Genomic DNA, 57,671 nt, shown 5'->3' with positions numbered 1-57,671 from the left:
ACACCATCGCCGTTGAGGTCAAGGTATTTGACATCGCCGGCAGTTGGTGTTGCAAAGAAAGGATAGGTAACTTTCGATTTGTAGGCAGTGGCTTCGGCAGCGGATTGAAAATACCCGTCTGTTTTAAAGCCCCATACACTGTTCAACCCATATCCTTCCAGCAATGGAACAACGCCTCCTGTACCGATCGAGTTTTTGCCGTTGTATTTTTCAAGTACATTCTGGTTGTCTGAGATGTTGAAGCCAAGGGAGTAATCAAGTTTACCAACCCTGTCTTTCCATTTTAATCCCAGTTCTGCTCCCCAGCTTTTCAGTTGGCCAACGTTGAGGCTGCTCACGTTAACGCCAATCAGGTTGGGTACGTTTAAAGTGGCCAGCATGTTCTTGTTGCGTTTGATGTAGTAGTCAGCCGTTACCGAGAGCCTGTTGTTAAACATAGAAAAGTCGAGGCCAAAGTTTGTCTGCTCAACGGTTTCCCATGTTTTATCGGGCGAGGCCAGTGTGTTCTGGTAAAAGTATTGCGATCGCTGGTTATCAAAAACGAGGTTGCTTGTATTGCTGCTGCCGGTAGTTGTGTTGTTGAGCAGCCCGCTGTTCAGCAGCGTTATGTAATCGTAGTAGCCCAATGCGGAGCCATTACCCAGTTGCCCCCAGGAAGCGCGGAGCTTTACATTGTTTACAAAGGACACATCTTTCATAAACTTTTCCTGGCTCACCCGCCATGCGGCGGAGAAAGACGGGAAGAGTTGCCAGCGTTTGTCTGGAGCGAGGCGCGAGCTTCCATCGTAACGGTAAGAAGCTTCGAGCAGGTATTTATCCTGGAAGCTATAGTTGAACCTTCCGAATAAAGAAGCCTGTGCCCATGTCTGTACTTTGTCGGAGCTGGTTTTGTTGATCGCTTCCGCAAAATTAAGCGAGAAGGAATTGTTGGTGGGCATATTGGTTGCTGCCGCAGAAAATTCATCCTTCCTGTATTCTTCAAACTGTGCACCCTGTAAGAAAGTGAAAGAGTGGTCTTTCAGTTTCAGGTTGTAGGTAAGAAAACTCTGCACGTTGTTCTGGTATCCCCTGTTCTTTGTTAACGAAATTGAATTGGGAACATTTGCATTGAAACGTACAGTGGCAACACTTCTTCCGTACCAATACAAACTTCTCCTGTTGTTTTCCATGTTGTAGATGTTCTGGTTGCGCCAGCCGATCACATCCAGCGTAAGTCCTTTTACGATGTTCTTTACCTGGATGTTCAAACGCCCGGTAAATGTTTCATATCCCCGTGTTTCAAGGCCGCTGTTTTTTTCAATGTCAACTGCATTGATCTGGAGATCGCCATTGTAGATCTGCCCGGTCACATCTTCTGCAGGGGTATACAGGTTTTGCCTTGTACGGCTCCGGTACAAGCGGTTGATGATCTGCTCGGTGCCGAACGAGTTTTCGTTCACAAAAGACCCGATATAGCTCGCGTTGAATTTGATGCTGACGTATTTACTTGCCTCGAAATTGAGGTTGAATTTTAGGTTGTAGCGCGAGTTGTCGTCCGGCCCGTAGCGCAGCACGCCGTCGCGTTTGTAATAGCTGCCGGCCAGCAGGTAGTTTAACTTCTGTTCGCCGCCGCTTACCGAGATGGATTGGTTCTGCATATGGTTGATCTTGTCCATGCCCTCTTTGATCCAGTTGTTGTTCCCGAAATATTCCCAGCGGTCGGCGGTTGGGTTGGGGCGGTAAGAAAAGTTCGGGTTCATGAGCCACTCGTATTGTTCGGCATTGAACTCGCGCGCGCCGGTGGCGTTGAAACGTGCCTCATCGATCAGGGTCTGTTCATCCCATGAGTTCAGGCGCTCCGGTTGACGTGCAGTGATGTTGATGCCGTAATAACTGTTGAGGTTAACCCTTGTTGCTCCCGCGCGTCCCTGTTTGGTAGTAACGAGGATGACGCCTGCAGCGGCCCTTGCGCCATAGATGGCAGAAGCGGATGCATCTTTCAAAACGGAAATGGACTCAACATCATTCGGGTCGAGCAGGTTGAGATCCTGTTCAACACCATCCACCAGCACGAGCGCGAAGGCGTCGTTCGAAGAAGAGAAGCCGCGCACGCGTACGCCATACCCTTCGTTGCCTGGTTGCCCTGAACCCCTGTATACCGTAACGCCGGGCAATACACCCTGCAGGGCGCTGGTTACATTTGGAACGGGCCTGTTGATCAGTTCCTTGCCACTTACAACGGCAACGGCGCCACTCAGGTTTACCTTGCGTTGGGTGCCGTAACCCACAACAATCACATCACTCATGATCTGTGAGTACGAGGTGATGACAACATTGATGCCCGTTCTTGTGCCCACCTTTTCTTCAACGTTGTTGTAGCCGGTGTAAGAAAACACGAGGGTGGCGGAAGGTTCGGCCACGATGGAATAGCGGCCCTTGCTATCGGTAACGGTTCCGCGGTTGCTGCCTTTAACAACCACGCTCACGTTTTCTACAGCGGCGCCGGACGAATCGCTTACAACGCCTTCTATTTTTTTGGATTGGGCAAACAGTTGCGCGCCCATTAACTGGAACATGCAAACCAGCGCAATACAGATGAACCATCTGCGTTCGGGTTTGAGTCGTTTTTTGAAAGATCTGGTAATCATACACAGCAGGTTTTAGCAATGATTAGAAACAATTCTTTGTTCCGGAAACAACGGCTCCGCGGAAGGATGATGAAAAAAATCGGGTGGTTTAATGCGAATGCATGCGAAGGAGGCGACGGAAAAACCTGCTTGCTCAAACCCTTCTGGGCATACGGCTAGAGCAAGCGGTTTCCGCTTCGAAAGCAGTCGAAATAAAACCTGTTTAACTTTTTATTAAGACCGTCAAATTGATATTTTTTCGTCGTCGCGAACGGAAAAAACAAAGGTTTTTTTACGATAACGTTTTCGGGTTTACGAAAACGTTATCGCTGTAATTAATTTAAAATCAAATAGTTGCAAACGTGTTTTCGTAAACCGATCAAAAATTTCAATCGGTTGCAGCAATCAAAAAACACGATTGTTTTTCGCGTTTTTTTTGATGTGAAAATGTGATGAAATACAGCGCAGCATTGAATAAATCAGGATTCTTTTCCTGCGTTTTTTTCAAGAAAAAAATTGATTTTCCCTGCATCCTTGTTTTTTCCGGAATAACAGGGTGGGGATGCATGTGCATTTTGCGGTCGAAGATCAAAAAAGCGCCATGTTGGAGAGGATTTTGGGGCAATGCCCGGCTGAAACATTTTTAAAACAAGGGCGCCGGCTCAGTTTTGTGCATTGATGGTTTTTGTCTTGTCAACGATCACCCTCACTTCTTTATCGAGCTCCAGCGCCGATTTTTTCAGATCCGCGATGATCTGTTTATCGGTGCCGTTCTCGTGAACAAATTCAAGCAGGCCGAGAATATTGGCCAATGGTTTGCGAAAACCATGCGAGGCGGTGTAGGCAATATCGCGCAGCCTGTCGTTCTGGTCCTTGATGGCCGTAATATCCGTTTGCACCGTAACAAAATTGGTGATCTCGCCCCCCGTTATTACCGGCGATACGGTTAACCGCAACCAGAAAACCGAGCCGTCTTTCCTGTAATTAAGGATCTCGCCTGCGTAAGGTTTTTTCTGTTCGATGCACCTGAAGATCTCATCCTGCGTACGCTGATCGGTCAGCGGCCCGTGTAGGAAATCAGAGGGCCTTTTGCCTGTTACTTCGTCTATGGTATAGCCGGTAAGACTGGTAAACGCATCGTTCACCCACTCGATCTTTGCGTCGCGGGAGGTAATGATCACGGCATTGGTTGCATTCTTCGCCACCAGCGACAACCGGTTAAGGTCTACGTCTTTTTTTATCCTGTCTGTGATGTCTGTTGCGCTTACCAGCCTGCATGGTTTATTGAAAAACGTTACATCGTCTGCCAATATTTCCACCACAATGATCTCTCCCGATTTTTTCCTGTGGGTCCATAGCCCGCGATGGCTTTGAGAGGGCGTGTAGGTGGCAAGGTGTTTTCTGAGCGTGTCCAACGCTTCGGGGGGACGGATGTTTTCCAGTGTCATTGAAAGAAATTCTTCACGCGTGTAGCCATACTGGTTTACGGCCGCATTGTTCACGGCGACAAATTTGAGCGTGTTGAGCTCATAGATCCACATGGGGGTCAGGTTCTGTTCAAACAGGTTCTGGTATTGCTGCCTGGTATCCTGCAGTTTTTTGCGTGAGAGGCGGATGCTGATAAAGAACAGTACGGATACAGCCACTACAAAACTGGCATCCTTGATCATGTCTATCTGTAATACTTTTTCAGTTTCAAGATCACGCGGCTCCGAAAAGAGCCACCTGTCTGAAAAGAGTACCCAAACCATGCCCGGTACAAAATAAAGCAGCGAAAGCAAAAGCGCTGTCCTGTTTTTACGCAAAAAAGCTTTCATCACATCGGGTTTGGTGAACTGATCAAAAAACGGACATCCTGCCTGTTATGCCATCAATCCGGACTAAAAATACTATGCCAGTCGGTTGCCTTCGTTCATCGATAAACCAGCCTCAGACTCTCGAATGAATATAAGAAAATTACGTGCACGAAGCTTTCTTTTCCAATGCAAAAGGGCTACCCGGCCGGGGGGCAAATGACTTGAACCGGCAGCGATAAAACAGCGGAACAGGTTTTGGCATGGCGGGCACTTGTTATTATCGTATCACAGTAACCGAACCCGAAAATACTTTACCGAGGATCTTGGGGTCCACGATGTAATAATAGGTTGCCACGGGCACGGGTTTGCCATTGTACGTTCCATCCCAGGGTACGCTGTATCCAACGGAAGTAAAGATCTTCTGTCCGCTGCGTGTGAAGATCTCAACGGATGGGTTGGGATAATTGGCCAGTTCTTTTATTTCCCATGTATCATTGATCCCATCGCCATTGGGCGAAAAGATATTCGGGATACCGATCGGCTTCAGCACTTTTACAAATACATCGTCCTGTGCCGTGCAGGATCCTTCTCCTGTAACTTTCAATACATAGGTGGCGCTGTTTCTCCCCCTGAGCACCGGGTTTTTGATCGTACCGCTGTTCAGGTCGCTATCAGGGCTCCAGGAATAACTGAGATTGGTTCCCCGTACATCAGGCGCAAGCACAATGGTATCGTTTTCAAACATCAACCTGTCTGCCCCTGCATTTACATAGGGCTCCGGTATTATGGTTGCCTTAACGGTGTCTGCTACCGCAATACAATCTCCATTGCCGGTGGTTGTAAGGTAGAAGAAAACATTACCCGCAAGAATATCTTTTCTGCTCGGTGTATATACGAGGCCGAGGTTATTGCCGGCCTTGTTAAAAGTGCCGGTGCCGCTGGTGGTCCAGTTACCACCGCCCGCGATGGTGATGAGGCCATTCAGTGTAATAAGGGAATCGTTGGCGCATACAGCCTGGTCAGGACCTGCGTTTGCAACAGGCGCATCGGTTATGATTACAGACAAAGCAGAGGTTGAAACTGCACATGTCTTGTTTTGTGTTGTAGACAACTTAAGTACAACGCTCCCTTTTGCCGTATCGTTTTTTGAAGGGAGATAGGTGGCCCGCAGGCTCGTGTTCTTCGGAAGGAATGTACCGCTGCCTTCCGTGGTCCAGATACCGGTCTGTGTATCTTCTCCTGAAATCTTTCCATCGAGGCGAACGGATGCATTGTTGCCGCAAACTACCTGGTCGTTTCCCGCGGTTGCCACGGCCGGCTGGATTACCGTAACCCTGGTCTTTCCTGTATCGCTGGTGCAACCGTTAACCGACACGGTTATCCTGTATGTGCCGCTGTCTGATCTTGAAACCGCATTGATCACCGGGTTCTGCAACTGCGAAGTAAAACCGTTTGCATGGCTCCAATGGTAAACCGCGCCCGTTACAGACGGGGTGAGCAATGAAAGTTTATCGCCCTCGCACAACGGTGTGTTGCCAATAGCGGAGGGAACATCCGGTCTTTTATTTACTACAACAGCAACGGAGGATGACCGGGTAACGGAACATCCCTGTGTGCTTACGGTTACCTGGTAGGTGCCGTCGTTACCAGTGCCTGCTTTTGAAATAACAGGTGTTTGTGCCGAAGAGCTGAATCCGCCCGGGCCCACCCATTTGTATGCCGCACCTGCAATTGTAGTTGCTGCAAGTACGATGGAATCGCCCGCGCAAACCGGTGTGCTTGCCGAGATCGCAGGCGTGCCGGGTGGCGTGTTCACGACCACTGTGGTTGAATCAGTCATTCCCGAACAACCCGCTATGGATGCCGTAACATAATAAGTACCCGCGTCGGTTTTCTTACCGGGATTGATGGACGGGTTCTGCAGGGCAGAAGCAAAGCCACCCGGGCCCGTCCAGCTATACGTGGCGCCTGCCAGGTTGCCCGCGCCCAGCTGTATGGTATTGCCCTCGCAAACCGGCCCGTTGTTAACCGCAACCGGAACAGCAATAACAGGGAAAATGTTTTTGCTGCCTGCGGGGCTGGCGCATCCATCCACCGTAATGATCAATGAATAAATACCTGCCGATGCCGTGGTGATGTTTGTGATAACAGGGTTCTGATCCGCAGAGCTGAATCCATTAGGCCCCGTCCAGCTGAAAGTAGCGCCGGCAACGGTGGCGGTTGAGAGCGAAAGCGGCGTGCCCGCACATACCGGGAAACTGCTGCTAACCGCAGGGGCCGCCGGACTTGGATTTACCATAACCGTATAGTTGAATGGCGTGCCCTGGCAGTTATTTTTGCCCGGTAAAATAGTATACGTTACGGGTATGGAAGAACTTGTCTGGTTGTTCAATGTTTCTGCGATGATGGCATCGGAACCCGTAACTGCCGGGCCGGCAATGCCGGCGAGCTGCGGGCGGCTCCAGGTAAAATCGGCTCCCGTAAGATCGCTTGTGATCTCGTAGAACATTGCAGATCCTGAACAAATGCTTGCCGCCGCCGGGCTTGTTACAGTCGGCCTCGGTGTTACGGCTACGGTTACCGGAAGCCGCGCGCCGGTGCAATTGTTGATCGTGGTCTGAACATAATAAACGGCCTGCGCATTAAGTACAGGTGTTGTAAAGGTTTGTCCTGAAGCGATCGCACTGCCACCCGATGCCACATCAAACCATTGGTAATTGCCACCCGGAGCCGTGGCCACCAAAGTAGCAGCGCTGCCCACGCAGGAAGAACCGCCCTGAACCACCGGTGCTGCAGGGGTTGGGGTGATGAACAGGGTAAGACTGTCTTTTGCTGCGTTACAAGGGCCCGATGGGTCGTCTGTAAGCAGGTAAAGTTTTACAACCGTTTCCCCTGCAGCGGGTGTATACCGGGTAGTAAGCGAAGATGCATTTGAAAAACTGCCGTTGCCGCCAGACCAGCTTGCATTGGTTGCGGCGCCGCCTATGGTTCCGTTGAGGTTTACCGTAACGCCTGCGCAAACGGTTTGGTCCGGACCCGCATTTACAACAGGAGCGGTGTTGATGGTTACCGTAGAAACCGCAGTTGCTGCTGCGCAACCTCCCTGCGCGGGAATGTTGTTGGTGATGGTATAGGTGCCAGCGGCACTGGTGTTAAGGTTGATGACGCCTGTGCTGCTGCTGGTGAACTGCAAACCCGAAGGCGTTGCAGAGAACGTACCGCCACTGGCGCCCGGCACAAACAAGGGGGCGGGGGCATTCTGCAACTGACAATAGGGGCCGTTGTAAGAAAAGGAAGCGTTGGGTGAGGTAGTAATGGTAACATTGGCCGTGCTGCTGTATCCACAGCTGCCGTTTGCTAAAAACGTTATTGTGTATGTACCCAGCGCACTTGCCGAAACGTTGATCTCCCCGGTGGTGGTGCTCACAAACACGAGCCCCGCTGGTGAAGAAGTGAAGGTGCCGCCCGAAAGCGCATTGACCACGGGAACGGGATTGTTTCCCGTGATACAAAAGGTACCCGAGCCGTAATCAAAACCAGGATCCTGAACCGGCAAGAGCGTTACTGCCACTGTTTTTCTAGGCCCGGCGCATCCGGCCACAACGGCCCGCACATAATAATTTGTTGAAGCAGTTAATGCGGGAGTGGTGTATGCAGTATTGATGGCGAGGAGGTTCCCGCCCGTCGCGGCATCATACCATTCAAAAGTATTACCGGGCGCCGTGGCGTTCAGGATTACGCTGCTTCCGGAACAGATGAGCGCGTCTGCAGCCGTTGGCGCTGCGGGCGTGGCGTTCACGGTAACGGTTACCGCGGTTCGCGGTCCCGCACAGGCCGCAACGGTTGCCTGCACATAATACGTGGTGTTTTGCGAAAGCGAAGACGTAACAAGAGTTGCATTCGTAGCAAGCAGGTTGCCGCCGGCAGCGGCATCGTACCACTGGTAAATACCACCGGGCGCCGTTGCCGAAAGTAAAGCCGCATTGCCCTCGCAAACAGACGTTCCCGCTGCAGTGGGCGCTGCGGGAATGGGTTTAACCGTAACACTTACAGCATGCCGCGGACTGGTACATCCTGCAACAGTTGTCTGAACATAATACGTGGCGGAAGCGGTAAGTACGGGCGTTATGTAATTGCTGTTTGTAACAAGCAGGTTGCCGCCCGACAAAGCATCGTACCATTCATAAGTGCCTCCGGGCGCGGTAGCTGTTAAAGAGGTAGCATTACCCGAACAGATCGTGCTTCCTGCGGCCGTAGGTATGGCGGGTACCGGGTTAACCGAAACGTTTACCATCGTGCGGCCGCTTGTACAACCCGATACGGTAGCATCCACATAATAGGAAACAGTTGCGCTGAGCGCGGGTGTGGTATAGCTTGCGTTGGTGGCCAAAAGGCTGCCGCCGGTTGCCGCATCATACCACCGGTACGCTCCGCCGGGGGCGGTTGCAGTTAAGGTTGTGGTAGCACCGGAGCATATACTTGCCCCTGCAACGGTTGGCGCCGCAGGCACCGCATTCACTGTTACAGCCACAGCGGCCCTGTTGCTGTAACACCCGCCTGCCGCTGCTTCTACGTAATATGTTGCATTGGCTGTGAGCGATGGGGTTGTATAATTATCATTTGTTGCAAGCAGGTTGTTTCCGCCAGCAGCATCAAACCACCTGTATGCAATACCGGCAGTGGGTGTTGCCTGCAATGTTGCGGTATTACCCGAGCAGATGGCAACAGGAGAAACAACAGGTACAGCAGGTTTAGCATTAACCGTAACGGTAACAGCCGTTCTGCTACTGGTACAGCCGGCAACGGTTGTCTGCACATAATAAGTAGTGCTTGCGTTGAGGTTGGGTGTTGCATAACCGGAACTGGTGGCAAGAAGTGCTCCCCCCGTGGCCGCATCGTACCAGCGATACGTTCCCCCGGGTGATGTTGCCGTTAGTGTTGTCGAAAACCCGGTACATATGGCACCCGGCGCTGCAACAGGTGCAGACGGAATTGGATTAACAGTTGCCGTTACAGCCGTACGCGCACTGCTGCAACCCGCAATGGTTGTTTGCACATAATACGTGGTGGTTGATGTGAGTGCCGGTGTAGTATAAGCCGCATTGGACACAAGAAGATTTCCGCCCGAAGCGGCATCAAACCAATCATACGTACCCCCGGGGGCCGTGGCGGTAAGTGTGGTTGTGCTTCCTTCGCAGATCGTGGCGCCTGCGGCAGTTGGCGCAGCGGGTATGGCATTTACGGTTACCGTTACCGCCGTTCTGCTGCTCGTGCATGCCGATACGGTTGTTTCTACGTAATAGGTTTTGGTAGCGGTAAGCGATGGTGTGGTGTAACTGCTACCCGTGGCAAGCGGGCTTCCACCCGATGCAACATCGTACCACCGGTAGGTTCCACCCGGTGCGGTTGCCGTTAACGTGGCGGTACCGCCCGAGCAGATGCTCGCCCCCGACGCCGTTGGTGCAACCGGGGTTGGCGCAGCGGTAACCACCACTGCCTGCGACACCGGCGTACATCCGCTTGTATTGTCCGACACGGTTACCGTAAAGGTTCCCGTGGTTGCGGTAGTGATGGTTGATGTGGTTTGTCCCGAGCTCCACAGATAAGTATAAGGTGTATTACCACCCGTTGGCGATGCCGTTAACGTTGCGCTTGCGCCCGAACAGATCGCAGGGTTCGATGGTGTGATGGGAACGCTAAGTGCCGGCGCGGTGTACACCCTTATCGTATCGCTTCTTGTTCCTGCGCAGGTAGTGGTACCACTTACTGCATAGTCGATATAAGGCGGCGCGCCTGCGAGCGGGGTTACCGTGTTAGACACACAACCCGAGGTGCAGGAAAGATAATTGTTGTACTGCCCGGGTGTTCCCGGGAACACAGACTTCCATACCACCGAAGCTGCTGTTAACCCCGTAACACTCATGGTGCCCGAGCAGTTCTGCCGCAGGGTAAGATCGGCCGACCCTTTTACCGCCGAAGAGGCAGAGATCCGGTAATTGTTGGAATTATTGCCGGGTTTACAGAAAGTAATGGAAACATTGGTTAGTCCCGTGATGCAAACAGGCGTTGCCAGCGAATATTGTGTAGGCGCGCAGTTGATCTGGTAAAACTCAGACCCGTTGGGCGCAGCGCCGCTCACGATCTCCAGCTCCAGCAGGTCTGAACCCGGGTTGAGAACAATATCAAATTTGACGCAATTGGTGCCGCCGCAAAAAGCACCATTACGAGCAATGGAAGCCGTGGTAACGGAGGTGTCTTTGGAAGCGCTCAGGTCAAATGAATAGACAGATGTTTGCCCGGATGACTGGCTGTGGAGGAAAAGAAAAAACAAAATCCAGGAGACCCGCCCCAACTTTTTATGTACCGGCGCGGACAGGCCGCACGGGTCGGCACATAGAAACTGGAACGCTCGGGGCATTGCATTGGATTTTGGGGGGTAATGATAAAATTACGACTTTTTCCCGGTTGAGGTTTCCTGAGCGCGCCGGGCGCCCTAAAAACCAATGAAATACACGACCGGCAGAATCGTTCTCCAACATGACCAATATCATTCTATAGAACGAAATTCAGAATGACCTTTGGGCAAATCTCAAGTCATGATCATCGAACAGCTCTATACCAAATGTCTTTCGCAAGGCGCGTATTATATAGAATCCAATGGAGAAGCGGCAGTAATAGACCCGTTGAGGGATGTGGATGCTTACATCAAACTTGCCGCAGAGCACAACGCCCGGATCGTATACGTATTCGAGACCCATTTCCATGCCGATTTTGTTTCGGGCCATATTGATCTCGCCGCAAAAACAGGCGCAACGATCGTATACGGACCCACAGCCTCTCCTTCCTTCCCTGCAATGGTGGCAAAAGACAACGAGGTGTTTACGGTCGGACATCTTACCATAACCGTACTGCACACACCAGGCCATACACCCGAAAGCTGCTGTTACCTGTTAAAAGACAACAACGGCAAACAGATAGCGGTTTTTACGGGCGACACCCTTTTTATTGGAGATGTAGGGCGGCCCGACCTGGCGCAGGCATCAACGGGCCTGTCAAAAGAACAACTTGCCGGTATGCTCTACGATTCTATTCAGAACAAATTATTGCCACTGCCCGGCGATGTGATCATTTACCCGGGCCATGGCGCGGGCAGCGCATGTGGCAAGCAAATGTCTGCCAACACAACAGATACACTCGAACACCAACGCAGAACCAACTATGCGCTTCGCGATGGCATTTCAAAAGAAGAATTTGTAAAAGAAGTATTGTCCGGGTTGCCTTCACCGGCTAAGTATTTTTCGAATGATGTTATGTTGAACAAAGGCGGATATGAATCTTTTGATGAGATCGTTAAACGTGCAATGGTGGCAAAGGATGCCGAAGCGTTCCATTCGCAATTGCAAAACAAAAACATACTGGTTCTCGATTCACGTTGCCCCGAGGAATTCTGTAAAGGGTTTGTTCCGGGGTCTGTAAATATTGGCCTCGACGGACAGTTCGCACCCTGGGCCGGCACCTTGTTTCCGGATCTCAGGCAGCCGATCCTGATCGTTGCCGATCCCGGGCGCGAACTCGAAACCATTACCCGGCTTGCAAGGGTGGGCCACGATAACATCATCGGCTATCTCGCAAAAGGATTCGATACCTGGTATTTCAGTGGCCATCCTGTTGAATGGGTCCATTGTATCCATTCCAAAAGCCTTCATACAGAACTTGAAAACGATTGTAAAGTGATCGATGTGCGCGAGACTTCCAGCTTCAACACGCTACACATCAAAGACGCCATAAGCATGCCGCTTGCCGAGCTTCCGGACCGGATAAAGGAATTGAATCCCGACGAAAAATATTATGTTTATTGTACGTCAGGCTATCGTTCCGTGATTGCTATCTCGCTGTTGAAAACAAAAGGGTTTAACCGTCTGGTAAACGTAATTGGTGGCATGAATGCGATCAACCAGAATACAGGAATACAGCTTGAAGCGGTTCGCCAAACCAAATAACAAAGACCGTTCATGGAGTGATCGATCGGATCACTCCTTACGTTCAATATTGTATGCTGCATTCTGCAGAACAAATCCTATGGCGGAACCGAAAGCATAACAGGTGCGGCCCGCTTATCGCAGGTAAGATGGAGAAACACCATTGTCTTCGAACCTGCCGGTCTTCTCGTTTACACGGATGGCAAATACAATTCCCGGGATGTTATCGCTTAAGGGTTCAGGAATAAAGGGCCACGATTTGCCCAAATGTGTTGTCGCACTGGAAATGATCGGAAGCGTTCTTGACACCAACAATTTCAATACCCTTTCCCGGTCGGTTTTTTCAGTGATTTCTTCATAATTACCCCAGGCAATCACACTTTCCCAGTCGGCCATGCTGTGCATGTGATCCACCTGGAAACAAACATTTGGATTTTTACGCATCATTTCTATCTTCTTCCCTTCGTGGGTATGAAAAAACAGGTCCTTCCCGTCGTATACATAACTGATGGGAAGTATATAAGGCACTCCATCATTACAGCAGGCAATACGGCCCACTAACTGCCTTAAAAGAACCTGTTCGATCTGTTGGGGTCCGAGGTAACCGGTCATGTGTTTTGTTTTACTGAATGAAAAAAACCGTTGAGTTGATAAAACCAAAATTACCCTGTTGTATCATCGGCGGCGATGACCTTCATCAGCAAAGGCCGTGAGCTATATCATATCACGACCCTGCCCGGCCATGCTGTAATTCAGGAAGGAAGATGATCAACATCATATTTATTAACCGCGTTGTAGATCAATTTTGCTGATTGACCGAATGCACAACGAGAAGATATGATGCTGACAATCGACAGAAGTACAAGGCTGCACGACATCCAGTTGGCTTTTACAAATGCTTTTGCATACCTCAAACTTGAGTTTCTCAAGGGCGGTGCGGGATCACCATCGCTGAAAAAGATTTTCCGGCTCCCCGGCGAAGCCGCACTGGGTAAAGGAGTGCGCGATGGCATAGTTGAAATCTGCATTGAAAAGGAATCGAAGGTTTACGAGGTAGAGAAAGCGTTCCGGGCCGTGGGCCTACCGGTGCAGGTATTCAGGAAATCGGGGGATCATTGGATCGAAACTTCTCTTACATCCGATTGGACCCTGGACCAGCAAAACAAAGAAGCCGAAATTTTCAGCGCCGTGCTGAACATGGCCCCGCGTACACAAGTTGGACCGTTATAAAGAAAGCGCCACGATGTTGTCGAATTCGCGAAGCGTAAAACCATTTACGCTGCGAATTCCCGGCCAGGCTTTACCGGTCAAAGGCAGCACTTCTGCATGGAGGCAGTAAGAGGCGTCAAAATAGTTTCCGAATTCTTTAACGGTCATCGCGCTGCAGAGATCGAGCTTTCCTTCATCGAGTTTCTCCAGCCTGAACTCGCCAAGCAAATGGTTGCCGGTAAGTGTTGGCCTGGCGGTATTGGCCAGCCCCACACCATGCACATCCCTTTCCAGGAAGTTTACCCTGAGATGCGGATAGCATTTGGTAAAAATGGATTGCACCTCGGTAACCGTAAGGTCGTCTGTGATCTCGGTTTGCATATCAATTTGTTTGTTGTAGTTAGTTGTTCAGCCCGGCTGATGCGAGATCGCTTTTCAGCAACATCCTTTTTTCTGTAGCGCTCTGCCAATTGCGGAGCAAAAGCAATTGTATCAACACAAAGATCGTTACAACACCTGCGATGCGCCAGCGCAGAGCGGGCTCCCGGGTGTTTTGAAACGACATGTACCCAACGGTTGCGGCCATCAATACAAAAAACAAAAGCACCACGGGCGTTACCGATAATGCCAATGCTCTTTGTTTGCGAAGCAACATTCCCGTTATGAATACGCCCGGTAATAAAATAGCTAGATCAAGTACATAAACAGCATTTGTAAAAAGCCCCGCCCGCTCAACAGATGCCGGCATTCTTTTGCTGGTGATCGCAGGGATTATTTCAGACAGCCATACCATCGCTACCACTACAGCGAAAGACATAAAGTATACCGCCATCTTTTTTAACAGGCCCATCGGTATAGCCGGCCCGTTTTCCCGTTGGTGCATAACAAGGAAATAACCAAAGCTGAAAACCGACACGCTCCAGCAACCACAGTAAGCAATGAACATTTCATTGAAGTGAATACAGAAGCAATAGATCGTGAAAGTATATGCCAGGTAGCCCATACAGGCCGCCCACAAATATTTACCTGATACTTTGTTTTTCAATGCAAGCAGTGTTGAAACAAGCAGAAGCGGCAATACCATCCCCACATTCAATTGATCCTGCATAACACACTGTGCACGCCAGTCTGCCGTTTCAAGCGGATAGGAAATAATTCCCAGTAAACCCGGCACGCTGGCGCAGAACACAAGTAAAACCGCTATGGCCGAGCTGCCGGCGAGGAAATTGTTGCTGATGTGTTTCATACAGCAAAGAAAATTCAAAGGCCACCGTGTAAAACTGACGAGGATCACCCGGGCCGCTGTCATTCATCAGCTATCCATTGGCAACTGATTTCTTCCTTTACAAAACAAATCCGATACATGACCCGCCCACCTGTTTGTAAAAATATATGCATCGCTTTTTTAACTATGTTTTTGTTGGGACCAGGCGTGCATGCCCAAACCCCACTGGGCCCTTCGTATTTACAAAACGAGTTGCGGTCGCCTGCAATTGGTTCATTTTTCTCGAAGCAGCAACTGGCAAAGCTGGAAGTGTTTTATGCAGTCTTGAATTACAACCCGGTTTGGCTGAGAAAGGAAAACCGCCTGCTGCTTGAGTCTTTAATAAGGCTTATCGGTTGTGCGGAATACGATGCATTGAATGCCGATGATTATGCGGCAAAAGACATTACAGACTACCTGTGCTTTTCCAAAGTTTTGCCTGCGGCGAAGGACTCCGTTGTTCTTGAGTTGCGCATATCTATGGCAGCCATTGATTTTTTTCATGACCTCAAATTTGGCAATCATCCGCCGGAGTTTGGTTACGCAGGATTTGCACCTGCGGATGATGACCGGTTTTTGATCACTCTTGTTGCACAACACGTGAACGAAAGAGCGTTGCATATTCTACCGGCCAAGCTGTATTCACAAATGCCGGAGGTGGTGACGCTTACCGGTAAACTTGGAGAGATGCTCGACAAAACGCAGCGGATGGCAGGATGGGACCCTGTGATCAATTCCAACGAACCATCGAACAGCAATACACCCCTGGTCATTAAACTATACAGCCTCGGCATCATCGACGATCAAAATGCAAAACTGGCCGATACGGTATGGGTGCAGAAAATAAAAGCAGTGCAAAGAATGTTCAATGTGCAGGCAGATGGAAAGATGGGCAAACAAACCATTCAGCTGCTCAATGTTCCTGTGGCAATGCGTATACGGGAACTCTCCCGCTCGATAAATTATTACAAATGGCTTTCTGCGCGCGCGGCCATACAACGGTTGATCGTTGTAAACATACCCTCTGCACGACTTGCCGTTTATGACCACGATACAACGGTACTGGCCATGCGCGTGATCGTTGGTAAAACTTCAACACCCACGCCAACACTTACATCGGTAGTGGATAAACTCGTGTTGTATCCATTCTGGACCGTACCGCACAGCATTGCCACAAAAGAATTGCTTCCCGTATTTAAACGCGATCCCGACTATGTGCAAAATGGAAACTACCAGGTGCTGAGCAGGGCCGGGAAATTGGTAAATCCACGATCCATCAACTGGCATAATTACAATGCATCCAATTTTCCTTTTACGATCAGGCAGAGTACGGGTTGCGACAACGCCCTGGGTTTGTTGAAACTGGATTTTGAAAATCCCTACGGTGTATACCTGCACGATACCCCGGTGAAGATCCTGTTTGCTTCCAGCAACCGCTTTTTGAGTCATGGTTGCATGCGTATGGAAAAACCATTTGAAATGGGCAGGCTGCTTCTTGATGGCGACAACCGCGCCATCGACACATTAACAGAAAAGGGTTGCCTTAAAAACCAGGCACCTATCGTGGTGCAGGCAAAAATAAAAATGCCGGTGGTGGTATGGTACAATACGGTAACCGTTAACCCTGCAGGCTTTGCCGTTTTTCACAAGGATATCTATCAAAAATTACCATGGTTAAACAATAAACAATGAAAACAACAAAACTGGTTGCCACACTTGCTGTTTGCTTTTTGTGCGCGTGCCAATCCTTAAAGATCACACATGAATGGAAGGCCCAGCAAAACAATGACAAGGCGGCCTATCGTAAAATACTGGTATTGGGCCTGATCCCTGAAAAAGACAGGCGCATACAGCAAAACATGGAAGATCATGTAGCGGGAGACCTCACAGATCTCGGGTACAACGCCACCACTTCGCTGAAAGAGTTTGGACCAAAGGCCTTTGATGGCATGGATGAAACAACAGCGCTTGCCAAATTACAGAACAAGGGCATTGATGCGGTGATCACGATCGTTCTCCTGAACAAGGTCAAAGAACGTCGTTATGTGCCCGGCCAGGTAACGTACGCTTATGGCCCGATGACGAATTTCTGGGATTACCGTTCTGGACTGAACAACCGGATTCTCGAACCGGGATACTATGTAACCAACACCAATTATTTCTGGGAAAGCAATTTTTTCTCGCTGCAGGATAAGCAACTTCTTTACTCGGTTCAGACAAAATCATTTGATCCGAAGAATTCATGGTCCATGGGTCATGAATACGGTCATGCGATCGTATCTGCCATGCTGAAAAAGAAGGTCATTGCAAACAGGAGAAATGAAGCCGACCCTGAATAAAGTTTTTGGTGATAGAAAAGAGCCTTTACAAATTCAATAATATAAAAAAACGGAGGTGTACTATGAAAACAAATGCACTTACAAAAATCGACCGCGACCTTTCTACTGCGTTTGATGATTTTTTCAAACCCTGGAACGAATGGTTTGTGAATGGCAACGCCATGGGCCGTGCGCTGTCTCTGCCTTCGGTAAACATTGCTGAAACAGAAAAAGCGTTTACCCTTGAACTGATGGCGCCCGGGCAGCAGAAGAAAGATTTTGTGATCGATGTAGACGGAAACATGCTCACCATCAGTAGCGACCACGAGCAAAAAGAAGAAGAGTTGTCAAAAAAATTCTCGCGGAAAGAATACAGCTTTTCTTCGTTCAGCAGAACGTTTACCATCCCGGGGGAAGTTGACAAAAGCAAGATCGATGCCGTTTATGACAACGGCGTGCTGACCGTTACCCTGCCAAAAGACGGCAACCAAAAAAAGAAGGACGGTAACAAAATTGAGATCCGTTAAGAAAGAAAGGCCTCTTGTTTAAGGGGCCTTTCTTTTTGCATGCAGCCATTTGTATAATTCAACCACAAGCGTAGAGCCAACGGCTGCCGCCAAACAGAACACAACGTGTGAAGAACTAAGCGGATCAAATTCAAACAACCTTCTCACCGGCGTCGCCAGTTGAAGTGTGAACAGGATGGCCAGGCTCAAAAGCAGGATCCATTTTGTTAACGGGTTGTGGTATTTGAACGTGGCAAAAATATTCTTCGTAAACGAACGGCTTGAAAAAGTGAGCAGAACATTGGAAAGAAGCAGCGTTGTGAATACGATATTGCGTGTGAGCCCTATACTGGCCGAACCGTTCATATAAACGTAATAGAGCAACAAAACAGCGGCTGCGATCGCGAGTCCCTGGAACACACTCACCCATAACTCCTGGTTGGTAAACAAGCCCCTGTCGCGCCGCCGTGGCGGCTCCAGCATCATGCCTTTTTCTACCGGCTCCCGTTCAAAAAAGATAGAACAGGTTGGGCCCATCACAAGCTCAAGAAAAATGACATGTATGGGAGAAAATATGTTTGGATATTTCCATCTCAGGATAACCGGGATGGATGCGGTAAGGATGATGGGGATGTGTATGGAAATGATGTAGCGTACCGATTTTACCAGGTTGATGAAGATCCGCCGGCCGTCTTCTATTGCGAGGCGTATCTTGCCGAGGTCGTCGTCGGTGATCACCATATCTGCAGACTGCCGCGCAATCTCCGTTCCCTTCCGGCCAAGGGCAATGCCTATGTCGGATGTGTGCAGTGCGGGCGCATCATTTACACCATCGCCGGTCATCGCCACGATCTCTCCATTTTTTTTGAGCACCTCAATCACCTTCTGTTTTGCTTCGGGGAACATACGTGCAAACACATCTGTTGCAGAAATAACTTCCGATAGCTTTTCATCCGTCATCAACATTACTTCATCACCGGTAACAACGGTGCCGGTATTGCCGAATCCTGCGAGGGCCGCAATGTTGAGCGCGGTTTGCGGATGGTCGCCGGTGAGCATTTTTACGCGTATGCCGGCACGTAAGAACCCGCCGATCGTTTCGGCAATGTTCTTTCGCGGCGGATCGTAGAGCGCGAGCATGCCCTTGAATTGCCAGGCGAAACCATCCTGTGTTGCGGGCATCTCTTGCGCGGTGTTCTCTGCGGTGGCTATACCGATTACGCGATAGCCATTGGCGGCAAACAACTGGCCCGTTTTTGTGATCAGCAACTTGTCTTCATCAGTGAGAGAGCTGATCCGCATGATCCGCTCCAGCGCACCCTTGGCAAAAGCAGACACCCCACGGCCGGGCTCAGTGTACACATGCGTCATCATCGGCGGGCGCCCTTCCAGCGGAAATTCATGGATCATGATAAAGGGCTGGTGATCCTTTTTACCGGAGCGTTTTGCATATTCATCCCATATCGCTTTTTCCATCGGGTCAAAAGGATCTGACTCACTGGCAAGTGCCGCATACCGGAGCAGTGATTGCAGCCCGGGTGTGGCTGCATCTTCGGGCCCGAAAGTAGATCCGGTTGTAAAATCGAAAACCCTGGCAACCGCCATTTTGTTTTCTGTGATGGTTCCTGTTTTATCAAGACAGATCACGCTTACTGCGCCGAGATTTTCAATCACCTGTGGTTTCCGGGTTACAATGCCAAGGGCGCTCATCCGGTATGCGCCCAATGCCATAAAGGATGAAAAGGCCACAGGGATCTCTTCCGGTATAACCGACATGGCCAATGTGAGTGCAAAAAGAAGGCTGGTTACCAGGTTGTGGTAATGCGTGTAGTTGAGAATAAAAATGAGCGCGAAACTGATGAACCCAAACAATGCCAGCGAGCGCACAAACTTTCTTACCTGTTTCTGCAGCAGCGATGTGCCGGCATAATAGGTATCGATGCTTTTTCCAATTTTACCAAGGGCCGTATTGTTACCGGTAGCCGTTATTACCGCAACACACTTGCCGCTGTCGAGCGTTGTTCCATGCAGCAGCAGGTTTTCGCCTTCCGTTGCATACTTTGCCACAGCAATGGATTCGCCGGTAAGCACCGACTCGTTTACGAAACAGTCGTTACCGGAAACAAATTCAGCATCTGCCGGTATCATCATTCCTTCGGAAAGAAAAACAACATCACCGGGAACAAGTTCTTCGGAACCCACCAGAACCTGCTTTCCATTGCGCAATGCGGTTACACGGGGAGAGGTTAACTGTTTCAGCGCATTGATGGCATGGTTGCTTTTTGTTTCCTGGTACAAAGAAATGCTGCTCACCAACGCCATGGCCACCAACATCAGTATGCCTTCGTCTGAAAGGCCCAGGAAAAAATAAACGGCGCAGGCAACCAGCAGAAGAATAAACATAGGCTCTGAACAGATGTCCCATATCACACGAAGCATATGCCACGATCTGCGGCGTGAAATCTTATTGGGCCCGAATGCTTTCCGGAGCCGGTACACTTCCGCGTCGTTTAATCCATTAAGAACCGGAAGTTGTTCCTGCATATGCGGAATTTTTTATTTTACTTTCGAACCAGATCAATAACCTGTTTTACTAAGTTAACTGGTTTTAAACAATTCCGCAATCCTGTGAGTCTACTGGAAATGGATGCCTCCAGCGATTTCTTGTGATCGAGCAGTCGCTGCCGCTCATAGCGTATGTCTTCTTTATTCCTTACCGGTCTTATCCTCATTGAAAAAAGTTTTTAGAAAATGATTCATTACCGGAATGCGTATCCAGCGGTTGCGAAGTTTCCAGATGAACAGGGCTTTCAATGCATAGGCCACTGAAACAATCAGGAACCCCGCCCACATCTTACCGGTCCATATACCCACCAGCAACGCAAGGCCAACACCTGCAAAAGCAACAAAGCAAAGCAGCAGCACGCCGATCAGCAATACGGCCGTTGCATTGCTTACCAATACAGAAGCTTTTGCGGCCACTTCCAGTTTTAATAGATCGGCGCGCGTTTCAACGTAGGCCTTAACATCTTCTGCCAGTGCAGCTATATTTCCTGTTATTGAATCCATGTGATGAGATTTTATGCAACATTTTCTTCGTGGTGGCCGCATGCTTTCTTGCACGCACCGAACCTGGTTTTCAGGTTGTCTGTAAGTTTTTCGCCTTCTTCGGCGATCTTACGGCGTGTTTCACTTCCCTTGGCGGGCGCAAACAAAACACCAAGTATTGCCCCGGCCGCAACCCCGGCCAGCAAGGCAACCGCAATTTTCTTTTCGTTGTTCATAATCTTTTTTTTTGAATGATAGAAATGGTTGATCAGTTTTCATGCAAGGCGGCAACCGGTATGTGCGACTGCAATACCAGTCGTTTTGACCGGCTGTGCTGGAAGATCCTGGTAAAAAGGTTGTGGTGTTTGGGGAACACAAAAAGCATATCGAAAGAATGTTTATCGAGAAATGCTACGATCGTTTGCTCCACATCATCGCCCTCGATAAAATGATAAACGGGATCAACCTGGTCAAGCATCTCCTGCAACAACCCCGACTCCGCAACCGATCCAGGTGTGAATGATCCGGCATCGCCCCCGATGTGCAATACATGAAGCTCCGCATGAAAAGCTTTCACCAGCGCAACGATTTGTTTTTCCGGTATCGTTTCCACCACATCTTTCAGGTCACATGCAAGCGCTATCTTTTTGATACCGCTAAATACAGCATCCTCCGGCACCACGATCACGGGCCATGGCAACTTGGTGATGGCAGTAAAGGTTGATGCGCCGGCCACCAGCCTTTCCAGGCCTTTCGCGTTTTCTGCGCCCATTACCACGGCATAGGGTTGCTGCTGTTTGCAGTAGTCGGCGAGCTCCGTCATCAGGAAACCCATCCTCACTTCTGTTTCTATTTCGATGGCCTCTTTGGTATGATGCAGCAATTTTTCCTTAAGCTCCGTTATCATGTGCTCCGCTTCCGAGATCGTGTGATCAAACGGATAGGGTGGAATGGGCACTTCGGCAACGGTTACCGGCAATGGACAAACATGCACCAGGCAAAGTTTTGCACCAAGCACGGCGCACATGTCTGCAGCGTAACGCGCGGCAGCGGATGATAGAACAGAAAAGTCCGTCGGACAAATGATCGGTCTCATATAATGTTGGTTTTTTAATGAACGTGTTGTATCAATGCGATGTGTTCTTTACCCGGTAACTGTCCCGCATCCACAAACGCAACGTCTCCGCCATTGAGCAGTATTTTTTCGATCACATCGTCTACGCTATCCCTGATATTCGAAAACGGGCCGGCGTGTACAGGCATGGCAGTTGAGCATTTGTTTTGTGTGCCGGGATGTACGTAGTCTTTTTCCACGAGCAGTAAACTTCCCTGGCAGCCGCCGCCGTTTTTTGCAATGTTTTCAATACCTGTAGTAAGCTGTTTACGCTGCTGCGCCTCTGCAAGGCATTTGCGGATCTCTTTCTGTTCCAGTTGATCCGGGTCGCTGAGGATCGGCAGCATCAAATGGCCAAGTTCATCCAGGTTGATGTTTTCAGAAGACGTGCGCAGATAATCCAGCACTTCGCTGCTGTGCCGGCTGTGCTTCATCATTACCGGACACTGCTCACGGGAGCCTGCCACAAAAAGCGGAACGGCATAAGCGGGCAAGAGTATGTCGAGCGAATTGTCGATCGAACGTATGCGCGCGCAATCGTCTTTTGATCCCGCAGGGTTGGAAACGATACAGGTAAACTTGTTTGCCTGTACCAGGTATATCCTGCTCTCCATCGCCGTTACCACCAGTACCATGACACGGTCTGGCTTTGCTTTGCTGTTTATGATGTCGCGGATCTCGAAATGGTTGCTGACGGATACACTTTCTGTTACCGGTAGATCGAGATACAATACTTTTTCAAATACGGGAGAAATGTAGATCGCAAGACTGCTTTTGTGCGTTGAATAATTCAGGCCCGATAAAACCGCATTGAGTTTCTCCAGTACGAGCTCCACCATTATTCCCGAGTAGCGTCCGTTTAATGCACTCGTAACCTTCTGAACGGCGCGTTGAATGGCCTCATTGATCAGCGTTTTGGAGTTCATTTTAGGATTGAATGGCAGGATCATGGAAACCGAAGGCATATCAACAAACAATCCCTCTGTCACTGTCGATGGTTTTTCTGATAGTAGTTGCATGGTTATCGGGTTTTGGATCTTAAAATTAAATTCGTTCAGGCACGCAGAACATGAGGTTGCTCATGTTATAAAATGAGATTGATCATCGAAACTCCCTACCGGTGCGTAATGAACACAGGCAGGGTACTGTTTTTCACGATCCACTCCACATAGCTTTTGCTGCGCAGACGGAAGCCGGCGCTGCGTTTGTAACCACCCATGATCAGCACCGCGTTTTTCTTACCGGCCAGGTATTCTATGAGTTTCTTATCGGTATCACCGGTGAGGTTAACAAAGTTCACCGGTCCGTGCCTGTGCACGGAAAGCCACTCTTTGAGATGGTGTTTTAGAATGTCGCCCGACTGTGCATCCGGCTCTACATGCAGAACGGATAACCTGGCATGCGACAACTCCGGAAAAAGATAGATGAACAGCTTTACGGCAAACATGCTTGAAGCGGATCTGTCGTAGGCCACAATGATCTCATCTACCTGTTCAACTGTTTCGGTCGTCAAAAAAACAGGGCATTCGGAACGGCGCAGGATGTCCTTCGTCAGCTGCGTAAAATTTCCTTCAAATTTTTGCCTGAATGAAATGGCGGGGTGCATCACCAATACATCCGCAAACCTGCTTTCCTCGATCAGTTCAGTGAACGGCATTCCCCGGTTGTGGTGGATTTTCGGGCTCACCTCGCGCGCCGTAGCACCTTCTTTAAACCACTTGATGGTTTGCCCTGTCATGTTTTCCGGAGAAACGCTGAGCGCGGGATTGCCGTGTTGCTGCTGTTCGGCAAGTCCTTTGTTCTCCAGTATCGAAGCCGTTAGCGCAGATCCCGTAATGCGGGCCAGGTATGCGCCAAAGTCGAGCGCGTTCTTGCTTGGCGCAAACGGATTTATTGCCAGTGTGATCTTGATCATAAGAAAAGGATAGGATTAAAAAGGGCTTGCGACAAAAGCCCTTTTAAGGGCCCTGTTACAGCGTTACAGGTGCGCAAGGAAAACAGGCATCCGGTGTTCTGCTATGATGCTGCGGACAAATGATTTTTTAAAAAGACGTGAGAAACCCGACCTTCCATAAGAACCGCATACAACGATCGGCGCTTTTGATTGGCCGATCCATTCGTTCAGGTCGTTCCCCGGTTTGCCCTCGTATCTTACCATCGATACATTTTTAAAATGGGCCTCGAGCAGTTCCTGGAGCTGTTCCTTCTCCGGGATCTCTGAATCTCCTTCGTGCGCATAGGCAAGAACGGCGGTATTGGAACCCAATTCAGGGAACAGGTAGGCGAATGTTTTGATCGCATGAAGCGCGTTGTCGGTACCATCATACGCAAGCAGGTTGCATTCCGGGAACTCGTATTTTTCGGGAACCACCAGTACCGGGCATTTTACATGGTGCAATGCATCTTCGAAGAATTCGTTTGGCTGCCCGGATCCCATCTGCTCAAAAAATATTTCACTGCCGAGAATGATCAGGTCTGCAAACCGGCTTTGGGCCTCAAGTGCAGGAACGGCCAGGTCGGAAAAATTCTTGTGCACCTCATAACGGATGTTAAACGCTTTACAACGACTTTCAAAGAGATCGATGTTCTCTTTGATCGTGTCCGCATCGAGCTCCTCTACCAATGGAACAAAGAACCGCTCCTGCGCCGCCGCGTAACTCCACAGGTTGGCCAATTCTGTTTGCGGAACAAATAAACCAACAAGGAACACAGGCTGGATCTCATTGAGCTTCCGGGCGAAATTAAAAGCGCCTTCGGAAAAATGCGTTCCATCGAAGGCGAGGATGATTTTTTTCATAAGAGTTGAAATTGTAAGCCAAAACTACCCGCGGCCATACCGGAAATCAATGACCGTAAGCAAACAGGAGTATGATATTGGTCAGCCCGTAACCAGTTGCCGGCTTTGTTTTTGGGAAATAGAAGTAACTTGAGAGCCGGTTTGTTTATTGACGCTGAAACCTTTGCAATGCAGGCATGCGATTGCTAATCTGATGTATATGATCACACTCATCATTGTTATTTTTATTGTTGGTTATGTTGCCATTGCATTTGAACACCCGCTCAAATTAAACAAGGCAGCTTCCGCGCTCATTACAGGTGTTCTGTGCTGGACGGTTTACGTTCTGGGCAACAACGGCAACCACGAGGCCCATGAAGCCCTGATCACCCATCTTGGCGACATCTCTTCCATCCTTTTTTTCCTGCTCGGCGCAATGACGGTTGTGGAGCTGATCGATATGCACAGTGGTTTTGATTTCATTACACAAAAGATCAAAACGAAAAAAAAACCGGCGCTGCTTTTACTCGTCGCCGCCCTTACTTTTTTTCTCTCTGCATTGCTTGATAACCTTACCACCGCCATCGTAATGGTATCGCTGAGCTCAAAACTTTTGACCACGCGGGAAGACCGGCTCTGGTTTGCAGGTATGATCGTGATAGCGGCCAATGCCGGCGGCGCATGGTCGCCATTGGGCGATGTAACCACAACGATGTTGTGGATCGGCGGACAAATAACAGCATTGAGCATCATCAAACAGTTGTTGCTTCCGAGCATGGTGGTATGCATAGTGCCCGCGCTCATGATGGCCTATCGTTTCAGGGGAAAGACCATCGAGGCCAAGGAAATCGATGCAACTACGGAAGAAGAAAAACAGGACGGGCGCATCATGTTGTTTACGGGTATCGGCCTCTTGTTGTTTGTACCCGTGTTTAAATCGCTTACCGGCCTGCCGCCGTTCATGGGCATGTTGCTTGCCCTGGGTATGATGTGGATCGTAACCACGCGCCTGCACCAGCAAAAAGAAACAGCGCTCGCACAACGCCTCACCGTTACGCGGGCGCTTGAAAAAATCGATACATCCAGCATTCTCTTTTTCCTTGGCATCTTACTCGCAGTATCTGCGCTCCAGTCGGCAGGCGTACTGAAAGAACTGGCTTTGTTCCTCAGCCGCAACCTGCACAACGATTATTCGATCGGCATCGCACTCGGCCTGCTTTCATCCGTAGTTGATAATGTTCCCCTGGTAGCTGCGGCGCAGGGAATGTATGACCTTGCCACGTATCCGACGGATCATATGTTCTGGGAGTTCCTCGCGCTAACCACCGGCACGGGCGGAAGCGCCATCATCATCGGCTCTGCCGCAGGCGTGGCGGTGATGGGAATTGAACAGGTTGATTTTGGCTGGTACCTGAAACGCATCAGCTGGTTGGCGCTGGTGGGTTTTGCCGCCGGGGTCTTGGTATATATCATCCAGCACCAACTGCAGTTTTAGCGGAACCCGGATTAGTTGCCTTGTTCGCCACTCGTGCCGTGGGTATTCAGTACCAGTTAGAGATCCCTTTAACAGCAAAAGGGTTTTGCTAAATGGCAAAACCCTTTTGTTATTGGTGATGGCGCTCCATGGCGCCGTGGTTAGGAAAGCGATCAGGACGCTAGAAAGCTCACCTTCCCGCTCTCAACATTGTACATGCCGCCCACAATTTTGATGAGTCCTTCTTTTTCGAGTTCCATGATGATGGGACTTTCATTGCGGATCCTTTCAATCGTGTGGAGCACGTTGAGTTCTGTTACGTTGTTTACAAATTCGATGTTGTCTCCCGAACGGTTGTTTTGTGTCGAGGTTTCTTTGTTGATGGCGGGTTCGATCTTCTTTAATAGTCCCGTAAGGTTACCCATTTCCACATGGTTGCATGCACCAACGATCGCGCCGCACCTGCTGTGCCCCAGCACCAGGATGATTTTGGTCTTCATGATCTTCGTTGCAAATTCCATGCTGCCAAGGATATCTTCATTCAGGATATTGCCTGCGATGCGTATGCTGAAAATATCGCCCAGTCCCTGGTCAAAGATCAACTCGGCCGAGGTGCGACTGTCGATGCAACTTAAAATGGTGGCAAATGGAAACTGTCCCGCCGCTGTTTCATTTACCTGCTGCAGCAGGTTGCGGTTGGCTTTCAGGTTGTTCATGAACCGCTCATTGCCTTCCTTCAGGATTTCGAGGGCCATGGCGGGTGTAAGTGAACTTTGTGTTTCTTTCGAATGGGTGCGCATTGGGATGGTTTTTGGTTTAGAGTAAATAAAATTGATCGGGTTCAGATGGTTTCTTGATGCCAGGCTCGTTTAACAACTGCCTGATGTTCCTTTCGATCGTTGCAGCGATCGCCGTTACGGCTGTATCGGTAGGTTTGTTGCTGAAAGGATCCTGTAAATGCGTAGCCGATCTTTCGAGCAGGAAAAACGCAGACGAGATCAGGACCAGCAACGGTATTTCAAAATAGCTTTCAATACCCCGGAGCGAAATAGACAGCGTGATCACAAACAGGTAAATGATCAGGTGAAGAAAAAGGCGGTAGGTTACCGGGAACACAGTGCTCTTGATCCGCTCCGCCATTCCCATCGCCGTGGAAAAATTTACAAGCGTAGTATTGATCTGAACCTGGCTGAATCGATCGAGCTGTTCTTCTTCCTTCAGTTTTGCGATGTGTGCGGTATTCAGTTGCAGCAAAGCAAGCGGTTTGTTTTCCTGGAGGCTTATTTTATCGAGCTCCTCACCCGCAACCAGGTTTTCGAGGTTGGCGGTAGCGTTCAGTCCGCGCAAACTTTGCCCCAGGCTGTAGCACCATGCTATCTGCCGGTAAGCGATCTGCCTGATCGCTTCTTCATTGCCTTTTGGCAGGAACAATTGCAGTTGCAGCACAAAACTCCTGCTCTCGTTAACGATCGTTCCCCAGATTTTACGGGCCTCCCACCAACGGTCGTACGACTGGTTCAGTTTAAACGATAAGATGACCGAGATGGCGGTTCCGATAAACGCCGGGATGGCGATGGGCATTTCGGGAAGGGCCGAATCGAAGGTCTGCGTAAGGTAAAAGATCGAAAGGCCGATGACCAGGACATAGAACAGCTCATGCCTGATCTTGTTGAAGATGTAACGCAAGGGAACCGGTTTGTTCAGCAGCATGTTGTAAGGTTTGATGGGACAAATATAATATTGATACTGTTTTAAATAATAGTAATACTATCATAATAAATTGTGAAAGTATTATAATCAATAAGATTACTATCTGTTACGGGTCATTTGTTATCTTTACCAAAAAAAGCTCCATGGATTTCCAGGTAAGTTTTAAGGTGAACGAGAAGATATACCTGCGCGACCCGGAAGGCAGTGAGATCGGCAGGCAGATCATCAAGCATTCCATCGACCTGATCAATGTACTTGGGTTTGAGCAGTTTACTTTTAAAAAGCTGGCGGCTACGATCAACAGTACCGAAGCAACCATTTACCGCTATTTTGAGAACAAGCACCGTTTGTTGTTGTATATCCTCAACTGGTACTGGTGCTATATGGAGTTCCTTGTGATGTTCAGGCTGCAGAATGTGAAGGATAAAAAAGAAAAGCTCCGCATTATCGTATCACTTCTTACGCAGGAGTTGCCCGACAGTTCAGGCAAACTGGGTTATAACCTGGCCTACCTCAACCAGATCGTGATCGCGGAGAGCAGTAAGGCTTACCTGGTAAAGGAGGTTACCGAGATCAATAAGGAAGCTGTGTTCAAACCGTATAAAGACCTTTGTGCAAAGATCGCGGAAGTGATCTCGGGCTATAATCCGAAATATAAGTTCCCAAGGTCTTTAAGTAGTACACTGATCGAGACCTCGCACAACCAGCAGTTCTTCAGTTTGAACCTTCCCCGTCTTACCGACAACACCCCTGCGAAAGCGGATTTCACCCGGCATTTTTTAGAGGATTTGTTGTTTAAGGTTTTGGGATAAGTGTTCAAAAGCCGCGATTATACTTCATGAAGTTTGAGTTTACTAGGCTTACGTATTCATTCAAAAAAGTAATGACCGTACGCAAACCAGAATATCATTTGGCCAGGAGAGAGATCTTTACCTGTAACCCGGATAATATTTAAGCGAACCGAATTTATACCCCTGGTTGCTCTTGATGGATCGCAGGAAACAAATGAGTTCCGCGCGTGCCTCCTCGGTCGTGAACATCACTTCATGGCAGAGAATAACGATGTGGTGCTTTGAGAATGTTTTTTGTTCTTTCCTTGCCCGCTCGATGCGGTTGATGAGGATATGCGAAGATTCGATCTTTGTTTTCAGGTTGTCAAGGTAGCTCCACTCAACATCCCATCCGAAGATCACCATACTTCTTTCGGCAAGCAGGTCTGCCGCGGCATTTGCGTCCTTGAGATCCGTTGCCGAACGGCTGCCTATGCGCCAGGTGTTCCTGCCCGGCAGCCGGGCGATGCGGTTCGTGCCATGGATCAACAAAGCATTCCGCTCAAAGTCGAGAACAACGCGTAAAGGATCCCGGTAAAAACGCCGGTATCTTTCATCGGCATGTGAAAAACTATGGTTGGCAACCTTCACGTATTTGTTTTCAAAATAAGGAGCATCGCCACCTGAAAGCAAATTCTGCCCGACCAGGAAAACAGTAACAGGCACCTCTTCTGCAGATACAACACTGTCTATGAAAAAGCTGTTTGGCGATGGGCCGTCGTCGATCGTAAAATAGATCGTGTCGCATAGACTTCCCTGCCTTGGTTGCTCCTGAGCGCCCGCGCTGTTCGCAGCCTCGTTTTTGTTTTTCGGCGCAAGCAGAAAAATAAAAACGACCGGGAAGAGAAAGTTTTTCATAACAATTGCATTGCTGGGTTAAGATTTTTCACCCGCAGTGGAGAGCGCTGCCTGCTTTTTTAAAAGTGAAACAGAAAATACAATGGTCCAAAGCATAAAAGCACCCACATTTATCCGCTCCCATATCCCGATCCGCGGCGTGGGAAGGTTTTGAGGGATCCCCGGCGCCTCAATGAAAGTGAGCGTTCCGAACACGATAAAAACCAGGAACGTGATCAAAGTATAAATCCTGAAACTACGCCCGAGCGCCGCCATGGTAAAAACCATGATGAGCATCATCAATAGTATGGTAATAATGGCCCAGGTGATGTGGAGCTTATCGGAGAAAGAGGTACCTGCTCCGCGCAGGTGCATCGGTGGCCAGTATATATTGAACGCGGCATAGATCAGAACAAAATATCCTGCGATATAAAGTATCCAGTTGCCTGATGCAGACCTGATGATACCGATGCCAAATGCGGCGGTCAATAACACGTAGCCGCCTGCCCACCAGAGCCAGAGCGTGCGCGTTGGTGCGTTCCATGCAGAAATTTCGCTGATGGTTTGTGTCACGGTACTATAACCGGGAAACCTGCCGGGGATAAACACATTCATGGCGATGTACAGGAGCGGTGCCAGGATCCCGCAACTTACAAGGAGTTTGTTTTTCATGCTGTTTGTTTGGGTCGCCAAAAAAAATAAATATATCAGACTGCGGCTATGACCATAGTCATATTGCGCATTGATTGTGAACTGTTGCAGCGATAAATCCCCTGCGAAGAAAAAAAGCAGTGATGAGAATCACAGCACGGCTTGATGAGCATCAATGGAAATGCGGTGTGCTGCTGCGTAGATTTATGCTATCATTCAATCTTAAAATCCTTTAACATGAAAACAGACGCACAAATTCAGAGAGACGTAATGGACGAGTTATTGTGGGAGCCCTACCTGCAGTCGTCGCAGATTGGCGTGGCTGTAAACAATGGCATTGTTACTTTATCTGGCCAGGTGGACAGCTATCTAAAAAAATCCCACGCCGAAAAAGCCGCAAAACGGGTGGCAGGCGTAAAAGCTGTTGCGGAAGACATACAGGTGGGTATCTCACCTGCCTATCGTAAAACGGATGCAGAGATCGCTGCTGCCGCTTTGGAGGCATTAAAATGGCACAGCGCCGTTCAACAGGAGAAGGTAAAGTTGAAAGTGGAAGACGGTGTGATCTCACTAGAAGGAGAAGTGGAATGGCCTTACCAGCGCATCAATGCTTTCAACGCAGTTGAAAACCTTACGGGTGTAAAGATGGTAAACAACTTTATCAAACTGAAAATGAGGGTTGCGCCTTCCGACATAAAAGCGAAGATCGGTGCGGCACTGCAACGCAGCGCCACTGTTGATGCGGAAAAGATTTCGGTAGACGTGAAAGACAACCAGGTGGTATTGCGTGGTACGGTTCGTTCATTGGCAGAAAAGGAAGATGCGGCAAGGGCCGCCTGGAGCGCTCCCGGTGTTTCCAGTGTTGAAAACAAATTAACCGTTCAACTCTACGAAACCGCTATGGTATAACAGGATGCGCCCATGGAAAAGGCCCGCCGGAATTCGGCGGGCCTTTTTTAATTGTTTCACTCAGCGATATGAGAAGCAGTTGCCGGGCTATTTTGAATGTGTAATGAAGATCGGGAACTTGTTTTCCTTCATCAGCACATCTGCCGTACTTGCGCGGAACCAGCGCGACAGCATTCCGCGGCCATAGGCGCCGGTAACAACAAGCGGGTGCCCTTTTTGCTGCGCGAAGTACGACGCGATGTTCTCTTCGTAATTTCCTTTGAACACGGTGAAAGATGCCTTGTTGAAATGTTTTTTCACAAGCTCTTTCATCAGTTTGGTATCGGGCAGATGCAGGCTGTCGTCATAACCCCTGAATGAAATGATTTCTACCGGTAACGAAACAAACGGAGCAAGCAGGTAACTGAACATCTTCAGCGCATGAACCGACGATGGATGCCCGTCGTAAAGAACGATGATCTTATCGGGAGTATGAAAGGTATCCGATACAAGCAATACGGGGCAATGCGCATCGGCGAGGAGGTCGCGGATAAAACGTGTTGGGGTGGGTTCGGTATAGTGCGTAAGCGTTTCGTGTTTATCGATCACCAGCAGGTCGGCAAAAATGGTTTCATGAAGCAACTCCTGCAACGCGGGATTGTGGTCGCGATGCACATTGTAATGAAGCCGGGCATGATCGCAGGCCGTTGAAAAAAGCCTTACCGATTCATCGCGCTTCTTCTGGTCCTGCTGTTTATATTGCTGCAGTTTTTTTTCAGGCACGTCTTTTTTTACCAGCAATTCGTATACGTTGTAGCTGGTGTACATTTCGTCTTCGAGAAATATGCCTGCCAGGTGACTGTTACAGAGCTGGCCCAAGCGGGTGGCCCAGGCCGTGGTTGATGGTGCATACTTGAGGCCGTCGATGGCCGCGATTATTTTTTTCATAGGTAACGGTTTTATTTTACAGGCTCGTCGGCAACAACCATTTGCATCAATGATTTTGCTTTTTCTGCCTTATAAATCCTGCTGATGCCCCTGAACAATGCATCCGGGGTGAACGAAATGGTGTTGATGCCGTGGGCAACCAGGAACTGTACGTAATCATCAAGATCGCCCGGTGCCTGCCCGCAGATGCCGATCTTCCTGCCAGCTTTTTTTGCTTTGTCGATGACAAGGGCGATCAACTGTGTTACAGCCTTGTTCTGTTCGTCGAACAACGTACTTACGATGGATGAATCCCGGTCTACGCCCAGTACCAGTTGGGTCAGGTCGTTCGATCCGATCGAGAAACCATCAAAATCCCTGGCGAATTCTTCGGCGAGTAAGATGTTCGACGGTATCTCTGTCATCAGGTAGATCTCGAGCGAAGGATCTTCGTTGCGGTCGAGCCCGTTGGCGCGTAACACGCCGATCACTTTCTTTCCTTCTTCAACGGTTCTGCAAAAAGGGATCATCAGTTTTACGTTTGTTAACCCCATCTCTTTTCTCACCCTTGCGATGGCGCTGCATTCCATATCGAAACCTTCCCTGTACATTTCATGGTAATACCTGGAAGCGCCGCGAAAACCCAGCATCGGGTTTTCTTCGGATGGCTCGAATGCCTGGCCGCCGATCAACCCGGCATACTCGTTTGTTTTGAAATCGCTCATGCGAACGATCACCTCGCGTGGATAAAAAGCTGCGGCTACCGTGGCGATGCCTTCCGATAGTTTATCAATAAAGAATTGTTTTTTGTCTGCGTAGCCCGATGTGGCCTTTTCTATTGTTGCGCGAACAGCTGTATCCTGTATTTCATGGAAACGCACCAGCGCCATTGGGTGGATCCGGATGGCGTGCGTGATCATAAATTCCATACGCAGCAATCCTACGCCCGATACCGGGTAAAAAGAGTGCATAAAGGCCGTGTCGGGATCGCCGGTGATGAGCATTGGTTTTACCTTTGTTGTTTCTGTGGCAGAGCAATCGATCACCCGCTCTTCGATCCCTGCTTTTCCTTCATAAACAAAACCTGTTTTTCCTTCGCAGCACGACACGGTGAGCAGGTCGCCTGTTTTGATGGCATAGCTCGCGTGCCCGCAACCCACTACCGCCGGAATGCCCAGCTCGCGCGCAACGATGGATGCATGGCTGGTGCGCCCGCCTTTGTCTGTGATGATCGCGGCCGATTTTTTCAATACGGGGTCCCAATCGGGAGAGGTCATCGATGTAACGAGGATCTCTCCTTCTTTCAGCTCGTCTGCGTCTTTTGGTGAATCGAGCAAGCGTGCGATGCCTGTTACAACACCGCTGCCGATCGCATTGCCCGAAGCGATGCATTTTCCCTTTGCGGTGATCGAGTATTCTTTGATCATCGTGGTGTTCCGCTGCGAGTGAACGGTTTCAGGGCGCGCCTGCAGGATGAACAGTTCGCCGGTTGTTCCATCCTTTGCCCATTCTATATCCATGGGCTTTTCATAATGCTTTTCGATGGCAACGAACCATTTTGCAAGGCGTGTGATCTCTGCATCAGACAGCACGAATTTTGCACGCTGTTCTTCATCGGTTTCAATGTTGATTGTAGTGCAGTCCGGGCTGCCCAGCGCATAACGCATGGTTAGTTCTTTTGCGCCGAGTTTGTGCTGGATCACGGCATTGCAACCTTTTTCGAGCGAAGGTTTGAATACATAAAACTCGTCCGGCGTAACCGTTCCCTGCACCATGTTTTCTCCCAAACCCCATACCCCGCTGATGTGAACGATGTTCCGGAAACCGCTCTCTGGCTCGAGCGTAAACCCGACACCTGAAACGCCATTGTCTGAACGCACCATTTTTTGTACGCCAACAGACAGTGTTACATCCTTGTGCCTGAAGCCATTGTCCTCGCGGTATTTGATCGCGCGGTCTGTATACAGCGATGCAAAGCATTTGTGGATGGCCAGCAGCAGGCCGTTTACACCATGAACGTTTAAGAATGATTCATGCTGGCCCGCGAAACTTGCGGTAGCCAGATCTTCGGCGGTGGCGCTGCTTCTCACCGCAACGGAATCATCCTTGCCGGAACACAATACGGAATAGGCCGCAATGGCCTGCTGTTTTATTTCTGGAGGTAACTCGCCAGACATCATCAGCGCGCGGCATTGCCGTCCCACTTCGCGCAGGTTGCTGAAGTTTTGTTTGTCGAGCGTTTCCAATGCAGCATTGATCGCATCGCCGATCTTATTAAAGGTTATGAAATCGCGGAACGCGGTTGTTGTTAAAGCAAACCCATCCGGAACGCAGATCTGTGCGGTGGCAAGGGTGGAAAACATTTCACCCAGGGATGCATTTTTTCCGCCAACCAGCGGAACATCGTTCGCGCTGATCTCGCTGAATTTTTTGATATAGGAAGGCATGTTTGTTGTTTGATACAAATGTTGTCTATTGATAAAAGGAAATCAATGACCATGCTCACAAGAGTTGATGATCCATATCATTACGGTCGGGACTAACGTATAAACCCGGGACTTTTTTGAAACAAATCGGCGTCGGGCGCGTCCAGCAGCAACTCCACGGCGCCAAAAAAAAGGGATTTGAACGCACTGAATATTTCCCTGTTACAATTCAGCAATGAGCTGATTTCGATATCCGAAACGCCATCACTTACAGGATCAACATAAAGGGAAACAAGGGTGGCCCGGTATGCGGTGCGCATAGATTGGTACATGTTGCCCAACTGCTCCTTGTATTTGTTCCTGTTCGAGGGCGCGTTGATCAACGCAAGCAGGGGCGTGCAGAAAGCAGGCACGCGTTTGGAAGCATCCAGGTAAAAATTAAATTTAATATCGTTAGATGAGTTCCTGAATTGCCTGATGTCTTCGTGGATATTGTATATGCTTTTGGCAGCGTACATGGCATTGCGCGCGGCCGATACCAATTGGTCCAGTTTGGCAGCTACCAGTTCATCCTTTTTTTGTTTTCTTACCTGCAATGAAAGCCGGTGTATTTGACCGTAAAACTGTTTGAGCAATGCGTACTGTTGCATACCTGTTTTTTGTGTAAAGCCGCTCAACTGTTTTTCATTCCCGGGTTTTGCCTGGCTGCCGAAGGAGCCCATTATATACAGTGCGGAGAGCGTGGTAAATTTGCGCACCTCTTCTTCAATTTGCTGAACGGCCTGTGGGCCTTGCAGGTTTATGGCAGGACTGATTGTTTCGGCAGCAACGGATGGCCTTTTAGAAAGAAAGGCGGCGATCTTGGGCAGCCATGGAAGGAACAGGGCAAGGCTAACGAGGTTGAAGGCCGTTTGAAACAACACCAATGCTATAACAGGATGATCGGCGCCTGCAACATGCATCACAATGCTGCAGGCCTGTTCAAGGAACAGGAGGAAAACAGATGCAGTAACCACATTGAAGAGAAAATTGCCGAGCGCCATTGCTTTTTTTACACCAGTATTGCCGCGTGCCGCGAAAAATAGTTTCAAAGTAGTACCGATCTCGCCACCCAATACAAGTGCGCATGCGGATTCAAAAGAAACCGTATGTAGATACAGGGCAGTCAACGCAAGCACCATGATGATAGAACTGGCCTGCACAAACGCAGTGGCTGCCAGTCCGAACAAGGCAAACAAAAAAGGGTTTTTGAAGAATTGAAGCGAAGAATGGGTAACCAATGTGCCCATGCCCGATTTTATGAAATCAAGCGAGAACAGCAAAAGAGAAAGTGAAAACAGCAGCCTGAAAATATTTTGCAAACCCGGCTTGCGCTGCGTGAAATGCAGGAGTATGCCGGAGATCCCTGTTATGGGCAGCACCCACGATTCGAATCCTGTATTGAACCCAAGCATGGCTACCAGCCAACTGTTAACCGTGGTGCCAATGTTTGCGCCAAGTGTTAGTGCCAGTGCGCTCTGCAGGGAGAGGATGCCGGAGCCCGTCATGTCGAGTATGATGAGGTTAACCACCGAGCTGCTCTGTAGTATCGCAGCGATCACTGTTCCCGCAGCCGCTGCCCGTAGGCGGTTGCTGGTTTCGCGCTTCAGAAAAAGCTTGAACTTTCTGCCCGAAAGTTCCGCAACCGAACCTTCCATCGAGCGGATGGCGAGCATAAAGAATGCTACACCGGCGATGATTTTCCAATTTTCTTCAGACCATTCCATACAACTGTTGCTTTTTTAAGCTGCAACCGAAGCTCACCAGAATCAGCTGTTTTTGATATGATGGATGTCAACAACCTCTATGATAGCGATCAGCCATCACAATTGACAAGTATCAGCAGTACCGGTGATGCAGGTCATGTAAGATCTTCGTTGTGGTTGCTAGGTTTGACAAATGATATCAACCCTACAATCAATATGAAAAAGATCCTTGTCCCTGTTGATTTCTCCTCAACATCCGAGAACGCCGCTTCTTATGCTGCGCAATTGTCGATTGAAATACATGCCGAGCTTATTTTACTGCATGTTTATCAATACCCGGTATTGCTGGGAGATGTTCCCTATCCTGTTGAAGCCTACGCACAAATTGCAGACGATGCGGAAAAGAGCCTGGGCGAGCTGGCCGAAAAATTGGGCAGGCAGTTAAACGGCCGCCGCGTGGCGAAAACAGAGTTGAAGGAAGGCAGCTTCATACACCAGCTCGAAGTGGCCTGCAAGGAAAACAACCCCGATGTGGTGGTGATGGGATGCAGCGGTGTATCTGCAGCAGGTAAGTTCTTTTTCGGAAGCAATGCATTGCAGGCCATCCGGCACCTGCATCATCCTGTATTGTTGGTGCCACCCGGTGCAGCGTATTCCGATATCAAACAGATCGGTTTGTTATCGGATCTTGTTAATGCCGAAACATCCATACCCGTCCGCTCTGCTATTCATTTTGTAAATGCATTACACGCAACACTGACGGTTGCGCTCATTACTACGGGACTGGATTACACCGTTCCGGGCAGTGAAGAAACAAAACGTATGGAAGAATTGTTTGCCCCTACACCCATTGAACTAAGGTCCGTGCACGATGAGAGTTTTGAAGACGGGGTGGCAAGGTTTGTAAAAAAATGCAACCTGGACCTGTTGATCATAGCGCCTTTTAAACATTCGTTTTTCAGCAGGCTTTTTCAAAATACCCATACGGAACAATTGCTCAAACACCCGATCGTACCAACACTTTTTTTAAAAGCAGTTGAAAAGAAAGATTGATCCGCCGACACCAGATTATGCGATTATTTCAGACCGCCACCCTTATAGCAATACTGTTTTTTACCGGTTGTACGGCAGCCAGGATCGACAACTCGTGGACAGCAGCTCCCTTGCCACCGGCAAACTATCAAAAAATACTTGTGCTCGGTATTGTGAATGAACCGGGAAAGGCGGTGCGTCAGTCGCTTGAGGGGTACATTTTTGAGCGGATCAAAAAGCTCGGCTATGTATCGGCCTGTTCCTGCGACGAATATGGTGAAAAGCCATTTGAGGAGCTGACAGAAGAGGAGGCGCTGCTCATGCTGAAACGAAGTGGCATCGATGCGGTATTAACGGTAACGCTGCTTGATAAAAAACGGGAACGTTTTTATTCACCGCAAAAGATCTACCACTCGCCATACGCGGCTTACCAGGAACGTTTCTGGAGTTATTATTCTGCCTTACGCAAGCGTGTTTACAAGCCCGGATACCATCCAAGCGATACACGCTGTTTTTGGGAAACGAGCCTGTTCCGTCTTGATGGGCGGATCCAGCTGGTCTATTCGGCACAGAGCCGCAGTTTCGGACCGGATAACCTCGGGGCGCTCTTATATGAGTACAGCGCCATATTCATCCAGGAAATGCAGGCTCAAAAAATACTCATGGATCACACAGCACCAAAAAAGCCGGCAAGATGATCATTGGTCCAGTGCCGCAACTGCTTGATGACAATCATAAAAAGGCATAATTAAGATCATCGTTGCTGAAGGAACACATTGTTAGATTTGACTTTGACGTTATAAGTTATGCGCTTCGACTATCATACTACATTGACTTTGCCAATCGGTGCGCCCGGTTTGGATGTTCATCTTGCGGTGCCCGCCGATGCACAGGGTATTGTTATTTTTTCTTTTGGCGCCGGTACACACAACATGGATGAGTACCAGCATGAGGAAACGCAACGCATGCAGCGCAATGGTTTTGGCACGCTTGTATTCAACCCGTTAACAGAGGCAGAGCGCAGCGATTTTGCAAACAGGTTCGATATTCAATTGCTGGCAGACCGGCTGGTTACTGTAACCAAATGGATGACCAGGCACAAAGCAGCTAAAGGGAGGCGCATCGGGATCTTCAGTGCGGGTGCGGGCACAGCGGCGGCGCTCGTGGCTGCTTCGTCGTTTAACAAGATCGCGGCACTGGTGTGCAGGAACGGCAAACTGAAACCCCACGAATCCGATATGCCGCGCATACAATGCCCTACGCTGTTGATTGCAGGTGAATTGGATGATATCTCGCTCGAGGCACAGCAATGGGTGTTCGACCGCTTACCCTGCCCCAAAAAATTGCACATCGTAGCAGGGGCAGGGCACCATTGCAACCAGCCCGATAAAATGGATGAGATTATCACCGAGGCAATACAGTGGTTCGCCACATACCTGAAGCCGCCCGGGAAAAGAAAGCAAAGAATGTAACCGCGCACATCCTTTCCGTATCTCCCTATTTTTTATTGTTCTTCTTTTTTTCCTCAGCAAGCCGCTGTTTTTCCAGTTTCTTGAAATAACCGCTGAAGAGAAAGTTGTGTTTCAGCGCTTCCATGTTCTGGTTAAAACCATCCGTACCTTTTTCGATGTTCTGCAGGCTGCGGGCAAGCCTGCCCGCAAGTGAGGTATCCCTGATCAGATCATGCGCCACACCTTTGCCATGCATGAGCTCCGCATTCAAACCGTTCACCGATCCCTGGACAATTCCAACCAGCGAATCCGCCGATGTTCCCAGTTTCCTGAATTGCATCACCGTTCTTTTTAATTCAACCGATATGGCCGTATCGTAGAGGAGGGTGGCCAGTAGTCCTTTGCCATTCTTTGCATCTGCCACTGCGGTTTCCATGGTGCCTGCTATGTTGTTGGCGCGCGCTGTAACCGTAGCGATGTTACGGAGCGCCGTTTGCAGGTGCAGCGGAATGCTGCGGTCGTTGAGCAACTTCCACAGGGCCGTGCTTTCATTGATCTTCCTGACCGTGGTCTTTAACTGCTCCGCTATTTCCGCTACATCATCATTGGTGTGCGAGAGGGTTTGCAGGGCATTGTCAAGGTTTACTTTTGGTTTTGTTGAAAGATAGTCGCCGTCGCGTATCGTCTGCGCCCCACTTTCACCGGGTTTGATGTTCAGGATGCGGTTGCCCACGAGGCCATCGGTTCCAACAGAAGCAACAGCGTTCCTGTGTATTACGCTGGCCGCCTGGGTGGCAACGGTCATGGCAACTTCTACGGTTGTGTCTGACAGAAAATGTACATAGGTTACCGTACCGATTTCAATACCCGCATAACGAACATTGTTTCCCGGTTTCAATCCGTCTGCGTCGGTGAACACGGCTTTTATGGTAAGATGAGAACCAAACAGGTTTTGGTTGCGGCCGATCATGTAAAGCAATAAAACGAGAAAAGCCAGTCCTGCGATCACGAATATGCCGAGTTTGATATGGCCTGATATGGGTTTCATAATGACAGTAATCTTTTTGGTTGAAAAAATGAATTCACTTTCGGGTCGCTGTAATCTTTTAGCGACTGAAAAGTTCCCTGTGCATAACATTTCCGGTCGATGAGCATAACCACGCGGTCGGCTGTTTCTTCAACGCAGTTCATGTCGTGCGAAATGATGATCGAGGCGGTGTTGTATTTTTCCTTGATCTTCATCATCAGCCGTATGATTTCCTGCGCCGTGATGGGGTCGAGCCCGGTGGTTGGCTCGTCGTATAGGATGATGTCTGGCCGGAGGATCAGCGTGCGGGCCAGCGCAATGCGTTTGCGCATGCCGCCGGATAATTCCTCGGGCATCATGTCGATCGTATGTGCAAGGCCCACATCGTCCAGTGATTCCAGTATCAGTCTTTCCATCTCTTTTGGCGATCCTGTGAACCGGTGGCGCCGCATCGGGAATTCAAGGTTGGCGCGCACCGTCATGGAATCGTACAAGGCATTGCTTTGAAAAAGAAAACCAACGTGCACGCGTAGCTCATCGAGTTGTGCATGGTTTAGTTTGCTTATGTCTTTACCAAGTACCGTGATCGATCCCGCATCGGGCCTGAGCAATCCGATGATGCATTTGATCAATACAGATTTACCCGAGCCGGATTTGCCCAATACAACAAGGTTTTCCCCGTCGTACAGATCCATACTGAAATCTTCAAGCACCGCGTTGTCGCCAAATGCCTTGTACAGGTTGCGGATCTCTATCACCTTTTCTTTTTTCTCCATATTGATCAGTTGAAACCCAGAAGGTCTGTGACCTGAACGGCAAGAAGGTCGATGATGAAAATAAAAATAGAAGAAACCACCACTGCCGAGTTCGCACTGCTTCCAACGCCCGCGGTGCCTTTGCTGCTGTTGTAGCCTTTGTAACAACCCACTACCGCTACAGCGAAGCCGAAGAAAAATGTTTTGATAAAAGCGGGAACCACATCACTGAAAGAAAGGTTTTCGAATACCTGCGACCAGAACAGGTGGAAACTCGTATTGCCCCGGATGTTGATGCCGAGATAAGCGCCATACAACGACACCGCATCGCCGAGCGAAGTGAGGATGGGGAGCATGCACATCGAGGCCATGATCCTGGTTACAACAAGGTATTTGAAGGGATTGGTACCGCTTACTTCCATCGCATCTATCTGCTCGCTCACCTTCATTGAACCAAGTTCAGCGCCGATGCTTGACCCGATTTTCCCTGCAAAGATCAGGGCCGTGATCACAGGGCCGATCTCGCGTACGATCGCGATCCCGATGATGGCAGGAAGCTGCGATTCTGCACCATATTCCAGCATCGATGGACGGAGCTGCATGGTGAGTACGAGTCCCATGATGAATGCCGTTAAACCTACAAGAGAGAGGGATCGGTACCCGATCACATAGCATTGCCTTAAAAATTCTGCCGATTCACGCCTGGGACGAAACCACTGGAACATGAACCTGCCTGTGAATGCAGCGAGTTCGCCTGCTTCGTTGAAAAATTTTTTTGCTGATCCGGACCGTTCCATGATCACAAATATGACAAGGATTGGTTCGGAAAGGAGTGATGAGCATCAACAGTGGCGATGACATCCGTCAATATCGGCCCGGATAGGTCGTTCAGGTTCGCAACTGTTCGACTTTCGTTCTTTCGGGGCAAAAAAAACCCGCCGGCAAACCGGCGGGCGTTTAGCTAAGCAAACTGCTTATTTGTTGCAAGGAGAAGTGCACACTTTTGTGCAGTCCTTTTTATCCTTGCAATCTTTCTTGTCTTTGCTGCAATCAGATTTTTTGCATTCGGTTTTTGCTTTTGTTTTTTTAGCAGGAGCTTTTTCACCAGATGCAAATGATGCGTTGCCTATTAACATGAGGGCGATCATGCCCATGAGAATTTTTTTCATTGTATGTTTTTTGAATGATTTGAATAGTATTTGCTGAACATTTTTGCTATACCACCCATTCCGGGGGCTGCCAGCAATTGTTGCCGAAACCGGGTGAGAGGGTATCGCCCGGAGCAGGGTGTTGGTCTTTCTTTACAACGACCAAGCTGTTTGAACAGTCGTATTTCGACGAACCCATATACTGGCATTGCGAGCAGGCTGCAAAAGGGTTGCAGGAGCTGGTGCGGTCGCATTCCTTGTTTTTATCGCTGTTGCATGATTTCCTTTCGCCGGCAGGTTCCTTCTTTTTTTTGTGGCAATTTTTACCGCAATGTGTTTTGGCCGCAGCTTTAATGCTTTTTGCCTGGCACTCGATCAGCAATGGCTGGGCCATCATGCAGAGCATCAGCAGGGAAAGTATATGGGCAGCGAATTTCATGCGGTGTAAAGATAGAAAGGGAGACCCGGATTATCCAAACCGTCCATCCTGATTCTCGTCATGTGAATTGCCGGAGAATGTACGTACAGCAGTTTGAATGTTGCATCCTTTCCATTTCCCTTGTTTTTCTGGTATTTGCCCTTTTTTCATAGCTTAGCCTTTCCAAATCAGCAAAGTCAATGGTATTGTTCCGAAGCAGGTTGTTCGGTTGGGCTATAAAATTGCCGGTAACGTGTTTTTACCTGGCATTCTTTGCTGTACAGATCTTTTTCAACCTTGACATTGCCCAGAAGCAGCCCGTTCACCACCAGGCGTCGGGTTTTGTACAAGCGGGCGCTGCCCGAACCGCGAACCTGAAACAGGATGCGGGCACTTCCGTACCAAAAAGTAAGATCCGGTTAAACAAAAGGTTTCAGCCTTCCAGTATCCCGGTTATTTTTCACGACCTGCCGCTGGTTTCTGTTGTGTATGCCAGGCTCAAACCTTCGGCATTGGCACCGGGTAATTTGTATTCTTTTGTCTTCCTTTCCTCCCACGCATTACGCGGCCCCCCTGTTGTTGCCTGAAACTGATCAGCAATAACATTTCTCATTCTAAACATTTCGAGTATGGCAACTTTCTATCCAGGAAAGTGTGTGGTGGTTACAGCTGTGTGCCTGTTTCCTGCCTTATTTCTATTTGCACAAAAAAAATACTCATTACAGGACCTCGTGGATGCCTCCAATAAAAACCTGCCGGTATTGAAACAGAAGCAGGCGCTTGTAGCGGCGGCAAAAGCATCTGTTAATGAAACCAAACATTCCTTTCTTCCACAGGTAAGGGCGAGCGAACAACTTACGCTTGCATCAGACAATTCTCTGGCGGGCAGCTTTTTCACTTTTGGTATCACGCCCTCCACATCCGCAGGTGTGCGCAACGAAAACAGGTGGAACGCCGCCACAACCAATATGGGTGTTGTATACAGTGAATACGAACTCCTGAATTTTGGCCTCAATGACGCGAAACTGCAGTACGCAAAATCGTTTGTGGATGTGCAGGAATCGGACCTGAAAAAAGAATTGTATTTCCTGCAGCTGGAAGTTGCGCGCCTGTATTTTTCGGTGCTTAAGAACCAGTACCGCCTGGAGGCCGACAGACAGAACATCCAGCGCTACGAACAGATTTACAGTGTAATTCGGGCGCTGACGCTGAGTGGCCTGAAACCGGGTTCGGATTCTTCACTTACAAAAGCGGAGTTATCCAGGACAAAGATCATTTTCAACCAGTCCATGGGAAGGATGGGTCAACTGAAAGAACAATTGAGCTACCTGACGGGCATACCTGCAGCGGAAATACAGCTGGATACCTTACAGGGAAACCCGATGGACCGCAAACCTGTGTGGTACGATTACCGGATGGATACGCTCCACAACCCATTGCTGGATTACTTTGTTGCAAAGACGAAAATGCTGCAGGCCAATGCGTTCCTGATACGGAAAAGCTACCTGCCAAAGATCATATTGGCGGGGTCGGTATGGGCAAGGGGATCGAGCATCCAATTCAACGACCAGTACAAATCGCTGTCAACGGGTCTGGGCTTCCAGCGCTTTAACTACGGGTTGGGTGTTGCCTTCACGTATAACCTGTTCAATGGAATGTACCGGCGAGATAAGCTGGCCGTTAACCGATACCAGTTGCAAGCCAGTGAGTTTGAGCTTGAACAACAGAAATCCGCTTTGCGGCTGAACGAATTACAGGCAAACAATGCGCTCGCCACGGTACGCGCAAATCTCGCAGAATTACCGGTGCAGTTACAATCCGCAAAAGAAACCTATGCGCAAAAATTAGCGCAGTACAGGGCGGGGATCATATCACTGGTAGACCTTACCAATGCTTCTTTTGTTTTGTATCGATCCCAGACCGACTACATTGAAACATTGAGCGACTGGAACCTTTCGCAACTGGAAAAAGCCGCTGCCACCGGCAACCTTTCCCAATTTATTCAAACCATTAAATAATTACTCATGGTAAGAGCAGCGTTAAAAAGGCCAATCACTGTATTGGTGCTTTTTACTGGGTTGTTGATGTTCTCGGTCATGGCCATCCGAACAATACCAATAGATATATTTCCAAAGTTGAACCTGCCTACGATATACGTGATCGAATCCTACGGCGGCATGTCGCCCCAGCAGATGGAAGGTTTTTTTGCCACGCGTTTACAGGACCAGTTCCTGTATGTAAATGGTATTAAGAACATGGAAAGTAAAAACATACAGGGGTTGACCCTCATCAAACTTAGTTTTTACGAGAGCACCGATATGGCGGAAGCTGCGGCGCAGGTGGCTCTACAGGTAAACAGGGCCGCCAAATTTTTTCCCGCAGGTGCGCTGCCTCCACAGGTGTTGCGTTTTGATGCATCATCCTTGCCGGTGGGGCAGCTTGTTTTCAGCAGCCCGACAAAATCGCTCAAAGAGATCTATGACCTGGCGGTAACCCGTGTGCGGTCGATGTTCTCAACGGTACCGGGCTTATCGGCGCCGCCGCCGTTCGGGGCCAATTCAAGATCGATAGTGATCAGCGTAGATCCTGAGAAATTACGCAGGTTCAATATTTCACCAGACCAGGTTGTCGAATCCATTACGAGGAACAATACCATCACACCATCCGGTAATATCCGGATCGATAGCCTGATGTATGTAACGACGCTCAACTCGCTGGAAGAAAAAGTACAGCATTTCGAAGACATACCCGTTACTACAAATGGTGCTGCTTCTGTTTTTATTCATGATGTAGCTACTGTTGCGGACGCTTCAGACATTACGGTAGATTACGCATTGATCAACGGCAAACGCTCGGTTTATATCCCCGTGGTAAAAACAGCGGATGCATCCACCTGGGATGTTGTTCAGCAACTAAAGGGAAAGATCCCCGAAATGAAAAGCCTGCTACCGGAGGATGTGAACGTGAGTTATGAATTTGACCAATCGGTTTTTGTGATCAATGCGGTTAAAAGCCTGATGACAGAAGGAATACTGGGTGCCATTCTTACCGGGCTCATGGTATTGCTTTTTTTGAAGGACTGGAGAAGCAGCCTGGTGGTAGTGATCACCATTCCTGTTGCGGTGATCAGCACCATGCTGTTTCTTAACCTGTGCGGACAAACCATCAATATCATGACCTTGAGCGGACTTGCCCTGGCGATAGGTGTTTTGGTAGACCAGGCCACGGTTACGATAGAGAACATTCATCAGCACCTTGAAATGGGTAAACCAAAACGGCTCGCCATCAGGGATGCCTGTGAAGAGATCTCTTTTCCTTTGCTGCTGATCCTGCTTTGTATCCTGGCCGTATTCGCGCCATCTTTTGTTATGACGGGTGTACCCAAAGCCATGTTCCTTCCTTTGTCGTTGTCGATCGGCTTTGCCATGATCATTTCATTCATCGCTGCCCAAACCCTGGTGCCGGTTATTTCCAACTGGCTGCTTAAGGAGGGTATGTTTCAAAAGTATCATCACCCCACTGACCAGGCACACGCTGGTTTATCGCTCGATGAAGGGGAGATTGCCGAAGTGGTAGACCATGAGAAACAGGATAGAATTCATCCGGAAGAAAATGGGTTCTTCTCGCGCATCAAGGTGAAATTGGGACACCAGCTCCATCATTGGATGCCAAAGCGGCGGTGGATCGTACCACTTTACCTTGTGCTTTCCCTGGTTGCGGCAGGTATTTGTTATGTGGTGATTGGGAAGGACCTGTTACCCAAAACAAACAATGGCCAGCTGCAGCTACGCATCAAAGAGCCAGACGGTACAAGGCTGGAGCATACGGAACGCGCCGTAAAAGGAATTCTCGGTGTGATAGATTCTACCGTTGGCGGGAATGTGTCTGTGAGCTCGGCCTATGTAGGATTGATCCCGAGCAGTTATGGTTCCAGCAACCTTTACATTTTCAACAGCGGTACACATGAGGCCATCCTGCAAATCAACCTGGCGGAGGATTATCATGCAAACCTCGACGAGTTAAAAGACAAGCTGCGCGCCAGTATCAAAGCGGCATATCCTTCCGTAGATATTTCTTTTGAACCGATAGAGCTCACAGAAAAGATCATGGCGCAGGGAGCGGCCACCCCAGTAGAGGTCCGCGTTGCAGGCAAAAATTTTGATGATATAAAGAAGTATGCTGAACGCCTTGTTGATTCCCTCAAACAGATCAGCTACCTGCGTGATGTGCAGATCGCACAGCCCCTGCATTTTCCTACGGTCAGAATCACTATCGACAGGTTTCGTCTTGCGCAAATGGGTCTGAATCTTCCGGAGGTTGCGAGAAGTATAACCGACGCAACTTCATCGAGCCGCTTCACAGAAAAGGTTCAATGGCTTGATACAAAAGTGGCCTATACTTACCAGGTGCAGGTTCAGGTTCCGGAGTATTTGATGAACTCCCTTGAGCAATTGCAATCTATTCCGCTGGTGAAAGGAAAAGCAAGACCTGTGCTTTCCGATATAGCCCAATTAGTGATCGATACTTTGCCCGGGGAATACGACAGGGCCGGGCCACGAAGATTTTTAACCGTAAGCGCAAACGTTTTTAAAAAAGACCTTGGTACGGCAACAGGAGCGGTTCAAAGAACAATTGCTTTGCTGGGTGAACCCCCGCGCGGGCTTGTTCCTGAAATAAAAGGGATGTCCTCGCTGCTAACAGAAACCCTCGATTCTTTACAGACGGGCTTGCTGGTTGCGATCATCGTTATTCTTTTGTTGCTTACGGCAAACTATCAATCCTTTGGCGTTGCGCTCGCCGTATTGTCAACCATCCCTGCCGTGTTATTGGGTGCGATGATCCTGTTGCTGGCAACAGGCGCTACGCTTAACCTCCAGTCTTATATGGGTATCATTATGAGCACGGGCGTATCGGTGGCCAATGCGATCCTGATTGTTACCAACGCTGAAGCATTGCGTCTTTCCTACAGGGATCCATTCAAAGCCGCAACGGTTGCCGCCGGTATACGTTTGCGGCCGATCCTGATGACGAGCCTGGCCATGATCGCCGGTATGATACCGATGGCCAGTGGACTTGGCGAAGCAGGTGATCAATCTGCACCGCTGGGGCGGGCTGTAATTGGCGGGCTGATCGCTTCCACATTCGCGGCGCTCTACATAGTGCCCCTGGTATACGGCTGGGTGCGGCAACGTTCCGGTTTTCAATCCGTTTCGCTCTTACCTGAATCTGTCAATTCCTAAAATAAATCCCATGAAATATTGTTTTGTAATTTTTGTTTTTCTTGTGACCCTATCTTCCTGCTCAGATAAAAAAGAAAAAAAAGCAGAGAAGGCAGCTCCTGTGGCGCCTGGCTACCAAACTGCGACGGTTGAGAGCGGTGGGGTATCTACTGTTGTGAAACTGCCTGCACAGCTGGCTGCTTTCCAGGAAGTGAGCATTTTTCCCAAGGTGAACGGTTATGTAAAAACGGTCGGTGTAGATGTGGGATCAAAAGTCTCACGGGGAATGGTGCTGATGATCCTAGAAGCGCCGGAACTGGAACAATCCGTTCTCCAGGCAAAGGAAAAATATGCGCGTACCCGCACCGATTACACCATCAGCAAGGACCGCTATATGCGTTTGCTGGAAGCCTCTCAAACACCCGGTGCCATTTCTCCCATGGAACTTTCCAATGCGCGCTCAAAGGTGGAAGCCGACAGTATGATCAGTAATGCAGAGAAGGCGAACTGGCAAATGCAGCAAACCATGACCGGCTACCTGCGGGTTTCGGCACCCTTCAGCGGAACAATAACGGAAAGGAACGTGCATCCAGGTGCATTGGTAAGTTCTGCATCGAAAGATAAACCGATGCTTGAATTAAAGCAGACCGACCATCTCCGTTTGCAGGTAGACGTACCCGAAGCCATTGCCGCCAACCTCAAAAACAAAGACACCGTTTCTTTTTACGTAAGTGCGCTTCAGGGCAAAAGGCTTACAGGTTTTATCAGCAGGCGGTCCATGAACATCAATGCACAGTACAGGAGCGAAAGGATGGAGATCGATGTGCCAAATACAAAATTGGGTCTGTCGCCAGGAATGTATGCAGATGTTTTTCTCTACTCCAAAGGAAATGTACAGGCGCTTTGGGTGCCGCGGTCTGCGGTGGTTACTTCTACTGAACGAAAATATGTTTTAACCCTCGACAATGGAAAACCCAAAAAAGTTGACGTAACCACAGGTAACCAGGCGGCAGATAAAGTTGAGATCTATGGAAATCTTGCGCCCGGCGATAAAGTGATTATCAATGCAACCGATGAAATGAATTGATTCATGAAGAAATCTCATGTTGTAGTATTATTTGCAACAGCCCTGCTATTCCTGGCAGGGCTAATTTCTTAAAAAACAAAAGGCCATAATATGAAAAACCTTGTAGTTCTTCTCTTATTGCTGGCCAATATGGCGCAGGGGCAAACCATACGGAAGCGTCCTGAAAACGGCGTGTACCTAACGGCAAAAGACTTTGAAGCGGGCATAGTGAGCCATGGGTTTACAAGTTCGGATGATGAGAAGTTGCTCGACAACAAACGCGGGTATATCGTGATCAAACAACGTGATAGCACCACGCGGTTTTATTTCGACCAGTTGTGGGGATACAGAAAAGAAGGGGTTGACTGGCGCCTCTATAATGAAGAGGGTTACCGAGTGGAAAGCACAAATAAGATCTGTCTGTACAGCGTACCGGTCTGCGTTGCCTGTTTAACAACACAGCCGCTCTATTTTAGCGTTGACGCGGTTTCGCCATTGCACCCGCTTTCCAGGAAGAACCTGTTGGATGTTTACCATTCCAATAAGGCATTTGTTGAAAAAATAAAACACCTTCCGTGGACAAGCTCGATTATGAAAAAGGATAAGGCAACACACAAGTTCCGCTTCATCGGTTGGTTATAGCATTTTGCAAGCCTCTCACGGGAAAGCAACCTGTGAAAACTACTTCGGACGGGCCGAAGCAAACAGGCGTTTCAACGCCCGGTTTTTAAAGGCAGCCGGAAGAGCAATCTTCCGGCATTTTTTTGATCCGTTCGTTTATGATGACGTCAACTTTTATTTCCTGGCTTCCCTGATGTCCGGCCAATACATCCAATGATCATCCAGGTTGGCCGCACCGTTGTTTGCATAAAATTTCCGTGCTTCTTCATTCCCGGGGTCCACGCAGATCTTGTAAGAATTGTTTTTTATAAACCATTCAGACAGCTCATTCCATAATGTAGAAGCGATGCCCTTCCTTCGATAATCCGAACGAACATCAAGCCACTGCAGTTCTCCGTCGCAATTGAAACGTTCGGTCAGGTGTCCTGCGATCCATCCAATGACCTCGGATTGGTGAGAAGCAATCAAAATTGTTCTTTCCGGTTTTGCTTTCTGCGGGTGAATAAGGCCGTTGTGATAGCCCGTTATTCTCTCCTTCCAATGTTCTTCATTGCCAGAGTTTACTGCGCGCAATTTGGCAATCGCTGCCACCTCACGTTCGGTTGCTTCTGTGTATAAGATATCGGGCATAATATTCTATGAAGTGGTCAATGCTGTGCACACCAAAGGATGAACTTTTTAATGGGGCAGGGATGACCTGTACCGGCCATATACCCACGTGCCGGCAACAGCACTGAGCAGTGAAACCAGTATCACGGTTGCACCTGTCCCGATCTGGGCAAATAGCGGGCCGGGACAGGCACCGGTAAGCGCCCAGCCAAATCCAAAGATCAATCCGCCGTAAACCTGTCCGCGGCTGAACTCTTTTTTAGGAATTTCAATGGGTTCGCCATAGATGGTTTTGATCCTGTATCTTTTTATCAGGCCAACACTGATCATCCCAACCAAAACTGCCGAACCAATCACCCCGAACATGTGAAAACTTTGCAACCTGAACATTTCCTGGATACGGAACCACGATATCACCTCCGCCTTTACCAAAATAATTCCGAAAATAATGCCGGCCAGCAGGTATTTTCCGTTGTACCACCAGGGGTGTGACAGCTCGCTTTCGTTTACACAAATGGTATCGAGGGAGCGGACCTCGAAGTCGGTATTCTTTGTGAGAAACTGGTGATGTTTTTTTTCGGCTTTGTTTTTTCCTGTTGTCATAGATCAAATCAGTTTTAGAATAAAAGGCAGGACCAGGTTTGCCATGATAAAACCGCCGGCCATAAAGCTTACGGTAGCTAAAAGCGAGGGCCATTGAAGGCTGCTGAGACCCATGATGGCATGACCACTTGTACAACCACCTGCATACCGTGTTCCGAAACCTACCATAAAGCCGCCGATCACCATCATAATAAATCCCCTCGGCGTTAGAAGGCTTTTCCAGTTAAATAAGTCAGCCGGCACCAAACCATGGAAGTTGCTGATGCCATATTTTTCGAGTTCACCGGCAAGCCTCGCATCCACATGTACTTCAGCGGGATCGTTGAGAAATTGCATTGCGACAAAACCGCCCAGTAAAATGCCGGCAACAAAAACCAGGTTCCAGGTTTCCTTTTTCCAGTTGTACTTGAAAAAAGGAATTTTTGCAGGTATACAGGCAGCACATACATGGCGCAGTGAGGATGAGATTCCAAAAGACTTATTTCCTATCAATAATAAAGCCGGAACCATTAACCCGATCAGCGGGCCGGCCACGTACCAGGGCCATGGCGATGATAAAATAGACAAAAGCATAGCAGGACCAGATTTTAATTTGTTGCTAAGGTTGATGGGCAAACGTACTCAGAAATAGGGAAGAGTCCGCTTTCTTTTATCGATTTGAACCCGCCTTGAATATCGATCAGGTTGTTAAAGCCAAAGATCATGGCAGGACCGGTGAAAGCCGGGCATAACAGAACGGGTTGCCCCAAGAACAACACCCTTCAAAATGTTTGCAACCAACAATTGAGAAGGCTTTACAGAAGAGTTATACCTTTGCCTGTAAACCTCAGATGGGAACCATACTTATTATAGACGACGAAGGAAAACTGCGGGGGCTGCTCAGCAGGGTTATCTCATTGGAGGGTTTTTCCGTGTTGCAGGCCGGCACGATCAAGGCCGGGAAAAAGATCCTGGAAAGCGAAGCGGTAGATGTATTGCTGTGTGATGTTAAACTCCCCGATGGCAGCGGTGTTGATGTGGTGAAGCCCTTTAAACAAAAATTTCCTTTTCTTGAGATCATCCTGCTAACCGCCTATGGCAATATCCCCGACGGTGTGCAGGCAATGAAGGATGGCGCTTTCGATTATATTACGAAGGGCGATGACAATGGAAAGATCATTCCTTTACTGGGCCGGGCCATGGAAAAAATAAACCTGCAGAAGAGGATTCATACGCTCGAACAGAAAGTAAGCAAACAATATGGGTTCAACAGCATCATTGGCGAGTCGAAAGAAATAAAGGAAGCCATCACACTGGCACGCAAGGCCGCGCCCACCGATGCCACTATTTTATTGCTGGGCGAAACCGGCACCGGGAAAGAGGTTTTTGCGCAGGCCATACACAACGAGAGCGCACGCGCAGCGAAGCCTTTCCAGGCGCTTAATTGCAGCGCCTTGAGTAAAGAATTGCTGGAAAGCGAGCTTTTCGGCTACAAGGCTGGTGCGTTTACCGGTGCAAACCAAAACAAAACGGGCCTGCTCGAAGAAGCCAATAAGGGAACACTTTTCCTGGACGAGGTGGGTGATATGCCGGCCGACCTGCAGGCAAAGCTGTTGCGCGTTTTAGAAAATCATTCTTTTATCAAGGTGGGTGATACCTCAGCTACTTCGGTGGATGTACGGATCATTGCAGCCACCAACCGCGACCTCTCGCAGGATGTAAAGGATGGCAAATTCAGGGAAGACCTTTACTACCGGCTGAATATATTCACGATCCATCTTCCGCCACTGCGCAACAGGAAAGAAGACATTCCCTTGCTTGCACAATATTACCTCGATGTATTCTCTGCCAAAACCAACCTTCGTGTGCATAGTATGAGCGATGACTTTCTTTTGCATCTACAGCAACATGCATGGAAAGGCAACATCCGCGAACTTAAAAACGTAATCGAACGAGCCGTTATCCTGTGCGATGGCACAGAACTTACATCCGCCAATCTTCCCGCCGATGTTCAGAATGCAGACGGGGAAGCCGAAAGCTCCTTCAACCTTTCGGTGGTGGAAAAACTCCATATCAAAAAAACATTGAACCACACCAACGGCAATAAATCAGAAGCCGCACGACTCCTCGGCATCGGCACCGCCACATTGTACCGCAAGATCGATGAATACAAGATCGGTTGATCAACCGGTTATTGTTGCACTCTCTCAATATGATAATAAACCCTCTCAAAATGAGAGGGTTTTAACAGGCGAGGTAAACGCCGGTTTATTTATTCTCCCGCTCAAACGCAATGATACCAAGGATTTTGGCTCTCTGGCCCTCCCGTGCCGTTAACGCAGGCATGCCGTTGGCACAAGGAAAGGATCATCAAAAAATACTTTATGTCAACATTTGTTTTGATCCTTGCCGGTCTTGCCGGTTTTGCACTTTTTTATAAGGCGATCGACTTTTTTGAAAAAATCTAAACCAGCCATTGTATGATCATCCTATTTGTTATTGCAGTCCTGGTTTTCTGTTACATCTCTTATGTACTGGTAAAGCCGGAGAAATTTTAAACCTGATCTTAATCCTGAATTATGAACGCAGAAATTTTTGGGGTCATCGCCATGTTTTTACTGATGATCGTTCTCGCAATCCCGCTCGGACGTTACATCGGAAAAGTCTTTAATGGAGAAAAAACCTGGCCCGATGCAATTTTAAACCCGCTCGACAAATTATTTTTTAAACTGGCAGGCGTACGGCCCTCCCAGGAAATGAACTGGAAGCAACACCTCATCGCCTTGCTTACCATCAACCTGGTCTGGTTCCTGTTTTCCATGTTTGTATTGATGAATATGGGATGGTTGCCGCTGAATCCTGATGGTAACCCATCCATGAGTGCGGATCTTGCCTTCAATACTTCCATCAGTTTTATATCGAATACAAACCTCCAGCATTACTCCGGCGAATCCGGTGTTTCTTACATGGGGCAACTGGTGCTTATGCTGTTCCAGTTTATCAGCGCCGGTGCGGGCATGGCTGCCTGTGCCGCTGTATTCAGGGCCATGAAAGAAAAACAAACCGATGGGTTGGGAAATTTTTACAACTACTTTATTAAAAGCTGTACCAGGATATTGCTGCCCATATCCATTGTTGTTGCCGTGATCCTTGTGTTCAACGGAACGCCGATGACCTTTAAAGGAAAGGACCAGTTTATTTCCATGCAAGGGGATACGGTAAATGTTTCGCGTGGCCCCTCTGCAGCGATGGTGGCAATCAAACAGGTAGGAACCAACGGGGGTGGATTTTTTGGTGTCAACTCCGCGCACCCTTTGGAAAACCCCAATTATTTTACCAACATCGTAGAGAATGTGTGCATTGTTCTCATTCCCATTGCCATGTTGTTTGCGCTTGGTTATATACTTAAGAGAAAGCGGCTGGCATGGATGATTTTGGCTGTTATGACGGCTGGTTTCCTGTTGCTGCTTGTTCCATCCATCATCCAGGAAATGAAGGGCAACCCTGCCGTAAGCAAGTTGGGCATCAGCCAGCAACTGGGTAGTATGGAGGGAAAAGAAGTGAGGTTCGGTTCTGCGGCATCTGCTTTCTGGGGCATTACCACCACCTGCACCTCCAACGGTTCGGTCAATGCGATGCACGATAGTTTTACGCCACTCACCGGCATGTTCGCTATGCTCGGCATGATGATCAATTCATTTTATGGAGGTGTTGGTGTGGGCTTTCTGAACTTCTACATTTTTATCATCATCGCAGTATTCATCAGTGGGTTGATGGTGGGACGTACACCTGAATTCTTAGGTAAGAAGATCGAAGCAAAAGAAATGAAGATCGCCGCGATCATTGCGCTGCTCCATCCTTTTGTTATCCTGGTTGGTACTGCCCTCAGCAGTTACCTCTATGCCCATGATCCTGCAAGATTTGCCGGTTGGCTCAACAATCCGGGCAACCACGGTTTCAGCGAAATGTTGTACGAATACACATCTTCATCGGCAAACAATGGAAGCGGTTTTGAAGGCCTTGGCGACAACACTCCGTGGTGGAACATCAGCTGTGGTATTGTAATGTTGCTCTCGAGGTTCCTGCCCATCATTGGTCCGCTGGCCATTGCGGGTATCCTTGCAAAAAAGAAATATGTACCCGAAAGCGCAGGCACCTTGAAAACCGATACCGGCACATTTGGCATCATGGTTTTCGCGGTCATCTTTATCGTAGCCGCGCTCTCCTTTTTCCCTGCATTGACACTCGGGCCGATCGCTGAATTTTTTGGAATGAAATAAACTCAAATCGTATGTCAGTTAAATCAAATAAACTTTTCAAAACCGACCTGGTGAAAGAAGCGCTTAAGCAGTCTTTCGTCAAACTGAACCCAAAAACCATGTTTCGCAACCCTGTAATGTTTACAGTGGAGATCGGAACAGCGGTGATGATCGGGGTGTGCATCTGGATCATCACCGGCGAAAACAACCAGGGCGGCCTCGCTTACAACCTTGTTGTATCCGCGGTATTGTTACTCACCTTACTGTTTGCCAACTTCGCAGAGGCGATAGCAGAGGCGAGGGGCAAGGCACAGGCAGATTCGCTTCGTAAAACACGGGAAGAAACACCGGCCAAACTGGTACAGCCATTTGGTGAGATCTTTCTGAACGAAGTTAAAACCGTTCCCTCCTCAAGGTTGAAAAAAGGAGATGTGTTCCTGTGTGAGGCCGGCGACACGATACCAATGGATGGGGAGATCATTGAAGGTATTGCGATCATAGATGAAAGCGCCATCACGGGCGAATCTGCACCGGTGATCAGGGAAGCGGGCGGTGATAAAAGTTCTGTAACGGGCGGTACCAAAGTGTTATCAGACCAGGTCAAGGTCAGGGTAACGACCGAACCCGGCGAAAGCTTTCTTGATAAAATGATCGCGCTGGTCGAAGGCGCATCAAGGCAAAAAACACCCAACGAAATTGCATTGACGATTCTGCTGGCCGGGTTCACGCTTATTTTTGTGATCGTATGTGTTACGCTGAAACCATTCGGTGATTATGCAAACACCCCGATAACGATCGCGGCGTTTATTTCCCTGTTCGTGTGTTTGATACCAACAACCATTGGCGGGCTGCTGAGTGCAATTGGCATTGCAGGAATGGACCGCGCCCTTCGCGCAAACGTCATCACCAAAAGTGGTAAAGCCGTAGAGACAGCCGGCGACCTCGATACCCTTTTGCTGGATAAAACAGGAACCATTACCATCGGTAACAGGAAGGCAACGCATTTTTACCAGGCAAACGGGGTAGATAGAACGCATTTCATAAAATGCGCGGTGTTGAGCTCGATGGCAGACGAAACCCCGGAAGGCAAATCCATTGTTGAGCTTTCGGATGTGAACCCGGTTGGCCTCATCCTGAAAGACCCGGTCTTTATAAAATTTACGGCAGAGACCAGGAGTTCAGGCGTGGACTTTGAGAATACCAGGATCCGCAAAGGCGCTTTTGATTCCATCAAGGCACTGGTTGAAAAAGCGGGCAACAGCTTTCCTCCGGAAACGGTTGCAACGGTAAAAGAGATCTCATCCAATGGAGGAACGCCGCTGGTGGTTACAGAAAACGAAATCGTGCTGGGTGTTATCGAGTTGCAGGACATCATCAAACCCGGTATCCATGAACGTTTTGAACGCCTGCGGAAAATGGGTGTTAAAACGGTGATGGTAACCGGCGACAACCCGCTCACCGCAAAATTCATTGCAGAAAAAGCGGGCGTAGATGATTTTATTGCCGAAGCAAGGCCGGAAGATAAAATGAATTACATCAAACGCGAGCAACAGGGCGGCAAGCTGGTTGCCATGATGGGCGATGGCACAAACGATGCCCCTGCACTTGCACAGGCAGACGTGGGCGTAGCGATGAACAGCGGCACACAGGCTGCAAAGGAAGCGGGCAATATGGTTGATCTCGACAACGATCCCACCAAACTCATCGAGATCGTGGAGATAGGAAAACAGTTGCTCATGACAAGAGGAACGTTAACCACTTTCTCCATAGCAAACGATGTGGCAAAGTATTTCGCGATCGTACCTGCGCTGTTTATCGCTTCCATACCGGCGCTGCAGAGCCTGAACATCATGCGGCTGCACAGCCCCGAGAGCGCCATACTTTCCGCTGTGATATTTAACGCGATCATCATACCGCTGCTTATCCCGTTGGCATTGCGTGGTGTTGCTTATAAACCCATCGGCGCAAGTGCACTGCTCAGGCGAAACCTGCTGATCTATGGGTTGGGAGGGGTGGTCATTCCTTTTATCGGTATTAAATTAATCGACATGGTTGTATCCAACTGGTTCTAACCAAGAAAAAAACAAACAAAATGAAACAATATCTTTTTCCCGCAATAAAACTTACCCTGGCCTGCATTGTTGTTTTTTGCGGATTATACACGCTGCTGATATTAGGCATTGCACAAGCGGCGCCTGCCAGGGGCGAGGGACAAACCGTAACAGCAAACGGAAAAAAAGCAGGATACCAGCTGGAGGGCCAATCATTCACAGCCGACCGGTATTTTAATGGCAGGCCATCGGCGGCGGGGTACAATGCAGCCGGGTCATCGGGAAGTAACAAAGGGCCATCAAACCCGGATTACCTGAAAACGGTGAGCGACCGGATAGACAGCTTTTTGGTACATAACCCGGCGATCAAAAAGAGTGATATCCCTTCAGACCTGGTTACAGCGAGCGGCAGTGGACTTGACCCGGATATTTCTTTGCAGGGAGCACTGGTACAGGTAGAAAGGATCGCCAAAGAAAGAAACATGGCAAAACAAAAACTCATCGATCTGATCGGTAACACAAAAGAAAGATCGGTCATGAATGGAATTGAAAAAGTAAATGTGTTACAACTCAATATTGCTTTAGATAAACTCAAATGAATCAACAGATGAAAACAATCATTTTAATTGGACTCCTGGCCATTCCGTTCGCGTCGCTGCTTGCGCAGGACCAGGTAAACAAAAGCCCGCTTACTGTATCGGGTTATGCGGAAGTATATTATCAATATGATTTCAACAATCCTGCAGGTAACACAAGGCCTTCTTTTGTGTACAGTTTCAACCGAAACAACGAAGTGTCACTCAACCTTGGCTTTGTAAAAGCTGCGTACAGCAAAGAGAATGTAAGGGCGAATGTTGCATTGGCCGCAGGCTCTTATATGAATGCGAATTATGCAGCCGAAGGCGGGGTCTTAAAAAATATTTACGAAGCAAATATTGGCGTAAAGCTTTCGCGGAAAGCCAATCTATGGCTGGATGCCGGCGTATTCCCATCGCACATAGGCTTTGAGAGCGCCATTGGTAAAGATTGCTGGAACGTTACACGAAGCATGTTGGCAGACAATTCGCCCTATTTTGAAACGGGCGTGAAGCTTAGCTATACCTCGAAAAATGAACACTGGTTTTTAAGTGCACTTATACTCAACGGATGGCAGAGAATAGAAAGGGTGTACGGCAATACCACACCTGCTTTTGGATCGCAGGTTACTTACAAACCAAACGGAAGTATTACTTTGAACGCCAGCAGTTTTATTGGCAGCGACAAGCCCGACAGCGTTCGCCAGGTGCGCTATTTTCACAACTTCTACGGTATATTTCAATTGAGTAAAAG

Annotated in this window: 50 protein-coding genes (2 of these 50 cut by a window edge); 21 read left to right on the top strand and 29 right to left on the bottom strand. The window is 48.9% G+C overall.

All coding sequences use genetic code 11. The features are described from left to right. The 3 genes from GWC95_RS19270 to GWC95_RS19260 all read right to left on the bottom strand — a co-directional run. Window positions 1–2,627, bottom strand: partial view of a SusC/RagA family TonB-linked outer membrane protein gene (locus tag GWC95_RS19270; protein WP_202630316.1) — the 5' portion only. 532 nt of this gene lie to the left of the window's left edge; only the first 2,627 of its 3,159 coding nucleotides appear in the window; it begins with the start codon at window positions 2,625–2,627; its stop codon lies beyond the left edge, outside the window. A gap of 641 nt (window positions 2,628–3,268) precedes the next feature. Next, window positions 3,269–4,423 carry a PAS domain-containing protein gene (locus tag GWC95_RS19265; protein WP_161820337.1) on the bottom strand — a complete coding sequence of 385 codons (1,155 nt, stop codon included), beginning with the start codon at window positions 4,421–4,423 and terminating at the stop codon, window positions 3,269–3,271. 256 nt (window positions 4,424–4,679) lie between these two features. After that, window positions 4,680–10,820, bottom strand: a complete 6,141-nt coding sequence (locus GWC95_RS19260) for a gliding motility-associated C-terminal domain-containing protein (RefSeq protein WP_161820336.1) — start codon at window positions 10,818–10,820, stop codon at window positions 4,680–4,682. A 178-nt stretch (window positions 10,821–10,998) separates the two neighbouring features. Here GWC95_RS19260 and GWC95_RS19255 point away from each other — a divergent pair, with 178 nt between their 5' ends. Further along, complete coding sequence (locus GWC95_RS19255; RefSeq protein ID WP_161820335.1) at window positions 10,999–12,402, top strand: MBL fold metallo-hydrolase; 1,404 nt, start codon at window positions 10,999–11,001, stop codon at window positions 12,400–12,402. A gap of 114 nt (window positions 12,403–12,516) precedes the next feature. Here the strand turns inward: GWC95_RS19255 and GWC95_RS19250 are convergent, their stop codons facing one another. Beyond that, window positions 12,517–12,993, bottom strand: a complete 477-nt coding sequence (locus GWC95_RS19250) for a pyridoxamine 5'-phosphate oxidase family protein (protein WP_161820334.1) — start codon at window positions 12,991–12,993, stop codon at window positions 12,517–12,519. A 225-nt stretch (window positions 12,994–13,218) separates the two neighbouring features. Between GWC95_RS19250 and GWC95_RS19245 the strand changes: the two genes are divergently transcribed. After that, entirely contained in the window at window positions 13,219–13,611 is a 393-nt protein-coding gene (locus GWC95_RS19245; protein WP_161820333.1) for a hypothetical protein, read from the top strand. Here GWC95_RS19245 and GWC95_RS19240 read toward each other — a convergent pair. Beyond that, complete coding sequence (locus GWC95_RS19240) at window positions 13,606–13,971, bottom strand: hypothetical protein (RefSeq protein ID WP_161820332.1); 366 nt, start codon at window positions 13,969–13,971, stop codon at window positions 13,606–13,608. The genes GWC95_RS19245 and GWC95_RS19240 overlap by 6 nt on opposite strands. Before the next feature lie 19 nt (window positions 13,972–13,990). After that, complete coding sequence (locus GWC95_RS19235) at window positions 13,991–14,836, bottom strand: hypothetical protein (RefSeq protein WP_161820331.1); 846 nt, start codon at window positions 14,834–14,836, stop codon at window positions 13,991–13,993. A 117-nt stretch (window positions 14,837–14,953) separates the two neighbouring features. Here GWC95_RS19235 and GWC95_RS19230 point away from each other — a divergent pair, with 117 nt between their 5' ends. The 3 genes from GWC95_RS19230 (at window position 14,954) to GWC95_RS19220 (ending at window position 17,699) form a co-directional block, all read left to right on the top strand. Next, the gene (locus GWC95_RS19230; RefSeq protein WP_161820330.1) at window positions 14,954–16,546 is read left to right on the top strand and encodes a L,D-transpeptidase family protein; all 1,593 of its coding nucleotides are present in this window, start codon (window positions 14,954–14,956) and stop codon (window positions 16,544–16,546) included. Next, complete coding sequence (locus GWC95_RS19225; protein WP_161820329.1) at window positions 16,543–17,193, top strand: hypothetical protein; 651 nt, start codon at window positions 16,543–16,545, stop codon at window positions 17,191–17,193. The genes GWC95_RS19230 and GWC95_RS19225 overlap by 4 nt, the downstream gene beginning before the upstream one ends. A gap of 62 nt (window positions 17,194–17,255) precedes the next feature. Then, on the top strand, window positions 17,256–17,699 hold the full coding sequence (locus tag GWC95_RS19220; protein ID WP_161820328.1) for an Hsp20/alpha crystallin family protein: 444 nt from the start codon (window positions 17,256–17,258) through the stop codon (window positions 17,697–17,699). 18 nt (window positions 17,700–17,717) lie between these two features. On the opposite strand, the gene GWC95_RS19215 is transcribed toward GWC95_RS19220, so the two are convergent. From GWC95_RS19215 to GWC95_RS19185, 7 genes are all read right to left on the bottom strand, one after another. Next, the gene (locus tag GWC95_RS19215; protein WP_161820327.1) at window positions 17,718–20,222 is read right to left on the bottom strand and encodes a cation-translocating P-type ATPase; all 2,505 of its coding nucleotides are present in this window, start codon (window positions 20,220–20,222) and stop codon (window positions 17,718–17,720) included. Between the two features lie 162 nt (window positions 20,223–20,384). Next, a complete protein-coding gene (locus tag GWC95_RS19210) occupies window positions 20,385–20,747 on the bottom strand; it encodes a phage holin family protein (protein ID WP_161820326.1) in 363 nt (120 codons plus the stop codon). An 11-nt stretch (window positions 20,748–20,758) separates the two neighbouring features. Continuing rightward, window positions 20,759–20,962 (bottom strand): YtxH domain-containing protein, encoded by a 204-nt coding sequence (locus GWC95_RS19205; RefSeq protein ID WP_161820325.1) that lies wholly within the window; start codon window positions 20,960–20,962, stop codon window positions 20,759–20,761. A gap of 32 nt (window positions 20,963–20,994) precedes the next feature. Next, a complete protein-coding gene (locus GWC95_RS19200; protein ID WP_161820324.1) occupies window positions 20,995–21,822 on the bottom strand; it encodes a universal stress protein in 828 nt (275 codons plus the stop codon). Window positions 21,823–21,836: 14 nt separating this feature from the next. Next, complete coding sequence (locus GWC95_RS19195; RefSeq protein ID WP_161820323.1) at window positions 21,837–22,859, bottom strand: baeRF3 domain-containing protein; 1,023 nt, start codon at window positions 22,857–22,859, stop codon at window positions 21,837–21,839. Between the two features lie 95 nt (window positions 22,860–22,954). Then, complete coding sequence (locus GWC95_RS19190) at window positions 22,955–23,755, bottom strand: universal stress protein (RefSeq protein ID WP_161820322.1); 801 nt, start codon at window positions 23,753–23,755, stop codon at window positions 22,955–22,957. Between the two features lie 63 nt (window positions 23,756–23,818). Further along, entirely contained in the window at window positions 23,819–24,637 is an 819-nt protein-coding gene (locus GWC95_RS19185) for a universal stress protein (protein ID WP_161820321.1), read from the bottom strand. Between the two features lie 199 nt (window positions 24,638–24,836). On the opposite strand from GWC95_RS19185, the gene nhaD reads away from it, so the two are divergent. Then, window positions 24,837–26,111 (top strand): sodium:proton antiporter NhaD, encoded by a 1,275-nt coding sequence (gene nhaD / locus GWC95_RS19180; protein WP_161820320.1) that lies wholly within the window; start codon window positions 24,837–24,839, stop codon window positions 26,109–26,111. A 152-nt stretch (window positions 26,112–26,263) separates the two neighbouring features. Here nhaD and GWC95_RS19175 read toward each other — a convergent pair whose 3' ends face one another. Then, a complete protein-coding gene (locus GWC95_RS19175; protein ID WP_161820319.1) occupies window positions 26,264–26,890 on the bottom strand; it encodes a carbonic anhydrase family protein in 627 nt (208 codons plus the stop codon). Between the two features lie 16 nt (window positions 26,891–26,906). Then, entirely contained in the window at window positions 26,907–27,800 is an 894-nt protein-coding gene (locus tag GWC95_RS19170) for a bestrophin family protein (protein WP_161820318.1), read from the bottom strand. A gap of 143 nt (window positions 27,801–27,943) precedes the next feature. Between GWC95_RS19170 and GWC95_RS19165 the strand changes: the two genes are divergently transcribed. Continuing rightward, window positions 27,944–28,612 (top strand): TetR/AcrR family transcriptional regulator, encoded by a 669-nt coding sequence (locus GWC95_RS19165; protein ID WP_161820317.1) that lies wholly within the window; start codon window positions 27,944–27,946, stop codon window positions 28,610–28,612. A 117-nt stretch (window positions 28,613–28,729) separates the two neighbouring features. Here GWC95_RS19165 and GWC95_RS19160 read toward each other — a convergent pair whose 3' ends face one another. Then, a complete protein-coding gene (locus GWC95_RS19160) occupies window positions 28,730–29,488 on the bottom strand; it encodes a polysaccharide deacetylase family protein (protein WP_161820316.1) in 759 nt (252 codons plus the stop codon). A gap of 18 nt (window positions 29,489–29,506) precedes the next feature. Continuing rightward, complete coding sequence (locus tag GWC95_RS19155; protein WP_161820315.1) at window positions 29,507–30,139, bottom strand: DUF998 domain-containing protein; 633 nt, start codon at window positions 30,137–30,139, stop codon at window positions 29,507–29,509. Between the two features lie 216 nt (window positions 30,140–30,355). On the opposite strand from GWC95_RS19155, the gene GWC95_RS19150 reads away from it, so the two are divergent. Then, entirely contained in the window at window positions 30,356–31,027 is a 672-nt protein-coding gene (locus GWC95_RS19150) for a BON domain-containing protein (protein ID WP_161820314.1), read from the top strand. An 87-nt stretch (window positions 31,028–31,114) separates the two neighbouring features. Here GWC95_RS19150 and GWC95_RS19145 read toward each other — a convergent pair whose 3' ends face one another. The 3 genes from GWC95_RS19145 to GWC95_RS19135 form a co-directional block, all read right to left on the bottom strand. Next, entirely contained in the window at window positions 31,115–31,954 is an 840-nt protein-coding gene (locus tag GWC95_RS19145) for a universal stress protein (RefSeq protein WP_161820313.1), read from the bottom strand. Window positions 31,955–31,965: 11 nt separating this feature from the next. Continuing rightward, a complete protein-coding gene (gene ppsA, locus GWC95_RS19140; protein ID WP_161820312.1) occupies window positions 31,966–34,380 on the bottom strand; it encodes a phosphoenolpyruvate synthase in 2,415 nt (804 codons plus the stop codon). Window positions 34,381–34,472: 92 nt separating this feature from the next. Continuing rightward, complete coding sequence (locus tag GWC95_RS19135) at window positions 34,473–36,125, bottom strand: Na/Pi symporter (RefSeq protein WP_161820311.1); 1,653 nt, start codon at window positions 36,123–36,125, stop codon at window positions 34,473–34,475. Window positions 36,126–36,320: 195 nt separating this feature from the next. On the opposite strand from GWC95_RS19135, the gene GWC95_RS19130 reads away from it, so the two are divergent. From GWC95_RS19130 to GWC95_RS19120, 3 genes are all read left to right on the top strand, one after another. After that, entirely contained in the window at window positions 36,321–37,157 is an 837-nt protein-coding gene (locus tag GWC95_RS19130) for a universal stress protein (RefSeq protein WP_161820310.1), read from the top strand. A 17-nt stretch (window positions 37,158–37,174) separates the two neighbouring features. Next, complete coding sequence (locus GWC95_RS19125) at window positions 37,175–37,834, top strand: hypothetical protein (protein ID WP_161820309.1); 660 nt, start codon at window positions 37,175–37,177, stop codon at window positions 37,832–37,834. 132 nt (window positions 37,835–37,966) lie between these two features. Further along, window positions 37,967–38,608, top strand: coding sequence for an alpha/beta hydrolase family protein (locus GWC95_RS19120; protein WP_161820308.1), 642 nt, complete (start codon window positions 37,967–37,969; stop codon window positions 38,606–38,608). Between the two features lie 25 nt (window positions 38,609–38,633). Here the strand turns inward: GWC95_RS19120 and GWC95_RS19115 are convergent, their stop codons facing one another. From GWC95_RS19115 to GWC95_RS19090, 6 genes are all read right to left on the bottom strand, one after another. Continuing rightward, window positions 38,634–39,635 carry an MlaD family protein gene (locus GWC95_RS19115; protein WP_161820307.1) on the bottom strand — a complete coding sequence of 334 codons (1,002 nt, stop codon included), beginning with the start codon at window positions 39,633–39,635 and terminating at the stop codon, window positions 38,634–38,636. After that, entirely contained in the window at window positions 39,632–40,390 is a 759-nt protein-coding gene (locus tag GWC95_RS19110) for an ABC transporter ATP-binding protein (RefSeq protein ID WP_161820306.1), read from the bottom strand. The genes GWC95_RS19115 and GWC95_RS19110 overlap by 4 nt, the downstream gene beginning before the upstream one ends. A gap of 5 nt (window positions 40,391–40,395) precedes the next feature. Further along, window positions 40,396–41,166, bottom strand: coding sequence for an MlaE family ABC transporter permease (locus tag GWC95_RS19105; protein WP_161820305.1), 771 nt, complete (start codon window positions 41,164–41,166; stop codon window positions 40,396–40,398). A 177-nt stretch (window positions 41,167–41,343) separates the two neighbouring features. Beyond that, window positions 41,344–41,538: a hypothetical protein gene (locus GWC95_RS19100; RefSeq protein ID WP_161820304.1), complete on the bottom strand. Its 195-nt coding sequence runs from the start codon at window positions 41,536–41,538 to the stop codon at window positions 41,344–41,346. Between the two features lie 46 nt (window positions 41,539–41,584). Beyond that, a complete protein-coding gene (locus GWC95_RS19095; RefSeq protein WP_161820303.1) occupies window positions 41,585–41,956 on the bottom strand; it encodes a hypothetical protein in 372 nt (123 codons plus the stop codon). Window positions 41,957–42,395: 439 nt separating this feature from the next. Continuing rightward, a complete protein-coding gene (locus GWC95_RS19090; RefSeq protein ID WP_161820302.1) occupies window positions 42,396–42,548 on the bottom strand; it encodes a hypothetical protein in 153 nt (50 codons plus the stop codon). Between the two features lie 16 nt (window positions 42,549–42,564). Here GWC95_RS19090 and GWC95_RS19085 point away from each other — a divergent pair, with 16 nt between their 5' ends. The 4 genes from GWC95_RS19085 (at window position 42,565) to GWC95_RS19070 (ending at window position 48,862) form a co-directional block, all read left to right on the top strand. Further along, window positions 42,565–43,953 carry a TolC family protein gene (locus GWC95_RS19085; protein ID WP_161820301.1) on the top strand — a complete coding sequence of 463 codons (1,389 nt, stop codon included), beginning with the start codon at window positions 42,565–42,567 and terminating at the stop codon, window positions 43,951–43,953. Window positions 43,954–43,959: 6 nt separating this feature from the next. After that, window positions 43,960–47,175 (top strand): efflux RND transporter permease subunit, encoded by a 3,216-nt coding sequence (locus GWC95_RS19080; RefSeq protein WP_161820300.1) that lies wholly within the window; start codon window positions 43,960–43,962, stop codon window positions 47,173–47,175. Window positions 47,176–47,185: 10 nt separating this feature from the next. Further along, the gene (locus GWC95_RS19075) at window positions 47,186–48,241 is read left to right on the top strand and encodes an efflux RND transporter periplasmic adaptor subunit (RefSeq protein WP_161820299.1); all 1,056 of its coding nucleotides are present in this window, start codon (window positions 47,186–47,188) and stop codon (window positions 48,239–48,241) included. Between the two features lie 90 nt (window positions 48,242–48,331). Next, window positions 48,332–48,862, top strand: coding sequence for a hypothetical protein (locus GWC95_RS19070; RefSeq protein ID WP_161820298.1), 531 nt, complete (start codon window positions 48,332–48,334; stop codon window positions 48,860–48,862). Window positions 48,863–49,015: 153 nt separating this feature from the next. Here GWC95_RS19070 and GWC95_RS19065 read toward each other — a convergent pair whose 3' ends face one another. From GWC95_RS19065 to GWC95_RS19055, 3 genes are read right to left on the bottom strand one after another with little or no spacing between them, the layout of a single operon-like run. Then, window positions 49,016–49,471 carry a GNAT family N-acetyltransferase gene (locus tag GWC95_RS19065; RefSeq protein ID WP_161820297.1) on the bottom strand — a complete coding sequence of 152 codons (456 nt, stop codon included), beginning with the start codon at window positions 49,469–49,471 and terminating at the stop codon, window positions 49,016–49,018. A 48-nt stretch (window positions 49,472–49,519) separates the two neighbouring features. Continuing rightward, window positions 49,520–50,053 carry a DUF6691 family protein gene (locus GWC95_RS19060; RefSeq protein WP_161820296.1) on the bottom strand — a complete coding sequence of 178 codons (534 nt, stop codon included), beginning with the start codon at window positions 50,051–50,053 and terminating at the stop codon, window positions 49,520–49,522. A 3-nt stretch (window positions 50,054–50,056) separates the two neighbouring features. Continuing rightward, on the bottom strand, window positions 50,057–50,626 hold the full coding sequence (locus GWC95_RS19055) for a YeeE/YedE family protein (protein ID WP_161820295.1): 570 nt from the start codon (window positions 50,624–50,626) through the stop codon (window positions 50,057–50,059). A gap of 257 nt (window positions 50,627–50,883) precedes the next feature. On the opposite strand from GWC95_RS19055, the gene GWC95_RS19050 reads away from it, so the two are divergent. The 6 genes from GWC95_RS19050 to GWC95_RS19025 form a co-directional block, all read left to right on the top strand. Further along, window positions 50,884–52,215 (top strand): sigma-54-dependent transcriptional regulator, encoded by a 1,332-nt coding sequence (locus tag GWC95_RS19050; RefSeq protein ID WP_161820294.1) that lies wholly within the window; start codon window positions 50,884–50,886, stop codon window positions 52,213–52,215. A gap of 297 nt (window positions 52,216–52,512) precedes the next feature. Next, the gene (locus tag GWC95_RS20095; RefSeq protein ID WP_161820460.1) at window positions 52,513–52,590 is read left to right on the top strand and encodes a potassium-transporting ATPase subunit F; all 78 of its coding nucleotides are present in this window, start codon (window positions 52,513–52,515) and stop codon (window positions 52,588–52,590) included. 21 nt (window positions 52,591–52,611) lie between these two features. Continuing rightward, complete coding sequence (kdpA, locus tag GWC95_RS19040; RefSeq protein WP_161820293.1) at window positions 52,612–54,312, top strand: potassium-transporting ATPase subunit KdpA; 1,701 nt, start codon at window positions 52,612–52,614, stop codon at window positions 54,310–54,312. Between the two features lie 11 nt (window positions 54,313–54,323). Next, complete coding sequence (gene kdpB, locus GWC95_RS19035; protein ID WP_161820292.1) at window positions 54,324–56,363, top strand: potassium-transporting ATPase subunit KdpB; 2,040 nt, start codon at window positions 54,324–54,326, stop codon at window positions 56,361–56,363. Between the two features lie 20 nt (window positions 56,364–56,383). Then, entirely contained in the window at window positions 56,384–56,941 is a 558-nt protein-coding gene (locus tag GWC95_RS19030; RefSeq protein ID WP_161820291.1) for a potassium-transporting ATPase subunit C, read from the top strand. Between the two features lie 8 nt (window positions 56,942–56,949). Further along, window positions 56,950–57,671, top strand: the 5' portion of a protein-coding gene (locus GWC95_RS19025; RefSeq protein WP_161820290.1) for a porin. Its footprint extends 361 nt past the window's final position; the window shows 722 of its 1,083 coding nt (coding positions 1–722); the start codon lies at window positions 56,950–56,952; its stop codon lies off the right edge, out of view.

It is taken from the genome of Sediminibacterium roseum (assembly GCF_009939005.1).
Lineage (GTDB): Bacteria > Bacteroidota > Bacteroidia > Chitinophagales > Chitinophagaceae > Sediminibacterium > Sediminibacterium roseum.
This window is presented reverse-complemented; position numbering and strand designations above follow the sequence as displayed.

Excerpts from the sequence above, each read along its gene's own strand:
- GWC95_RS19190 (WP_161820322.1), bottom strand. The coding sequence starts at position 23,755 with ATGATCAAGATCACACTGGCAATAAATCCGTTTGCGCCAAGCAAGAAC.
- GWC95_RS19230 (WP_161820330.1), top strand. The coding sequence starts at position 14,954 with ATGACCCGCCCACCTGTTTGTAAAAATATATGCATCGCTTTTTTAACT.
- GWC95_RS19185 (WP_161820321.1), bottom strand. The coding sequence starts at position 24,637 with ATGAAAAAAATCATCCTCGCCTTCGATGGAACGCATTTTTCCGAAGGC.
- GWC95_RS19135 (WP_161820311.1), bottom strand. The coding sequence starts at position 36,125 with ATGGAATGGTCTGAAGAAAATTGGAAAATCATCGCCGGTGTAGCATTC.
- GWC95_RS20095 (WP_161820460.1), top strand. The coding sequence starts at position 52,513 with ATGATCATCCTATTTGTTATTGCAGTCCTGGTTTTCTGTTACATCTCT.
- GWC95_RS19245 (WP_161820333.1), top strand. The coding sequence starts at position 13,219 with ATGATGCTGACAATCGACAGAAGTACAAGGCTGCACGACATCCAGTTG.
- ppsA (WP_161820312.1), bottom strand. The coding sequence starts at position 34,380 with ATGCCTTCCTATATCAAAAAATTCAGCGAGATCAGCGCGAACGATGTT.
- GWC95_RS19250 (WP_161820334.1), bottom strand. The coding sequence starts at position 12,993 with ATGACCGGTTACCTCGGACCCCAACAGATCGAACAGGTTCTTTTAAGG.
- GWC95_RS19240 (WP_161820332.1), bottom strand. The coding sequence starts at position 13,971 with ATGCAAACCGAGATCACAGACGACCTTACGGTTACCGAGGTGCAATCC.
- GWC95_RS19075 (WP_161820299.1), top strand. The coding sequence starts at position 47,186 with ATGAAATATTGTTTTGTAATTTTTGTTTTTCTTGTGACCCTATCTTCC.
- GWC95_RS19150 (WP_161820314.1), top strand. The coding sequence starts at position 30,356 with ATGAAAACAGACGCACAAATTCAGAGAGACGTAATGGACGAGTTATTG.
- GWC95_RS19175 (WP_161820319.1), bottom strand. The coding sequence starts at position 26,890 with ATGCGCACCCATTCGAAAGAAACACAAAGTTCACTTACACCCGCCATG.
- kdpA (WP_161820293.1), top strand. The coding sequence starts at position 52,612 with ATGAACGCAGAAATTTTTGGGGTCATCGCCATGTTTTTACTGATGATC.
- GWC95_RS19160 (WP_161820316.1), bottom strand. The coding sequence starts at position 29,488 with ATGAAAAACTTTCTCTTCCCGGTCGTTTTTATTTTTCTGCTTGCGCCG.
- GWC95_RS19265 (WP_161820337.1), bottom strand. The coding sequence starts at position 4,423 with ATGAAAGCTTTTTTGCGTAAAAACAGGACAGCGCTTTTGCTTTCGCTG.
- nhaD (WP_161820320.1), top strand. The coding sequence starts at position 24,837 with ATGATCACACTCATCATTGTTATTTTTATTGTTGGTTATGTTGCCATT.
- GWC95_RS19105 (WP_161820305.1), bottom strand. The coding sequence starts at position 41,166 with ATGGAACGGTCCGGATCAGCAAAAAAATTTTTCAACGAAGCAGGCGAA.
- GWC95_RS19195 (WP_161820323.1), bottom strand. The coding sequence starts at position 22,859 with ATGCAACTACTATCAGAAAAACCATCGACAGTGACAGAGGGATTGTTT.
- GWC95_RS19260 (WP_161820336.1), bottom strand. The coding sequence starts at position 10,820 with ATGCCCCGAGCGTTCCAGTTTCTATGTGCCGACCCGTGCGGCCTGTCC.
- GWC95_RS19145 (WP_161820313.1), bottom strand. The coding sequence starts at position 31,954 with ATGAAAAAAATAATCGCGGCCATCGACGGCCTCAAGTATGCACCATCA.
- GWC95_RS19070 (WP_161820298.1), top strand. The coding sequence starts at position 48,332 with ATGAAAAACCTTGTAGTTCTTCTCTTATTGCTGGCCAATATGGCGCAG.
- GWC95_RS19125 (WP_161820309.1), top strand. The coding sequence starts at position 37,175 with ATGCGATTATTTCAGACCGCCACCCTTATAGCAATACTGTTTTTTACC.
- GWC95_RS19100 (WP_161820304.1), bottom strand. The coding sequence starts at position 41,538 with ATGAAAAAAATTCTCATGGGCATGATCGCCCTCATGTTAATAGGCAAC.
- GWC95_RS19050 (WP_161820294.1), top strand. The coding sequence starts at position 50,884 with ATGGGAACCATACTTATTATAGACGACGAAGGAAAACTGCGGGGGCTG.
- GWC95_RS19200 (WP_161820324.1), bottom strand. The coding sequence starts at position 21,822 with ATGAGACCGATCATTTGTCCGACGGACTTTTCTGTTCTATCATCCGCT.
- GWC95_RS19115 (WP_161820307.1), bottom strand. The coding sequence starts at position 39,635 with ATGAAACCCATATCAGGCCATATCAAACTCGGCATATTCGTGATCGCA.
- GWC95_RS19225 (WP_161820329.1), top strand. The coding sequence starts at position 16,543 with ATGAAAACAACAAAACTGGTTGCCACACTTGCTGTTTGCTTTTTGTGC.
- kdpB (WP_161820292.1), top strand. The coding sequence starts at position 54,324 with ATGTCAGTTAAATCAAATAAACTTTTCAAAACCGACCTGGTGAAAGAA.
- GWC95_RS19165 (WP_161820317.1), top strand. The coding sequence starts at position 27,944 with ATGGATTTCCAGGTAAGTTTTAAGGTGAACGAGAAGATATACCTGCGC.
- GWC95_RS19080 (WP_161820300.1), top strand. The coding sequence starts at position 43,960 with ATGGTAAGAGCAGCGTTAAAAAGGCCAATCACTGTATTGGTGCTTTTT.
- GWC95_RS19205 (WP_161820325.1), bottom strand. The coding sequence starts at position 20,962 with ATGAACAACGAAAAGAAAATTGCGGTTGCCTTGCTGGCCGGGGTTGCG.
- GWC95_RS19095 (WP_161820303.1), bottom strand. The coding sequence starts at position 41,956 with ATGAAATTCGCTGCCCATATACTTTCCCTGCTGATGCTCTGCATGATG.
- GWC95_RS19055 (WP_161820295.1), bottom strand. The coding sequence starts at position 50,626 with ATGCTTTTGTCTATTTTATCATCGCCATGGCCCTGGTACGTGGCCGGC.
- GWC95_RS19030 (WP_161820291.1), top strand. The coding sequence starts at position 56,384 with ATGAAACAATATCTTTTTCCCGCAATAAAACTTACCCTGGCCTGCATT.
- GWC95_RS19085 (WP_161820301.1), top strand. The coding sequence starts at position 42,565 with ATGGCAACTTTCTATCCAGGAAAGTGTGTGGTGGTTACAGCTGTGTGC.
- GWC95_RS19155 (WP_161820315.1), bottom strand. The coding sequence starts at position 30,139 with ATGAAAAACAAACTCCTTGTAAGTTGCGGGATCCTGGCACCGCTCCTG.
- GWC95_RS19170 (WP_161820318.1), bottom strand. The coding sequence starts at position 27,800 with ATGCTGCTGAACAAACCGGTTCCCTTGCGTTACATCTTCAACAAGATC.
- GWC95_RS19060 (WP_161820296.1), bottom strand. The coding sequence starts at position 50,053 with ATGACAACAGGAAAAAACAAAGCCGAAAAAAAACATCACCAGTTTCTC.
- GWC95_RS19210 (WP_161820326.1), bottom strand. The coding sequence starts at position 20,747 with ATGGATTCAATAACAGGAAATATAGCTGCACTGGCAGAAGATGTTAAG.
- GWC95_RS19215 (WP_161820327.1), bottom strand. The coding sequence starts at position 20,222 with ATGCAGGAACAACTTCCGGTTCTTAATGGATTAAACGACGCGGAAGTG.
- GWC95_RS19255 (WP_161820335.1), top strand. The coding sequence starts at position 10,999 with ATGATCATCGAACAGCTCTATACCAAATGTCTTTCGCAAGGCGCGTAT.
- GWC95_RS19065 (WP_161820297.1), bottom strand. The coding sequence starts at position 49,471 with ATGCCCGATATCTTATACACAGAAGCAACCGAACGTGAGGTGGCAGCG.
- GWC95_RS19235 (WP_161820331.1), bottom strand. The coding sequence starts at position 14,836 with ATGAAACACATCAGCAACAATTTCCTCGCCGGCAGCTCGGCCATAGCG.
- GWC95_RS19110 (WP_161820306.1), bottom strand. The coding sequence starts at position 40,390 with ATGGAGAAAAAAGAAAAGGTGATAGAGATCCGCAACCTGTACAAGGCA.
- GWC95_RS19130 (WP_161820310.1), top strand. The coding sequence starts at position 36,321 with ATGAAAAAGATCCTTGTCCCTGTTGATTTCTCCTCAACATCCGAGAAC.
- GWC95_RS19220 (WP_161820328.1), top strand. The coding sequence starts at position 17,256 with ATGAAAACAAATGCACTTACAAAAATCGACCGCGACCTTTCTACTGCG.
- GWC95_RS19090 (WP_161820302.1), bottom strand. The coding sequence starts at position 42,548 with ATGAGAAATGTTATTGCTGATCAGTTTCAGGCAACAACAGGGGGGCCG.